Here is a 54,959-nt window from a genome sequence, read left to right on the forward strand (position 1 = left end):
CTTATCCGCCAGTAAAACCTCTTCTACCATTTTTTCAATAGGTATGTGGGTATGCGGTGGTGGTATTTCAAGCTGTTTTAAGCCACACATCGTCATTGTTTCTAAAAATGCGTTTTGCTGAGTACTTTCGGATATATTCGCATGCTGTAAAATGCGCGTTGTCTTTTCAATCCCAGACTGAATTTTCGCTGCCAGGTAGGTTACCTTTTCTTGCGTTTTCCACTCATCTAAATTTCCTTTTCTCCATTCAGAATATAAATACCCCTCTATGTTGTCTAATGAAACCGATAATGTCGGCGCGCCAGCAGGATTGAGACATAATGTCGAAGGGAGGGGGTAATCTACGATTTCGCTATATCTTCTATTAATCATGGCCGTCATTTGTGGATGCGGTTTTAAAATATCGGGGCGATCTTTTATTAAAAAATAAGCATTCCCCATGACTTCACAGGTAAAGGCATCGGTATTTTGAGTGATACGTAACAATTCGTTCTCTTCGTTTTGATCCATGATGCGAAGAATAATAGTGTCATCATTTTCATTAGGATTATAAACCTGAAATCTATCTCTTTGTGATGCGCAGGCTAACTCTTTTAACTCAAAAAAAATCTCTGTAAGCCGCTCTCGTGTGGGGGTGCGATCGGCAAACAACATCTCATGTAGACAACTGTCCGCTTTTGCTTTGCCAGTAGAAAAAAAGAAGTCTTTAATTTTTTCCCATAAAACTTTCCACCATGCTTCTTTCGTATTCCTTGGGGAGTTGGTAAGGATTTCACTTTTTAAAAAACCATTCCCTATAGTAATCGGCATATTAATCTCACTTATACTGAAGTAAAAATGACTACATAATTGATTAAATCGGCCCTTTCTATCTCCACTGCGGGCGCATCGGATGTAATATAATTTTTAAAAGAGACTGGCAATCAGTATAAAACCTGAGAGCTTCGCGTATAAACGCATTACTGTCTGTGATAGCGTCGCTACAGGTAAAAATAAAAGAAGGCCTGGCGCGGATGATGCTGTAGATTTGCAATACTGGCGGCAACTGCTTTCATGCGTTTTTTATGCCGGAGGCATGAAGTTTACCCTTGAATAAACTTCATGCCTGAATGCGTGTGGATTTGTTAGCGTTGCGCAATTAATCGCTTATATCACTCACCTTCTTATTCAATAAGCGGGAAGCCCGCCAGTAAATCAACAGCATGAGTCCCATCACAATGGTCAGCGTAATGCTGGTCGCCGCGCCAAACGGCCAGTCGCGAATATTCAGGAACTGTACCTTAATGACGTTACCAATCAGCAGGTTTTTCGCGCCACCCATTAAATCGGAGACGTAGAACAGGCCCATTGCCGGTAGCATCACGAGCAGACAACCGGCGACAATGCCCGGCATGGTTAATGGAATAATGATGCGGATGAACGTTTGCATTTTACTGGCGCCGAGATCGCGTGCGGCCTCCAGTAGTGGTTTGTCGAGCTTCTCAATGCTGGAGTAGAGCGGCATGACCATAAACGGCAGCAAAATGTAAACCAGGCCGATAATAACGGCGCTCGGGGTGAACATGATGCGAATCGGCGTATCAATCACGCCCAGCCACAGCAGGAATTCATTGAGATAGCCTTTAGTGCTCAGGAATATTTTCAGCCCATAGATGCGGATCAGTGAGTTGGTCCAGAAAGGAACGATCAGCAAAAACAGCAATAACGGACGTATCTTTTCCGGTAACTTCGCCAGGAACCAGGCAAAAGGATAGCCCAGCACCAGGCAGGAGAGGGTGGCGATCAGCGCCATATTCAGAGAGTGCAGGAGCACTTCAAAATAGAGCGGATCGAGCAGGCGTGCGTAGTTATCCAGCGTAAAGACCATCTTGACGAAACTGGCGTCGTCACGGGTCAGAAAGCTGGTGCCAATGATCATCAGGTTGGGCAGAAAAACAAACAACACAAGCCAACCGACGATAGTGACAATCACTACATTCTGGAATTTACTTGTGTTCTTCATCAGCCAGTACGACCTCCCAGCTTTCTACCCAACTAATGGCCATTTTTTGGTCAAGTGAATGGTCGAAGTCAGGATCGTCTTCGTTGAAGAATTCGCTGACCATCACCATTTTGCCATTTTCCAGTTCAACCACCGACTCCAGCGTCATACCTTTATAATTGCGCTCGCGCACGTAGCCGATAAGCCCTTCGATGTGGTTATCATCGTTGATCTCTTCGACGCGTAGATCTTCCGGTCGCAGCAGGACGTTCAGTTTTTGGCCTGGTTCGACAGCGAAATTGACGTATATATTGCACTCCCGACCTTCTACGCTGGCGCGGACGCGCTGTTCATCAAGCCGTTCAATGACGGTTGCGTCAAAGCGGTTAATTTCGCCGATAAAACCGGCGACAAACAGGTTTTTTGGCTCTTCATAGATTTCACGCGGCGTGCCGTCTTGCTCAATCACGCCATTACGCATTACCACGATACGATCGGACATGGTGAGCGCTTCTTCCTGATCGTGAGTGACAAAAACAAACGTGATACCGAGTTTACGCTGTAATGCTTTAAGCTCGTTCTGCATTTGTTTGCGCAATTTATAGTCCAGCGCGGAGAGCGATTCATCCAGTAATAACAGGCGAGGTTTATTCACCACCGCGCGGGCGATAGCCACACGCTGCTGCTGTCCGCCGGAAAGCTGGTGCGGTTTACGTTGTGCAAACTCTTCAAGCTGCACCATACGCAGCGCATCGGTCACGCGGGGCGCAATCTCGGCGGCTGGCGTTTTTTGCATCCGTAAGCCAAACGCGACATTTTCAAACACCGTCATATGCGGAAATAAAGCGTAGCTTTGAAATACGGTGTTCACATAACGATTTTCGGCGGGAACGTGGGTGATATCCTGGTTATCCAACATGATATGCCCGGCATCAACGGTTTCCAGGCCGGCAATCAGGCGAAGAACGGTTGTTTTACCGCAGCCGGAAGGGCCAAGCAGCGTGAGGAATTCGCCATTGTTAATGGTCAAATCCAGTTGTGAAATGACCTCTTTGCCATCGAAACTTTTGCTAATTCCCGACAAAAGCACCAGCGGTGAAAGCGAACGCGGTTGTTTATTCAATTTCTTACTCTGTCCCATGTAAACGCAACGGATGGCTGACCGCTGCGGGGTTTGTGGTTAACCACCTTAATCACTCTTAATGAGGGCGGTCATTCTACGGCAAACCACTGTGATCGCCAATCCTTGTTGCGAATTACTGACTTAGCTTTATAGTCAGAAAGCGTGTCAAAGTGAAATATTCTTGTTTGCAGGGATAAAAGTGACCTGACGCAATATTTGTCTTTTCTTGCTTATTAATAATGTTGTCACGAAAAGTGAGGGTGACTGCATGGATAAACTACTTGAGCGTTTTTTACACTACGTATCGCTGGATACCCAATCAAAGTCGGGTGTTCGGCAGGTTCCCAGCACTGAGGGGCAGTGGAAGTTACTACGTTTGCTCAAACAGCAGCTCGAAGAGATGGGGCTGGTTAACATTACATTAAGTGAAAAAGGGACGTTGATGGCGACGCTCCCGGCCAATGTTGAGGGGGATATTCCCGCCATTGGTTTTATCTCCCATGTGGATACCTCTCCGGATTTCAGCGGTAAAAACGTTAACCCGCAGATTGTCGAGAATTATCGCGGCGGCGATATAGCATTAGGGATTGGCGATGAGGTGTTGTCACCCGTGATGTTCCCGGTACTGCATCAATTACTGGGACAGACGCTGATTACTACCGATGGTAAGACATTGCTGGGCGCGGACGATAAAGCCGGCGTTGCGGAGATCATGACCGCGCTGGCGGTGCTGAAAGGTAATCCTATTCCCCACGGCGACATTAAAGTGGCGTTTACGCCTGACGAAGAGGTAGGGAAAGGCGCGAAGCACTTCGATGTTGAGGAGTTTGGCGCGCAGTGGGCCTATACGGTCGACGGCGGCGGCGTGGGCGAACTGGAGTTTGAAAACTTCAATGCCGCCTCGGTGAATATCAAAATCGTCGGCAATAACGTGCATCCCGGTACGGCGAAAGGCGTGATGGTCAATGCGCTGTCATTGGCGGCGAGGATTCACGCGGAAGTGCCGGCGGATGAAGCGCCTGAAACCACTGAAGGTTACGAAGGGTTTTATCATCTGGCCAGCATGAAAGGCACCGTTGATCGGGCCGAAATGCACTACATCATTCGCGATTTCGACCGTAAGCAGTTTGAAGCGCGTAAACGCAAAATGATGGAGATTGCCAAAAAAGTCGGTAAGGGACTGCATCCGGACTGCTATATCGAGCTGGTGATAGAAGACAGTTATTACAATATGCGCGAAAAAGTGGTTGAACATCCGCATATTCTCGATATCGCCCAGCAGGCCATGCGCGACTGTCATATTACGCCGGAGATGAAACCGATTCGCGGCGGTACAGACGGAGCGCAACTGTCGTTTATGGGCCTGCCGTGTCCTAATCTCTTTACCGGCGGATATAACTATCATGGTAAACATGAGTTTGTGACGCTGGAGGGGATGGAAAAAGCGGTACAGGTGATTGTACGTATCGCGGAGTTGACGGCGAAGCGCGGCCAGTAGCGAATGTTACGCATTGTGGTGAAGCGTTTTATTATTTATGGCGGGATATTTTCCGCCATAAATTTTTCTGCCTGGAGCGCCGAATATCCGCCTTCCTGGTCTCAGCGCCAGCAACAATCTGCAGCATGTTTTATGACCGGCGATGAAACCTGCATAACGTTTATTGATGATGCGGTGAGGCTGGCCTCGCGGCAATATGGCAAACGCTCAATACAGCTTGTTCGTAGCCTGCTATTACAAAGCGATATTTATCAATGGCTGGGTAAACCGGAGTTAACGCCGCAAATGCTGCTGCGAGCGCGGGCAATCATGAAAACATTTCCGGCGGGCACTTATCCGGGCGATCGGGCCGATATGTTTGAACACCTGGCGGCCTTTAATGTTTACAGTAACGATCGTTATATAGAGTATTCACCGACAGAGAAGTGGCGATACGAGATCAAGGTTGATTACCGTCAGCAGATAGCCTGGCAAGAGCAGGCATTAACGTGGCGTCTTAAAGACAAAAAGGCATCGACGGAGGCATTGGTTTATACCTTAAACAGGATGCGCGACGCTTATTCTGATGCGCTGGAAGAGCGGGATGTCGAATGTGATAGTGCGCGTAAAGCCTATTATTTGGCGAAGATAGACGCAACGGAGCAGCAGTGGCTGGGCGTTATTTTACGGGATAAAACCTGGGATAATCGTGAGCGCGTCGCCTCTTTTTTGCAGCAGAAAGCGGATATTGCTTATAATGCAGGGCATATTAGCGAGGCGATTAATGCGCTAAGTCAGGCGCTAAAAATTGAGCAAACGCTTTATGGCGCCGAATTCGGCGAAATGACGGTTGACAGCAATAATCTTGCTGGCTTTTATGCACAGGGCCATCATTATAAGGAAGCGAAAGATCTCTACCTTAAACTTATCGCGTATTACCAGAGCCGTTTAACGCCAATGGCGACGGTAATATCACGATTACGCTTTTATTTGCCCGAAAACATCGACCTGGACAGTACCTCCCTCTATCTCCCATTGCTGGCAGAATATAAACGTCGGCAGTCTGAGGTATCAATGGTGTTGTATGGTATTTCGCTGCTTTATAAGAATAATCAACAGCTTGAACAAGCAAAATACTTTGCGGAACGCGCCTTTACGCTTGATGCCGTAGCTTATCCAGCAAAGATGCAGTATGAACGATTACAGCAATTGGCTAATATTGCCGAAGGTCTTGGCGATAACGTACTGGCGCGACGTTACCGACAATTGTCATTTCGCCATCGAATGGCCCACTCGATTTACCCAAGCGATCCGCAATATAACGATTTCGCCAAACCTGGCGGCGATCGTTGTGGATAGTTTGCGTCAGCCCGGCGGTCGCCGGGCATTGCGATGTTCTTATCCTTCGAAGAACCAGTACCCGCTATTCACCAGCGCCGCCAGCATGGCGAGGAAGGACGGGTCTTCCAGCGCATCGCCGAAGTTTTCAGCGGTTAGTGCAATATGACTGGCGAGCGCCTCCAGAGCGGGGCGATGCGGGGAGTCTATTTTTTCGCCATTCGCATAGACCTCATCGCCGATACGCAATACGCGAAGCCCGCCGAGACGTACTAATACCTCGCCTTGCTTTAAGGCATCGTAAATCTCATCAGGCTGATACGGCGGCTCCGGCGGCGCAATATCCAGTTCGTGGCGTGACTGAGAGAGAAACTCGCCAAGCCACTGTTGGAAATGCGCGGGTTGATTGATCAAATCGAGCATCATATTACGCAGTTTATCCATCTCCTGCGGCAGGATATCCGCCGGATGCTTGCGGGACGGCATATCCGGATCGCTGTAGTATGTATTGCCCAACTCCCGTTGCAGGACGTAATCGGCAAAACCGCTGATCAGCTCACGGCTATTGGGCGCGCGAAAACCGACCGAATAGTTCATGGCGTTTTCCAGCGCATAGCCTTCATGCGGGAATCCTGGCGGAATATATAGAATGTCGCCCGGCTCCAGCTCTTCATCAATAATGGCCTCGAACGGATCGACTTGTAACAGGTCGGGATGCGGGCAGTGCTGACGCATTTGCAGCTTTTCGCCCACGCGCCAGCGACGGCGACCAGTTCCCTGGATAATAAACACATCATACTGATCCAGATGCGGGCCAACGCCGCCGCCGGGAACGGAAAAGGAGATCATCAAATCGTCGATACGCCAGTCCGGCAGAGCGCGGAACGGGCGCATCAAGGCGGCGGTTGGTTCATGCCAGTGGTTTACCGCCTGTACCAGCAGCGACCAGTTGCTCTCACCCAGATGATCGTAGCTTTCGAAAGGGCCATGGCTGACCTGCCATTTGCCATCCTGATGGCTAACGAGACGACTGTCGATTTCGCTTTCCATCGCCAGCCCCGCCAGCTCATCCGGCGAGAGCGGATCGATAAAGTTGCTAAACCCACGTTTTAACACCACCGGGCGTTTTTGCCAGTGGCGTTCAAGAAAGTCGGGCCAGTTAAGAGTTAATTGGTATTCCATGTTAAGTATCCGCAGGCTGGTATCTGACACCGATTATAACGGATGCTTAACGAGATGCGTGGAAGAACGCACAGAAATGTTTATTCCTCTTTCTGAGTGGGATGCTGTCGGCCAAAAACGACCTCCATACGGGCGCCGCCGAGCAGACTGTCGCTGGCAATGATCTGCCCGGCGTATTGTTCCGTAATCTCGCGTGCGACAGCCAGCCCTACGCCTTGTCCTGGTCGCAGGGTATCGGCGCGCTGACCGCGATCAAACACCAGGGAACGTTTGCTGTGGGGTATGCCTGGGCCGTCATCTTCGACGAAAATATGCAAATGATCGTCGGTCTGGCGAGCCGAAATCTCGACAAACTCCAGGCAATATTTACAAGCGTTGTCCAGTACGTTGCCCATTACTTCGACAAAGTCGTTTTGCTCGCCGACAAAACTGATCTCTGGTGAAATATCCATACTGATATTCACCCCTTTACGCTGATAAACTTTATTTAGCGCAGAAATCAGGTTATCTAACAACGGCGCGACGGGATGCAGTTCGCGGCTTAACAACACGCCGCTACCGCGCATACTGGCGCGATGCAGATAATAGCCGATCTGCTGGGAAATCCGGCTGATCTGTTCCAGCATCACCGGTTCAGCTTTGCTGACGCTCATCTTTTCGTTGCGTAAAGAGCGTAACGTACTCTGCAAAACCGCGAGCGGCGTTTTTAAACTGTGCGTCAGGTCGGTCAGGGTCGTGCGGTATTTGTTATAACGTTCACGCTCGCTTTTGAGCAGTTGATTAAGGTTGCGCACAAGGCTGGTCAGCTCACGCGTCGTCTCCGGATTGAGCATTTCGCGGTGATGATCTTCAAGCTCGCGGACTTCCCGTGCCAGCGCCTCGATAGGGCGTAAGCTCCACCAGGCGGCGATCCACAGTAAAGGAATGACTAACAGTAAATTGGCGGCCAGCACGTATACGAACCAGCTCCACACCATATACGAGCGTTTTAGCTCTATCGGAATGGTATCGACCACCACGATGGTTAACTGCGGCATCCGCGCTGTGGCAGGATAAATATTTACCGCTACCGAGTGGGTCATCTCCGCATCATCGTCATCTTCACGTACTTCTTTGAGTTTTTCCTGCGCGGAATGGTCTTCGCTCAACAGCGTGCTGGTGGCGTCTACGTTGGTTTCAATTTCATGGAAGCCGTTCGTTTTTAACCATTCCGGTTGAATGCTTTTAATCAACCAGGGGATGTTGCGCTGCGTCCATAATAATTTGCCCGTTTCATCGTAAATCAGGGTCATGGTCGGGCTTTGCATGTCCAGATTTTCAGGCAGCTCAACGCTGATTTTATTATTTTCCCATTTGGCGAGGGTATAAAACAGGTTGCTTTCGCCGCGCAGTAGACGAAAGGTGGTTTTATCAAAACTTACGCTATAGCCGACCAGCGCCACTATGCCATATGCCAGAGAAAGCACCAGCACGACGCCGGCTGTCGCCAGCAAAAAACGAACCCGCAGCGACAGCGGCAGAAAATGGCGAGCAAATTTATTCATTAGCGCAATTCAAAAAGATATCCTTGTCCGCGTACGGTGGTAATGACATCGTGCGGATACTGGGCCTGTATTTTTTTCCGCAGACGCCCCATGAGAACATCAATGGTATGACTTTCCCGCAGTTCCGCATCCGGATACAGCTGAAGCATCAGCGAATCTTTGCTGACCACTTTACCGTTGTTACGGATAAGCGTTTCCATAATGGTGTATTCGAACGCCGTGAGTTTGATGACCTCTTCATTGACGGATAATTCCCGGCGTGAGAGATCCACCTGGAAAGGCGGGATGTTGATCACCTGGGAGGCCAGACCGCTATTACGGCGCATTAACGCCTGCATACGCGCCATTACCTCTTCGATGTGGAATGGCTTCGTCACGTAGTCATCTGCCCCGGAGCTGAGAACCTCGACTTTATCCTGCCAGCCTTCGCGCGCGGTTAACACCAGAACCGGCAGTGAAACATCACTGCTGCGCCAGCGGCGTATTAAGGAAAGGCCGTCTTCATCCGGCAGACCTAAATCGACAATAGCGATATCCGGAAGGTGTTCATTAAGGTAGTAATCAGCTTCCCTGGCATCTTCTGCGGCATCGACCTGGTGACCTGAATCCTGGAGCTGAACCTTCAGGTGGTGGCGTAATAATGCATTATCCTCTACAACCAGTACGCGCATCATCTCTTCTCCCTTGTGTTAACAATAAGAACAGTCTAGCGTTGATTATGGTGCTTTGGGGATAAACAGTTAATAAACCAGACAAATAGTCACCCTCTTTCTGAAGAAAAGAGGGTGAGGCAGGCATTATTTAAGTTCGTCGACCAGAGTCACCGCGCGACCGATATAATTTGCCGGCGTCATGGCTTTAAGGCGCGTTTTTTCTGCTTCCGGCAGGGCCAGACTATCAATAAACTGTTTCATTCCTTCGGCATCGACACGCTTGCCACGGGTCAACTCTTTCAGTTTTTCATATGGTTTTTCAATACCATAGCGGCGCATGACGGTCTGGATCGGTTCGGCTAATACTTCCCAGTTGTGATCCAGTTCGTCAAGCAGATGATCGCGGTTTACTTCCAGCTTGCTGACGCCCTTCAGGGTGGACTGATAAGCGATAAGCGCATAGCCGATGCCGACACCCAGGTTACGCAGAACGGTTGAGTCGGTCAGATCGCGCTGCCAGCGGGAAACCGGCAGTTTGTTTGCCAGATGGTGCAACACTGCATTAGACAGACCGAGGTTGCCTTCTGAGTTTTCAAAGTCAATGGGGTTAACTTTGTGCGGCATGGTAGAAGAACCGATCTCCCCGGCGATGGTTTTCTGTTTGAAATGGTTCAACGCAATATAGCCCCAGACATCGCGATCGAAATCGATCAGGATGGTGTTAAAGCGCGCGATACAGTCAAACAGTTCCGCAATATAATCATGCGGTTCAATCTGGGTGGTGTAAGGGTTCCACTGGATGCCCAGTGAGGTGACGAACTCTTCGCTGAACTGATGCCAGTCAACTTCCGGATAGGCGGCGATATGCGCGTTATAGTTGCCTACGGCGCCGTTGATTTTACCGAGGATCTCCACCTGGTTGAGCTGGCGGAACTGACGCTCCATACGATACGCCACGTTCGCCATCTCTTTACCCAGAGTGGAAGGCGTTGCCGGCTGGCCGTGGGTGCGGGAGAGCAGCGGAATGTCGCGATACTGCGTGGCGAGATCTTTAACCGCGTTAATCACCTGACGCCAGTAAGGCAGGATCACTTCATCGCGCGCGGTTTTGAGCATTAACGCGTGCGACAGGTTGTTAATGTCCTCAGAAGTGCAGGCAAAGTGGATAAACTCGGAAACGTCATGTAGCGCCGGGATCGCGGCGACTTTTTCTTTCAGAAAATACTCAACCGCTTTCACATCGTGATTCGTGGTGCGCTCAATGGTTTTAATGCGCGCGGCATCTTCTTCATTGAAGTTTGCAACAAGCGTATCCAGGTAACCGTTTGCGTCGGCAGCAAAAGCAGGAACTTCCTTGATCGCTGCGTGCGCGGCTAATTTCTGCAGCCAACGTACTTCGACTTGTACACGAAATTTCAGCAAACCGTATTCGCTAAAAATTCCGCGCAGCGCGCTGACTTTATCGCCGTAGCGTCCATCGACAGGGGAAACGGCGGTCAGTGAGGATAATTCCATAGATCATAACTCCGGGGTTAAATGAGCAAGAATTTGTTTTGCCTGAGTCGTCAGGCGATGACGAGAAAACATAAGCTGTAGGCGACCACCGCCTACCTGATGCCAGAGCACGGCTGCACGGATGCCTGCCAGTAGCGAAGCGCGGACTTTGGCCTGAACCTGCGGACTTTGCAGAACGGCCGGGGAGCCCGTCACCTGAATGCGCGGGCCCAATGGGCTAATCACATCCACGTAGATGCCCGCCATGGCGCTCATTAACGTGTCTGACTGTAAATCAAAATGATCAAGCTGGCGCTGCAGGCCGTTAATGCGATCGCCTAACGTATTCAATGCGCCTTTGGCGGATGACAGCTTGCGCTCCAGCACCATCAGGCTAAGCGTATAACGCGTCAGTTCGGCGTTAAGTCCTTGTCGGCTGCTGGCATTCAGCACGCCGAGCAGTGTTTCCAGACCAAGACGCAGGTTAGCTTCGCTGCCGCCGAACACGCCCAGAGTAGAACTGGGATTCATATCAATGACACTGTTGAGTGAAACGTGCAACGCGTCGGCATCACAGTGCCCCTGGTGCGCCAGTTGTTGCACCAGGCGTGCCGACTGGCAAATGCCAGACAGCGCGAGGGTGATGTCATAATAATTCTTTGCCACAATCACTGCTTCCTTGTATCAAATAAAATACACTTCATCTTTTAAGCCGCTTTGAGGCGACTTGAATGATGTTGTGTATTGAATAATCAGACCGTCAGCGGCAGTCGCTGCTCGATAATGCCGCCGCCCAGGCAGACTTCGCCGCTGTAAAAGACAGCGGACTGGCCCGGCGTAACGGCGGCAACCGGCTCGTCAAAAATGACCTCGATACGATCGTCATCCAGCGCGTTAATCGTGCACGGAATATCGGTCTGGCGGTAGCGGGTTTTTACCGTACAGCGCAGGGTGCCGGTGAACGGTTCGCGATCGACCCAATGTAGCTGCTGGGCGATGAGGCCTACCGACATCAGGCGTGGGTGCTCATGCCCCTGGGCGACAATTAACACATTGTTTTCAACGTCTTTATCCACCACATACCAGGGGTCTTCGCTACCGTCTTTGGTGCCGCCGATTCCCAGCCCTTTACGCTGACCGAGCGTATGATACATCAGACCCTGATGCTCGCCGATTTCATCGCCGTCAACGGTAATAATTTTCCCCGGCTGCGCAGGCAGATAGCGCCCTAAAAAGTCGCGGAACTTGCGCTCGCCGATAAAGCAGATACCGGTAGAATCTTTTTTCTTGGCGGTTACCAGCCCCAGATCTTCGGCGATTTTACGCACCTGCGGTTTTTCCAGCTCGCCAACCGGGAACAGACTTTGCGCAATCTGCTCATGGCCAAGCGTATAGAGGAAGTAGCTCTGATCTTTGTTGCCGTCGAGCCCGCGCAACAACCGGCTTTTGCCGTTTACATCCGCGCGGCGAACGTAGTGACCGGTGGCGATATAGTCGGCGCCTAAATCTTCTGCGGCAAATTCAAGGAAGGCTTTAAATTTGATCTCTTTATTGCACAGAATATCCGGGTTCGGCGTACGGCCCGCTTTGTACTCTTCAAGGAACAGTTCAAAGACGTTATCCCAATATTCTGCGGCAAAATTGACGGTATGCAGTTCAATGCCAAGCTTGTCGCACACGGCCTGCGCGTCAGCCAGATCGGCTGCCGCGGTACAGTATTCCTCACCATCGTCCTCTTCCCAGTTCTTCATGAACAGGCCTTCTACCTGATAACCCTGTTGTTGCAACAGCCAGGCGGAAACGGAGGAATCGACACCGCCGGACATGCCGACGATCACTTTTTTTGGGCTTTCTGACATTGGAATACTCGCGACATTGAACTTCAAGGCGGCGTATTCTATCACGCAGCCCTTTACTTGACACCCTCTGTAAACGGCCAGTTAAATTCACCCACTATGGATAAGGGGTAACGTTGTCCCGTTTGATAACTGCGAATGCTTTCAGCCACCAGCGGAGAACGTAAATTCGGCGCGTTCAGAATCTCGTCGGCGCTCACCCAACGGCAGCAATCGATGTCATTGTCATGGGGGGCGGTCGCGCAAATATGATCAAGCTTGATGGCGAATAAAAAGCGCAGGAACGGGGTTTTATCCGGCGCAATCCACTGATGCATACGGATAAAATACTGTGGTTGTGCCGTGATGCCAGTCTCTTCCCACAGTTCTCGCGCGGCGGCCTGCGCCAGCGTTTCATCTGCCTCCAGGTGTCCGGCAGGTTGATTCCATAACGATTTACCGTTGATGGTCTCTTCCACCACCAGAAATTTATCTTCGGCATGTACGATGCAGGCAACGGTCACGTGCGGCTTGAACATAGGCATCCTTATTAAAGCGGTTTATCAATGTGGTCATAGATCGCGTCAAGCTGTTTCAGACGCTCGTTATAAGCTTTTGTCAGGCAGGTGACGTCGGCCTTGCACTGCTGACGCTGTTTAAGCCAGCTCTGCTGGGCGTCCTGCAGCGCGCCGCGACTGCCCATCGCGAACAACCCTTTCAGAAACTGATATTTGGTGTGCATTTCCACGTCTTTATCATTCAGCGTCAGGTGCGCGCAGATAGCCTTTTCATCCGCAGCCTGCGCTTTCTGGCAGTCGAAGCTGGCCGCATTAACGGATAACGGTGTTAATAAAGCAAAAGCAATGAGAAGCCGTTTCATCTGTCTTTCTCCTGTGCGATCTCGCGCCACTGTCCATTATCGAGGCCGTTGAGCGTGTAGTCGCCCATGCTGTAACGAATTAATCGTAGAGTGGGATGACCGACATGCGCTGTCATGCGTCTTACCTGGCGGTTGCGGCCTTCATATAAGGTGACTTTTAGCCAACTGGTGGGAATATTCTTCCGCTCGCGAATCGGCGGGGTGCGCGGCCACAGCCAGTCAGGTTCCGCGACAATCTCAATACCGGCGGGCAGGGTAGGGCCATCGTTGAGCGTGACGCCAGTACGAAGCGCCTGTAGCGCTTCATTATCCGGGATGCCTTCTACCTGAACATAGTAAATCTTGCCGGTGCGCTTGCCCGGTTGCGTGAGGCGCGCCTGCAGCGCGCCGTCATTAGTCAGCACCAAAAGCCCTTCGCTGTCGCGGTCCAGGCGGCCTGCGGCATAAACGCCTTGCACAGGAATAAAATCTTTTAACGTGCGGCGACCTGCTTCATCCGTGAACTGCGGCAACACATCGTAAGGTTTATTGAACAAAACCACGCGTTTTGGCTGGTTTTCTTTCCGTGATTTAGATGCTTGTCGTGAGCTGAATCGCTTAACGTAGTGATTTCTAAAAGAAGTTTTTTGCATGGTGTTTTCAGAACTTATTAATTGCCGCATTATAGCGCAATAATGAGTGTCTTTCATGGCGGCAAACAATAGGGTAGTATTGACATGCTCATTACAAAACATTAACAAAAAATTGCTCTAACGCAGTCGTGCAGCAGGACGCCATTGCACATGCAGCGCGATGACAGACGAGCAAACCAGAAGCGCTCGAAGGAGAGGTGAATGGAAAGCAAAGTAGTTGTTCCGGTGGAAGGTAAGAAGATCACCCTGCAAAACGGCAAACTCAACGTTCCTGAGAATCCGATTATCCCGTTTATTGAAGGCGATGGTATCGGTGTTGATGTCACTCCAGCCATGCTTAAAGTGGTCGATGCCGCCGTCGAGAAAGCCTATAAAGGCGAGCGTAAAATTTCCTGGATGGAAATTTACACCGGAGAAAAATCCACACAGGTTTACGGCCAGGATGTCTGGCTTCCCGCTGAAACCCTTGATTTAATTCGTGATTACCGCGTAGCGATTAAAGGTCCGTTGACCACGCCGGTTGGCGGCGGTATCCGCTCTCTGAACGTTGCCCTGCGTCAGGAGCTTGACCTGTACGTTTGTCTGCGTCCCGTTCGTTACTATCAGGGCACGCCAAGTCCGGTGAAACATCCGGAGCTGACCGATATGGTCATCTTCCGTGAAAACTCTGAAGATATCTACGCCGGAATTGAATGGAAAGCTGACTCTGCAGACGCTGAGAAAGTGATCAAGTTCCTGCGCGAAGAGATGGGCGTGAAGAAAATTCGCTTCCCGGAGCACTGCGGTATCGGTATCAAACCGTGTTCTGAAGAAGGCACTAAACGTCTGGTTCGCGCGGCGATTGAATACGCTATTACTAACGATCGCGATTCCGTTACGCTGGTACATAAAGGCAATATCATGAAGTTCACCGAAGGCGCGTTTAAAGACTGGGGCTACCAGTTGGCGCGCGACGAGTTCGGCGGTGAGCTTATTGACGGCGGTCCGTGGCTGAAAATTAAGAACCCGAACACGGGTAAAGAGATCGTGGTTAAAGACGTTATCGCCGATGCGTTCCTGCAACAGATCCTGTTGCGTCCGGCGGAATACGATGTTATCGCCTGTATGAACCTGAACGGTGACTATATTTCCGATGCCCTGGCGGCTCAGGTTGGCGGTATCGGTATTGCACCGGGTGCGAATATCGGCGACGAATGCGCGTTGTTTGAAGCCACTCACGGGACTGCGCCGAAATATGCGGGCCAGGATAAAGTCAACCCAGGCTCCATTATTCTGTCTGCGGAGATGATGCTGCGCCATATGGGTTGGACTGAAGCCGCAGACCTGATTGTTAAAGGTATGGAAGGCGCGATCAACGCGAAGACTGTAACCTATGACTTCGAACGTCTGATGGAAGGCGCTAAACTGCTGAAATGTTCAGAGTTTGGTGATGCGATCATCAAGAACATGTAATTACTACATGTGTTAAATATTGTAACGGGCGTATAACACGCCCGTTGTTTTATGTTAGTACGCTAACGGTTATCAAAATTTTATCAAAATTAGTTATCAAAACCCTTCTGGAAGATTCATGTTATGGACTGCATTTCAAAACAAAAATTCACAATTATTTTAATAGTGGTGTTAATTGCCTTGGGCTGTGCTGCTTATTTTGGAGATGGTGAAGGATATTTTATAGGTAGCTTTGTGCCTGAATTTACTGGAGTGTGCCTTGAGCTTCTTATTATTTTAAAGGTTTTTGAGGTCTGGCAGCAAAGAGATGAGAAAAGGAAACTTATTAAGGTTGAAAGACGATTAAGGGAGTTTCTTATTTTCTTTCTGAACCATACGTGCATGGATTTTCCTCCATCCTGCCGTCCAGGGCGTTTTTATGGAATTGACTATGAGCAAAATCAAAAAGCATTAGAAAAATTAATCAATCATATTGAAGAAAAAGGATTAGCTGAAAATCTTGTTATTCAAGTTCAAATGTATTGTAAGAGTGAATGTCAAATTATAAATAATTTAATCCCAGTTTCTTCTGAGCTTGAAAATGATCACTTTAAATCATGGGTTCGGATTGCCTATTATATGAATGCCGTTGCTAATGGGCAAGAAAAGGCTAGTGTTGCAATGATTAAAATACTTGAAAATATAAAAAGATTTGATAAGGAATCTCATGATAAAAAACTTTATGTTGGTGCAAATTAGATAACAATAGCTCAGTCTTTCCCTTGGTCATCATAGTGGTGAGCAGTTTGCTACTGGGTCTTATGGCCCAGTAGCTTTCTGGTATCAACCCCTTGTTCCTTGTAAAGACGCTCAGATAAAGAATTTTGTTCATGAAAAGTTGCTAGAGTTCATGTGCCCTGGTCATTTCCTGCCAAATCCCTCGCTTTAATGAAATTCACCGTCAACGAATTGGATTTAACCTGTGCACCACGCTCTGTCTGTGAAGTTAAACGGAAAAAATCATGTGTCTAAAACGGATCTATTTACAGATTGCACTAAAGCCGTAGACCTGATTGTTAAAGGTATGGAAGGCGCAATCAACTCCAAGAGCGTAATCTATGACTTCTAACGCTAGATTGAGGTTACTAATCTGCTGAAATGTTGAGAGTTTAGTGAATCAATCACAGAAAACATGTAATTCACATTCTGGAATATGTGAGAACGGTAGTCTAGAGGTTCCAGTTTTTATTATTAGATTTTGAACGGTTATCAAAACAGGTTCACTTTGATTCAATTTTGAAACTTTTTTTAACCACTAAAATCATGCAGCTAATCACTTCTGCAATGAGGTTAAGAGATAGCACGATAGCAAAAAGTTCTAAAGCAGTAAATAGCTTGCCTTTAGAAGGGATAAATTCGTGCTGAGGATAATTTACTAGTGGTATGTCATAATTACGTAAATAGGGAAGGAAGATTGTTACTGCCAGACACATGACCAGTAATTTCAAATCTAATTCTAAACTATCTAAATAGTCCGTAAAGTCTGTGCTTTTCTCGCCCTTATTAATGACAGCCAAAATTCCGAAGATAACGGAGATACCTGCGGTAATACCTCCAAGTATTGAACCTATTACTCCAGCAGAAGCCTGCTCAAGTAAGGTATAAATGGTTTTATCAGTCGATGCTAATGCTAAGCACAAAAAGAAGGTAGCTATAGCTCTAATCCAGACAGTTAGATTTTGCATTTTTGAACGTATACCTGTTTTGATGTAATGCTATGATCTCTTTAATATCATTTGCTGAGTAGCCATCAAGTTCAATTTCTGATATCTCACCTTCGATCAGCACGATTTTGGCTGTCTGATTACTGGATACCGTAGTAGATTTTGACTTGAGTGTCTTACGTCCTTTAATCAACCATGACCCGCCACCATCTTTGACCCAGTCAACAAGAGTCTCAGCCCAATGAGAACCTTTGAGTTTCAAATTGCCATCTTTGTTTTCAAAAATAGTGGTCACAGTATTTGCATTGGTATCTTTTTCAAGCTTCCGTAAATCATTGGTTAACGCTTGCTTACTGCTTCCGAAGATATTCGGAGTAATCAGCGTAAAGCTGACTTTGTCGATAAATTGAAGCCTATGGTATTCTGACCAAAAATCTTGGTTTGGGAGAAGCGGCAAAACGGAATGTAGGAACAGGGGAAAATCAGATACCGGACATGACCTCTTTTGCCAGTGGTGATGGATGGATGAAATTACCCAACGGGAAAATCCTGCAATATGGTCGTGGTGCGATTACGCCGACATTATCGACGCAAACAATGAGAATTACATTCAGCATCCCTTTTCCTAAAAAAGTGGACTGCGCCATGCTTACCCATTCTGGTGATGGTGGTGCGCCTTTAGGCGCTGGACGGGGATTCGTGATGACTGCAGAAGGTCCAACACTAACCGGTTTTAATTCCGCTTACAGAACTGCATCAACCAGCTCAACAGTATCGATGAATTACAGTTGGTGGGCTGTTGGTGAGTAATTTTATTCAGGGTGATTTATATGAACGAATATGTTTATAGCGCAAGGCATAATGCTTTTTTCCCTGTGGATATGATTGATAAATATAAATCAGAGGGATGGGATTTATCAGACGCTAAGGAAGTAAATCAAAATATTATCAGTGAGTTTATGGCTGAACCGCCACAAGGAAAAATCCGTATTGCCGGAGATGATCGGCTGCCTGCGTGGGCAGATATTCCTCCACCCACGCATGAAGAGCTTATTGAAATTACTGAATCAGAAAGACAGCTACTAATTAACCAGGCCAACGAATACATGAACAGTAAGCAATGGCCCGGTAAAGCCGCTATTGGTCGTCTGAAAGGTGAGGAACTGGCGCAATATAATTTGTGGCTGGATTATCTGGATGCACTGGAGCTGGTTGATACCTCCAGTGCGCCAGATATTGAATGGCCTACGCCTCCGGCAGTTCAGGCCAGATGACATCCGGCGCGGTGCTGGTATCTGTTGCCGTCACCGCGTCAATGTAATCCAGCACAGCGTTAAGCCGGGTTGTTTCTGCCTGCGTCAGTTTACGTCCGGCCTGCAATTTCAGTTGAATCAGACTGATGGAAGCCATTGCTGCATCAATCAGTGACTGGCGCTGTGCTTCTGCCGCTTCTACTGCGGCACCGTGTTGTGCCTCAGTATCTGTCACCTATTTTTCACCATCCCATTTATCGTATGGCGTTAACGGGGCGATAGTGGTTGTATTTTCGGGATAGTCGCCTAGTGCTGTGATTTCTTTGGCATCTCCCGTTTCGGTGTTATAGACGATTTCACCGCGATGGTCTGACACATATTCCCATGATTTTAAATCCACAGAACGGCAAATTGTATAACCAGCCTTAGATGTACCAGGAGCGTCTAAACAGGAATATGCTGGAATACCGACACCCACTGCAAGATATTCAGTTGATGCAGAAATATATTCCCGCGTCTCACCATCATAGTTATAGACGGTAATACTCCCCGCCTTCGTGGTAATAAGCTCGCTATTTAATACGGCGTTATCCATTATGCAGCCCTCACGATATAGTTAAATGCAATATTTCGTGGACGGGTTTCACTCCCGCCAGTGTTACCGATACTCCCTCGTGAATGAAGTGTCGGTGATGGGATCAGACTCCCTCCGGCAGCGGCAGCATCAAGCCCCCTGCCTTGCGTATATGCTCTTCTGAAGATTGTCGCCAGTTCCCATTCCTCTTTTGAGTCATACCCATCGTTGGCGACAACAGGATGACGGTGCTTTTCCAGCATTCCGGCCTGAATACTCAATAAAACACGTCCTGCATCAATACCGCGCCCGTCATCCCAGCCACGAATAAACTCACCGCGTAAATCAGGTAATTTATTTGTTGGATAAGCCTTTGCCAGTTCCGGGTATTCTTCAGCAGAAAATGCCGCACCGTTGCATTTCAGCCAGCCTGTTGGCGGTGTGGCTGAAGGCCATGGAACAGGCACACCAACAGGTAATGCAGAGCCTTCTCCCAAACCAACGTTTATGAAAATGCAGAAATAACGAGCAAATGGCATCATTCCTGCTTTTGTCAGGGGGATCTACCATGCTTATTGGCTATGTACGCGTATCAACAAATGACCAGAACACAGATCTACAACGTAATGCGCTGAACTGTGCAGGATGCGAGCTGATTTTTGAAGACAAGATAAGCGGTACAAAGTCCGAAAGGCCGGGACTGAAAAAACTGCTCAGGACATTATCGGCAGGTGACACGCTGGTGGTCTGGAAACTGGACCGGCTGGGGCGCAGTATGCGGCATCTTGTCGTGCTGGTGGAGGAGTTGCGCGAACGAGGCATCAACTTTCGTAGTCTGACGGATTCAATTGATACCAGTACCCCAATGGGGCGCTTTTTCTTTCATGTGATGGGTGCCCTGGCTGAAATGGAGCGTGAACTGATTGTTGAAAGAACAAAAGCTGGACTGGAAGCTGCTCGCGCACAGGGACGAATTGGTGGACGTCGTCCCAAACTTACACCAGAACAATGGGAACAGGCCGGACGATTAATTGCATCAGGAGTTCCTCGCCAGAAGGTGGCGATTATCTATGATGTTGGTGTGTCAACTTTGTATAAGAGGTTTCCTGCAGGGGATAAATAAAGTTAAAGACACTTTGTGTACAAAAGAAAGTAAAACAACAGCAACTTGTTGCAATTTTATCAATAAAAGTAGTATTGTCGTGAAAAATTGATTAAAGATTAATATTATGCATGTTTTTGATAATAATGGAATTGAACTGAAAGCTGAGTGTTCGATAGGTGAAGAGGATGGTGTTTATGGTCTAATCCTTGAGTCGTGGGGGCCGGGTGACAGAAACAAAGATTACAATATCGCTCTTGATTATATCATTGAACGGTTGGTTGATTCTGGTGTATCCCAAGTCGTAGTATATCTGGCGTCATCATCAGTCAGAAAACATATGCATTCTTTGGATGAAAGAAAAATCCATCCTGGTGAATATTTTACTTTGATTGGTAATAGCCCCCGCGATATACGCTTGAAGATGTGTGGTTATCAGGCTTATTTTAGTCGTACGGGGAGAAAGGAAATTCCTTCCGGCAATAGAACGAAACGAATATTGATAAATGTTCCAGGTATTTATAGTGACAGTTTTTGGGCGTCTATAATACGTGGAGAACTATCAGAGCTTTCACAGCCTACAGATGATGAATCGCTTCTGAATATGAGGGTTAGTAAATTAATTAAGAAAACGTTGAGTCAACCCGAGGGCTCCAGGAAACCAGTTGAGGTAGAAAGACTACAAAAAGTTTATGTCCGAGACCCGATGGTAAAAGCTTGGATTTTACAGCAAAGTAAAGGTATATGTGAAAACTGTGGTAAAAATGCTCCGTTTTATTTAAATGATGGGAACCCATATTTGGAAGTGCATCATGTAATTCCCCTGTCTTCAGGTGGTGCTGATACAACAGATAACTGTGTTGCCCTTTGTCCGAATTGCCATAGAGAATTGCACTATAGTAAAAATGCAAAAGAACTAATCGAGATGCTTTACGTTAATATAAACCGATTACAGAAATAAAATTATTTATTAAAGTCACATTTAAGACGTAATACCCTACAGGGTAAAAATTTTCTCTGATCTTAACTTCTGCAAATGTTAACTGCTATTTTTATGCTAAAAATGGTTATCAAAACTCAAAAACACATGTTTATAATCAATGAGTTATAGAAATGCTAAGGGCTAATGAGTTATATGCAAATTAGTAAAATTATGTTGCTATGTCAAATAGTTACGATTTAGTCATCTAACTAATGCTGCGTCACATGCAGTGGTTCGAAGCGGCGGATCTGATTGTTAAAGGTATGGAAGGCGCGATTGCCGCGAAGACCGTGACCTATGACTTTGAACGCCTGATGGAAGGCGCTAAACTGCTGAAATGTAGTGAGTTTAGCGACGCGATTATCGCAAATATGTAATATCGATAATTGTTAAAAACAAAAACGGGGACTTAACGTTCCCGTTTTTATTATTAGCATTCGAACGGTTATCAAAATAATTTATCAAAACTCCCTCAATTCAGACCGCAATAGTAATCTATCCTTTACCCCGATCGTCGTGGTAACCTGAGCCCTCCTGAAAGTTGATAGTTACCGGTTTTGATTGTAGTGGTTTTCTTTATGATGTGTGGTTTGGCTATTTTTTGAAAGTGCCTTATCAGATTTGTTGTTATTATCAGGATAATATTTCAATAAAAGGTGATAATTTATAGACTGCAATAGTGGGTAGATTAAGTATTTTATGAAATTATTAGTATGCTTTATTTGCACTTCTACAAGGCGGCTAAGAAGTGTTGAAATATCAGCCTGATAAAGAATACATCAGCGAAAGTGAATACTATTAGTCGTAAAAATTCAGGAGACATATGCTCAAACCTATCTGCTATAGTGGAAGTGTAAAGGTTCCGGAATATCTGGAAACAGATAAGGAAAAAAATGTCGGACATACTCCTCTGTCTTCAGACATTCAGCAAGTTAAAAATGTTGTTGAAGATGTTCCGCCATTTCCAGAAAGCAGAGCGGCGAGAGGTTCTGTAAGCGCAGCGTACAGGCTTTCTTTTGACGAAGTGTTTTGCGGTATCAGCAATGAAGAGCGTAAAAAGGCGTATGGTCGCCTTTTTGGAAAACAAGTACTTGCACATATTCATTCCAGGTGTCAGCGCGACGCTGACATAATAAGAGAAAAAGCGCTCAGGCGGATAAGCCGTGAGTGTGGTGCCGAAATAGATTGCGCTCTCTTGCTAAATAAGATGGTGGATGTTTTACAAAATGCCCGGTTGACAATAAATTTTAATGCAGCAAAAATTGACTTTGTCTCTCTCTTAAAAAATAAAGAATATCTGAACTCTTATGCATTAGGTTGCAGACCAGGCGATTTACCTGCTTATAATGTCGGACGTGATTCAGTTGAAACTAAAGCATTTGAACTGGAGAAGCTTGCAGATTCACCTTATGCCCCATATGGTCAGACAGGCGGTTTTTCCGTAGCATATACTCCCAATAGTAGAACCTTTAGCCCTACAAGCAGACCAATTTATGCTGCACTGGACTTTCTGAACGGTAAAAATGGAGGTGCCAGCGCCTATGGGAAATCATTTTTTGAATTAAATGATAATGTAAAAACAAATTGTACATTCTCACCTTTTGATACCTACGGCCACAGATTTGGTCTGGATACGAGTAAATTATCTACATTTTGGCATATGGAGAACCTGATTGCATCCTGTCAAAATGATTTTTTTGGTTATAATTGCTTTAAGAGTTTGGTTAAAATGGCTAAGGGCGAAAAGTTTTTAGCTCACTCTAATTATGGTACAGGCTATGAAGGGAATTATATAGAGGCTCATATCCATGGTGATGTATGCTTATTTAGAGATATAAAACACGTTTATTTGTCTTTGCAAGAAAATTCTTACTCGAAAAGTCAACTATATGATTATGCAAAACAAATAAACCAGGCGCTTGATAGAGACTGCATAATATTATATTGACAAGCTTAGTATCAGGCTCTTTAAAAGAGCTTTAAATGATCATGAGCGCATACTCCTTGAGGTAGGCAGTAGCTGCTATCTTTTCATATTTATTAGCTTAGGATCAATCTGGCAGATACCTGTGTGGCACTTCAGTATGGCCTGGCAAAATAGAGGAATATGGACCAGCAGAAGCGCCTGCTGGCTACTTTTCACTTAAATCGCTGGACTTCACCGGCGCTTCAGATGAAGCGACCTTCACAGTCATCAGGTGTCCTGCATTACCACAGGAGTGATTTACTGGCTATCGATGTTCCTGCTCATCAGGTTTTTACGCCATCTACGAACATTTATTCTGCTATAAGTTGAAATACTGTAAAAATATTAAGGCTTATTATTTTTTCTTTAGGTAAATTTTCGCGCAACAAACTTGGATGCGGGAATGTTTGAAATATCATTGCCTTATACTAGATCTCAGCGACCTACAACTCACAACTTTATTAGATCATCTTTCTGAACATATTACTTTTCTGGCGGTTATCAACAATAGGCTGACTAAATTGCCGGACACTTTACCTGGAGGGTACAGACAGATTACTCGGGTAGGATCACTACACCGGAAAAAGATTGCCAGTTAATAAGATGTCGTCCATGATTCAGTTGGATGATAATGATTTATTCCCCACTCTTTGATCCTATAATAGTGATCTGATAGTTGTCCAGAACGTTCTTGCAAAGAGCGGACTTGTTAAATTATCGTCAATTTCTTAATGAGTTATGTCCTGCTTTGCTGAAAATGAAAACCAGTAGACAGACGACGGCGATCAATATGAGTCGGAAGTACCTGTGTTATTACCGTGGCAGGAATTCTGTAACTGATAAAACAGGTGTGCTTATTATCAGTGATGAAATTTTTTATATATGTATTAATTGCTATTCACAAGTAATTTGAGTGTTTGTTGTGGTTGGTAACATTGTGTTGAAGTAAATCATGATAGACTGGATTTAGATGTGATGAGATAAATAAATTTGTGCTTTGTTAATTATTTTAAATGTACAGGAGAGTAGTATGTATATAAATAAGTTTGTGCCTGTTTATACATTATTAATTCTCATTTATTCTTTTAATGCCAGCGCTGAGTGGACAGGAGATAAAACGAACGCCTATTACTCAGACGAAGTTATCAGTGAATTACATGTTGGTCAGATAGATACTAGTCCTTATTTTTGTATAAAAACGGTTAAAGCTAACGGTAGTGGTACACCAGTTGTTGCATGTGCGGTATCAAAGCAGAGCATATGGGCACCCTCCTTTAAAGAACTTCTTGACCAGGCAAGATATTTTTATAGTACAGGGCAATCCGTAAGGATTCATGTTCAAAAAAATATCTGGACCTATCCGCTTTTTGTAAATACCTTTTCAGCAAATGCTCTTGTGGGACTATCATCGTGCAGTGCGACACAATGCTTTGGACCCAAGTAAGAGGGGAGAAGAAATAATGAAAAAGTTAATATTCTTAACCTTATCTATAGTTAGCTTTAATAACTATGCAGTAGATTTTGTGTATCGTGTGGACTCAACCCCGCCGGACGTTATTTTTCGCGATGGGTTTTCACTACTTGGGTATAACCGTAACTTTCAGCAATTTATCAGTGGAAGGTCATGTAGTGGTGGAAGTAGTGACAGTCGCTATATTGCAACAACCTCAAGTGTTAATCAAACATATGCTATAGCCAGAGCGTACTATTCTCGCTCAACATTCAAAGGTAATTTATACAGATATCAGATTCGTGCAGATAATAATTTCTACAGCTTGCTCCCATCCATCACCTATCTGGAAACGCAAGGTGGTCACTTTAATGCTTATGAAAAAACGATGATGCGATTGCAAAGAGAGTATGTTTCCACATTATCTATTTTACCCGAGAATATTCAAAAGGCCGTGGCGCTTGTTTATGATAGCGCAACAGGTCTGGTAAAGGATGGTGTAAGCACAATGAATTCCAGTTATTTAGGTTTAAGCACTACGTCTAATCCTGGCGTGATACCTTTTCTTCCGGAACCGCAGACGTATACCCAACAACGAATTGATGCATTCGGCCCATTAATAAGTTCATGCTTTTCAATAGGTAGCGTATGTCAATCACATCGAGGGCAAAGAGCTGATGTATACAACATGTCTTTTTATGATGCAAGACCTGTAATAGAACTTATACTTTCTAAATAAATGAAACTTACCTATGTTGCCTATTAAATTAAACAGACCGTTTATTAGTGGTCTGGTTAATATTGTTTATTAAGTTGGCTATCCACTTAAATATAAATTGTTTATATACTTCAATAAGTTTTTTATCAGATTCATTGCATTATCAATCATAGCATTCAGGTACGTATTTTATTAATATTAGAAGGAGTCATTATGACTAAAGATGAAATCTTTGCATCTATCCTTAGTAGAGAAGGCGGTTACGTTGATCACCCTGACGACAGGGGGGGACCAACGCATTGGGGTATAACCCTGACGACGGCCCGGGCTAATGGCTATATGGGGGATATGCGGAATCTTACCCGTAATCAAGCATTAAAAATCCTTGAGGCAGATTATTGGTATGGTCCACGACTTGATCAGGTTGCCATTATCTCTCACTCTATCGCAGCTGAGCTTTGTGATACTGGTGTGAACATGGGACCCTCAATCCCGATTAAGTACTTCCAGCGTTGGCTTAATGTTTTTAATGATCAGCAAAAAATTTATCCGGATTTGATAGCAGATGGTCAGATTGGGCCACGGACGCTTTCGGCACTAACATTTTTTCTCTCTCACCGGAGAGATGAGGGCGAAATGATACTTATCCGGGCATTGAATTGTAGTCAGGGACAACGCTATCTGGAGTTAGCTGAAAAGCGCCAGGCGAATGAGTCATTTATTTATGGATGGATAAAGGAACGGGTAAGGTTGTAATCCCCTTACTTACCACTATGGCGGTTTGTGATGATATCATATAATGATATATTCACACAGAGAACTGGTGAAAGCCACTAAGTCTCATTATTACTATATTAAGGCGTCAGGTTTTTCTATAGTTCTTTGTGTGTTAAAAACGAGAAATTAATTATGTTGTATGGTATGAGAATGATAGTATTTCCAGCCAAATATTCTTACGGCTAAATACATTATTATCCTTTTCCATTTTGGCACGCCCAGAACTTTCATTCCATCCAGGAATATGAGATCGGACTCTTTTCTGTTACGTAATGGATAATGATACAGGTAGTCATGAATGATTGCCGCTTTGGCATATTCACCATCCGGTGGCAATAATGACCAGAAAATACGCGGAACAGTGGCAAGGTCGGTAACGAATCCTACCGGTACTTCAATGACATCATTTTTATCTTCACTGAGATAAAACCTGAATGGCTCATAAACACGCCATTTATAATGACCTAACATTTCCATAATTGCTGGACTGGTAAAACAACTCATAATTTTACCTTACAATAAATATATATTCTGCACCTTACGCTCAAAGTACATGTCGTCAACGCTATTTACTCATTAACAGCTTCGTGCCAAAAAGGCTACGGGATAATGATCAGAAGCGAGTTGTGGATTACGTAATGCTTCAACCCTTTGTGAATAAGGTGCTCGATCGACAATGACCCCATAATCTAAAATACCACCGCCAATTTGCGTGGGTTCTGTAGGTGCGAGTACGGCTACAACTCGTTCCAGATGCTCAGTCATCAGGTCATTTTCAAGTCTGTCTGGGCTGCGATTAAAATCCCCGGCAAGAAACCAGGATAAATGCCGCATCTGAGGTTGTCTAAAAAAATTAATGGTAACCCTGACAATAGCTGCAGCATCCGGACCTCCACTAGCCAGTGCGTGCGCTGTCAGAAAAACATCATTACCCAGTCCGATGCCAATGACGGGGCGAGATGCGACAGTTGTCGGACGCAAGACATAAACATTATCCGCTCTTTGTCTGGAAACTATTGCCAGATTAACACGGCGCGCTCCAACATCAATAGCCGAGTGGTAGATATATCTTATATCCTGACGGCTGGTGGTTCCGAGATTCCAGGTGTATTCATCAATGGGAATACCCACTCCAAAAGGCTGAATATGTCGTCCGGTAGGAACCGCTGAGGTGGGAACAGCACCGGCCTCCTGTACCATAAGAATATCCACACCGGCAGTACCACTTAAAAGCTGTCTGACATTGACATTCCATTTACTTTCTGTAGATGCTGAAGAGCCCTGAAGATTCCAGGTCATAACTTTGTAGTCACTGATATTAGCGCAGGCAAAAGAAATATAGCTGCAGATGATCATGGTCAGAAGGAAAAAAAACAGGTTTTTTCATGATATCTACTCTCCCGATTATTACTTCTTTATCTGAATGATATATGTGTTCATAACCCATTGTTTCATGACGTTGATTTTATTCTGGCAATGCCTGACTTGTTTCTGGTTCTATGTCTTGTGCAGATAGTAAGATACATAGCCTAACGTCAATAAAACTAAAATAGATGTCTATTACAGAGGTAAAATGATAGTTTATTCAGTACAATCAATTAATTATTGTTAATACCAAAGAAACAACTATAGATAAACAACTAACTGAATTTAAAACTACATTCACTTATCTCATTGTAACTGTATTGGGTTGATTTATATGCGGAAATAGAGATTCGATATCATTAGTACTTTATAAGTAAACATAAATTTTTAATTACCAGGATTATTATATCCCTGTGTGGAAGGTAACATTTCATCTATTCTCATTCTTGTAGTGACACAGTAAATTTGGTCACCTGATTAAAGGTGATATTCTCACCTCAACACAAAACAGGTGACTTAATGAACAAGAAAACCGGACAAATTAATGGATACATCTTGAACGACTACAATAGCGTCAGACCTCACCATTATAACGGTGCACTGATGCCGGAAGAACCTGAGAACAGGTACCGTTTTTACTGTAAAACCGTGACCAATATTATCGATGCGCAGCAAAACGTATAATTCGTTGATAGGGCTTACAGGCGTGGCACTGGGCAAAACGTTCAGTGGCAAGGACTGGCGCTGGAGCAGTCGGCATTTGGCAAATAGCATATTGACCACGCGATAAACGCCAACTTCCGCTACATGTTCTGAGTGGTGGCGTTTGCGTTATATCGTCACAGACAGCGCCTCAGGGCGCTGTTTTCGATCGGATATGTCGCTTTCGCAGGAGGGGACGTTATTCGGTGACCAGCCACATATCAGCCTCTTCAAACATCTCTTCCAGCATACGGTGCAGCCGTTCTTTCTCGGTTTTTGTACAGTCACTGTTTAATGCGTTCGCCTGCATTGGCTTAACTTTCACTTGCGCATCGGGAAAAAGTTGATGTACACGTTTTGTGAGTTCATTGAGGATGATTTCGCGTGCGCCTGGCAAACCTTCAACATTTCGCTTGTCATAAACGAGTTCGACGAACATCGCTATTTCCTTTTTACTGGTTGGATGACCAGTATTTAAGCTGGGTATATAACTGGTGTCAAGGTTTAGCCGCCGTTTTGTCATCCTGACGTTGCGGGCGTAAAGTAAATTGACCGCACGTGGAAGTAAAGGTCGCTAACCTGTTGTCGTGTCATGAGGTTAGCGGCTCTCTCTTCACAGCGGTGTCCTGCTACCTGATGGTAAATTCCAGGGCACGACTAAAATCGCAATCGGCCAATACAACAGGGTCGCCTTTTCTGACAATAATGCTATTTGTGCCCAGGCATTTTCGGCTCTGCTTCCCCTTGATTTTGTTATCATCAGTGAGCCAGCGCTGGTTATCATTACCCGTGCATGAATAAAGAATGATTGGCGTGCCTTCTTTCGTACCCTGTCCTGCAGCATCCAGACATTTCTCACCCTGCGTGATTCTGTCTCGGTGAAATAAGAAAAGCTGAGATTGCACATGCTTACACTCCCGCAGCGTCAAACGATTCTGTTGATCTGAGCCTGTATCAAGGCACAGACCATCAGTTGTCCGAATTTGTTCCGCGTCATTTATGTAATAACCACCGGAATTAATCTGGTTTTGTGTAATGACCGGGAACGACAAATTAATACTATAAGGTGCGGGTAAGCCGTTCGTCGTACATCCACATAAAATAGAGGAGAGGCAGAGAACTAGTGTGGTTTTTCCTGAAAGCAAAGTCATTCAATTATTACCCTAAAAATAAATAGCGTTACAACTATATTGGCGATTTATACCCACTGAATATGACGTAGCATTGAGCGGCAATAGAGATAATTCCGATAGAATCACATAAATACTTCGGTTAAATGCGCGCAGCCAGCCACTCCTGTGACGATGGGTATATAGCGTTAAATACTTTTGCAATATTAGATGCTATCACAGTGAAAAACAGCTGTACATTTCTTCACGTTAAACAAAGTGAGAAGGGGGCTGACACCCGATATATGATAAGAGAGGTCACGGGAGTCATCAGCAAAATAAATCCTTTAGATTTTCGTCACTGAAAACATTCTGCAGCCTTTCAGACAAAGCCTCATAGCAGACTGCGGAGGTATACGGGCTCGCTAAATTTTTCTGAAAAAATGCCGAGGGACGAATTATGAAAGATAAACGTTGGCGGCGGTAGGTCCGCGGAGGCCATTAATACGACAAAACTCAACGCGTATACCGGGGATAAGCGCTTCTGTTTCGTGTTGGCGACATGCTGAAATGTGGACCTGAACATCTTTGCGTCCATCGGAGGGGGTGATGAGACCTTTACCGCTCTTACAATCAAAGGTTTTGACAATTCCTGTCATTTTACGAGACAAATAAATTCCTTAATGGGGATAACGAGGCGCACTATACACGTCAGGATAAATAATGCCAGCTATATTTGATGGCAATCAAGATTTCCGGACGGCTAAAAGTAGTCGTTCGGCACCATTGTAGATAAAGAACATTATGTTCTGGAGAAAGTATTCCCTTTCCTGGCGTCATTGACTGGTGCGGACATCATGGGTTTTGCCGTCGGGCAGGATGGTGAACTAATCTGCCTGGCTTGCTTTTTATCGGTACTTGCAGGCGGCTGCGGGGTTTTACTACCAAAATCGTAGATAAAAATTTCCCATGATGCCTGTTGTAAACCAGGATAATGGCCTGAACTGGCCAAAACATGGAATGAAAAAATAAGTAATGACCAAAGTATAAAAGCATGATGTTTCATAACGCCTCCTGTTATACGCAATGACTTGTGAAGTTCATCTCCAGAATTATGGAACGTCATTGGCATTTTTTATTCAACGAAGAGTTAACCATTCTTAATAATAATGGGTTTTATAGAGAAATAGACTTTTTTATCGGGTTTTCAATATTTGCGTCCGTTATTATTTTTCTGGAATGTAAATTCTCTCTCAACACAGGTGATATTTATATTGTAATTGTGGTATTGATTCTATTCTTATAACAAGAAATGTTGTAACTGATAGATATATTAAAAAGGTTAAATCGGAGCGGGAATAAAGCGTGCTGAGCATCATAGTGAATATGGTTACGGCACCAGCGATGGCATATAACGGTATTTCGGCTGGAGCGTCAAGTGAGGGCTGTGAAGCACAATGAGATATGTTCTGGTTATATGGCGAGTTTGCTTACTGATATGTTTCTAGTCGCGCGGCGTCAGTTCTCTTAGCATGGTTGTTGTATTTTTCTTTAAATATCAAAGGGTTACGTGGTGAATTTATTGTTCCATAGTGGCTAAACACTTTATGGTTTCTGTTAAATATATATGCGTGAGAAAAATTAGCATTCAAATCTATAAAAGTGAGATGACATTGTAGAACCGGTTACCTTAAGGAGCGATAGAGAACTTCGGTAGTAAAAATCTCTTTCAGGAAGTAAACGTATCAGGAGCGATAGTGGTGAATTATTCGTGGTTTTGTCGATTCGGCATAGTGGCGATAACTGAATGCCGGATCGGTACCGCAGGTGTTTAAACACACCGTAAATAATAAGTAGTATTAAGGAGTTGTTATGAAAAATATTATTTTATCCACTTTAGTTATTACTACAGGCGTTTTGGTTGTAAATGTTGCACAGGCCGATACTAACGCCTTTTCCGTGGGGTATGCACAAAGTAAAGTTCAGGATTTCAAAAATATCCGAGGGGTAAATGTGAAATATCGTTATGAGGATGACTCTCCGGTAAGTTTTATTTCCTCGCTAAGTTACTTATATGGAGACAGCCAGGCTTCCGGGTCTGTTGAGTCTGAAGGTATTCATTACCATGACAAGTTTGAGGTGAAGTACGGCTCTTTTATGGTTGGGCCAGCCTATCGATTGTCTGACAATTTTTCGTTATACGCGCTGGCAGGTGTCGGCACGGTAAAGGCGACGTTTAAAGAACATTCCACTCAGGATGGCGATTCTTTTTCTAACAAAATTTCCTCAAGGAAAACGGGATTTGCCTGGGGCGCAGGTGTACAGATGAATCCGCTGGAGAATATCGTCGTCGATGTTGGGTATGAAGGAAGCAACATCTCCTCTACAAAAATAAACGGCTTCAACGTCGGGGTTGGATACCGTTTCTGAAAAGCATAAGCTATGCGGAAGGTTCGCCTTCCGCACCGCCAGTCAATAAAACAGGGCTTCTTTACCAGTGCACGTACCTGCCTGACTTTTCTCTCTTCGTTATAGTGATGCTGTACATAACATCTTACCAGCATAAGCACAGATAAGGGATTGTGGTAAGCAATCAAGGTTGCTCAGGTAGGTGATAAGCAGGAAGGACAATCTGGTATAAATAACGCCAGATCTCACAATATTCACTCTGAAAAATTTTCCTGGAATTAATCACAATGTCATCAAGATTTTGTGACCGCCTTCGCATATTGTACCTGCCGTTGAACGACTACTGAAAAGTAGCAAGGTATGTATCTTATCCAGGAGAGCACCTTTTTTGCGCCTGGCAGAAGTCCCCAGCCGCCACTAGCTCAGCTGGATAGAGCATCAACCTCCTAAGTTGATGGTGCGAGGTTCGAGGCCTCGGTGGCGGTCCAATGTGGTTATCGTATAATGTTATTACCTCAGTGCCAGGCTGATGATGTGGGTTCGACTCCCACTGACCACTTCAGTTTTGAATAAGTATTGTCTTGCAACCCTGTTACAGAATAATTTCATTTATTACGTGACAAGATAGTCATTTATAAAAAATGCACAAAAATGTTATTGTCTTTTATTACTTGCGAGTTGTAGATTTTTCTTATGCGGTGAATCCCCCTTTGCGGCGGGGCGTCCAGTCAAATAGTTAATGTTCCTCGCGAGCCATATTGACTGTGGTATGGTTCACCGGGAGGCACCCGGCACCGCAATTTTTTATAAAATGAAATTCACACCCTATGGTTCAGAGCGGTGTTTTTCTACATCAGGTGGGCAAGCATAATGCAGGTTAACGTGAAAGATATGAGCAATAGCAGAAACCTGTGATTTCGTTTATGGCCTGGGGATTTAACCGCGCCAGAGCGTATGCAAGACCCTGGCGCGGTTGGCTGGTAATCGTTCAATAGTGCGAATATGAATGGTTACCAGCCGCTGTGAATTCTACCTGGGCCACTTAATAAAGCAAAACATTTAAACACTAAACAACGACAATTAAGACAGTTCGAACTTTTCTTTAAAAATAGGATTAGCCATGTTTAAAAGTGGTTACTAATTAGCCATTATTTTATTGTAGTGATTCACATATTTTTTAACGTTACGTTACAGGAAGGTTGAAGTGGAAATGCCTGATGAGCCTTCAGGCATTTCTGAAGGTTAGTTAGCTAAGGAACAGTTACTGAGAACAGGTTTATCATCACCTTCCACCAGTTCAGCCGTTTTGCCTTTGGTATAAAGTTTATAAGTATAATTTTTGTCTATGGCTTCGTAATTTGCTCCGGAGGCCATTTTCATTAACCGCATCGGGATCATCTCGTTTACCTGGCTGATAATCGCATAGGCGTTTCCAGCCTCAGTGTTGACGTAAATCACCTCCATAACCTGGTTATCATTACAGGTGTATATAGATTTAGAAATCTCCTGCGAAGCTGCTAGAGAGGTGGTACTGGCGCTAAGCGCAGCGAGAAAGAGGGCAAATGGGATCAATTTACGTTTCATCATTAGTATCCTTTGTGCATAAAATTGTCGTTAATTCCCTGAAGAACGGGAGATAAAGCGGCATCAATACGATGAATGCTGTAGTATTCCTGTTTACTGACGAAAAGTGCGCCAGAAAAGCGTATTATAATTTATCCATCACTGACATATGTGATGAGTAGACAAATCTTAAAATCATAAACTATAGGCTGCAAATCATTATGGCGCGATAGAAAATGATTGTCACCACTGCTCAATACTATGGCATAAAAACCGAAGAAAACGGTACTGTTCACTGTCTCGTTTCATACGGTATCTGTCAGTGAAACTATTTCTTCAAATGATGGTCTTTTTATTATCGATCAGATAATGGCATCAACAGGGGTTATTCAGGAGTATATGTGAAAAAGTGGCTTATAGGAGGAATATTGATCGCAAGTTTTCTGACCGGTTGTCTGATGTGGCACAACATTGATAAATGGTTTAATAAAGATATCGAATTTTTCTACGCCGGAGACGATGACTAAAATTCCTGTCAGTTGGCAACGGGTGTCATATCTTCAGGTATGGCGCCCGGAGTAGCCGGGCGCAAATTGTAGATGTATAAATGTCATTTCAAATGTCATTTCATTAAAATTTTAGCGACAACATGGACAGCCACTATCGCGTGCTAACGACCCTCTGAAGTCACAAGATGAATAAGCCAGTTTTTTGTTTCAGCGGTGACTGAAACATATTTTGTTCCTGGTGGGCTTACCGCCAGTTGCTGAAAAAGACAACGCTGATGTAACTGTTGCAGAGACTGATGAATACGACGACCGTGAATTTTATTTTTGGCGACCATATTTCCTCCCAAAAGGCCGCCCGAAGGCGGCGCTGGGTTTGATAATGGAGAAGGGCGTTGGTCACTGCCATAACCAACCTGTATACACTAATGCAATTGATAATCATTATCAATTATGCTGATGAAGAAAAATTGTAAAGATGAAGGGACAGCGGAAATGGCAATGAACGGGATGAGACTTTTCGTTAACCACTTAAATTCGTGACTAAAAAAAGGCTTTTATAGGCTTGAAAATGTTTTTTCCGTCCCTATGTAGTCAGTGGACAAGCAATGCTTGCCTTGATGTTGAACTTTTGAATAGTGATTCAGGAGGTTAATGATGGCACTCAGAACCTTGTCAGCACTTCCCGTGTTTGCTGATTCTCTTTTCTCTGACCGTTTCAACCGTATTGATAGACTTTTCAGTCAATTAACAGGAGATACGCCAGTCGCTGCGACGCCAGCTTACGATCTGCAAAAGCGCGATGCGAATAACTATCTGCTTACCGTGAGCGTTCCTGGCTGGAAAGAGGAAGAGCTTGAAATTGAAACGGTTGGCGGCAACCTGAATATTACGGGTAAACACACTGAAGAGACGGTAGAGGATCAGACGCACTGGATTTATCGTGGTATTCGTAAGGCGGATTTCCAGTTGAGTTTTTCTTTGCCTGAACATGCTAAGGTGAATAATGCGAAACTGGAACAGGGCCTCTTGTTGGTCGAGATTTACCAGGAGATCCCTGAAAGCGAGAAACCGAAAAAAATTGCCATAGAAAGCAAACCAAAGGCGATTGAACACAAATCATAATCGCGTTAATGAAGGCCCGTTTAGACGGGCCTTCATTGCCTGTAGCGAAAAGTATCCCGTCATGCTTGTAGGCACAGATCGCTAAATATTATAGCCCTGACCTCTATATTATCCCGTGCCACTGACCTCGTCGCCATTGGACGGCGGTAAGTTGGAATTATCCGCGAGGTCAGTCCAATTTTTGACCACTCTCGACATTCTGCCTGTTATGGGCGCGATATCTGAACATAAATTCGTATAGCAGTTCATCGTTTTCACCGCGTTGATGCTATTTCTGCTAACACTACTTTCATACATAAAAAAGCTGATGCTTTTTACCTTATTTAATAGAGGCAGGTATGAAATTAGCGCTCGTCAATCGGCAGGTCATTTTACCGGAAAGCAGAACCGAGTCCTTCCAGTGCCATGCCTCTACGCTTGTTCGCTTACCGTGCGGTACGCTCGTGGCCGCATGGTTCGCGGGGTTGCGCGAAGGAAGCGAAGATACAGCCATCTGGCTATCTCGCTATGAACATAATATCTGGACAACACCGCAGCGAGTGGCGGCACGCGAGGGGGAAGCGCACTGGAATCCGGTGTTATTTTACCCGTCGGATAAATTGTGGTTATTTTATAAAGTAGGCAGCGACGTACACGTGTGGAAAACCTGGTTTATCATCTCCAGCGATCGAGGATTTACCTGGAGTACGCCAGCTCCGTTGGTTAACGATGATATTTTGCCGCGCGGTCCCGTAAAAAATAAACTCCTGCTGGCATCAAATGGCGCCTGGATTGCGCCAGGGTCGATTGAAAGTCCTGAACGGTGGAGGGCATTTGTGGATCGATCCTCTGACGAAGGAAAACACTGGAATATCTCTTTTGTTCCGCTGGAGCCTGATAACGCTATTTCCGGGACAAACGTAGCGTTGTGGGATGGTGTAAAAAAGGGGATGTTGTGGGAATGTTGTCTGGAAAACCTCCTGCGCTGGGATGGCGTTATTCAGCCTACGCTGTGGGAGTCTTCTCCGGGGCATATCCATATGTTGTTACGAAGCACACGCGGGGCAATTTTTCGCAGTGATTCAATCGACTATGGCGCTACCTGGTCTGTTGCCCGCGCGACATCTTTACCGAATAATAATAGTGGTATCGATCTGGTTAGTATGCAGGACGGTACGCTGATTCTTGCGTTAAATCCGGTCAACGGCAACTGGGGAAAGCGCTATCCGCTTTCACTGATTGCTTCCCAGGATAATGGCGAATCATGGCTACCGCTACTGGACCTGGAAAGTGACCACGGTGAGTATTCTTATCCCGCTATTATTAGCGAGGGCGGCGTCGTACATATCACCTACACGTGGAACCGAAAAAATATCGTATATTGTCGATTACAAACGGTATAAGGCGCTATCAGTCGAAACCGATAGCGCTGGAATAATAATGCCTTGCCCGGCGTGCTCTCTCACGCCGGGATGGCCGAAATAGTCATGATTTACCGGGTAACATCCTTGAAAATGTATCGTCTTTTTGTATGTAATGGTGAAACAACGCCGCTGCTGCATGCATGGCAATCAGGAAATAGCCGATATTGGCCAGCATTTCATGAATACGCTTTATATCCGATTTTAGGGTGCTATCTGGCGTCAAAAATACCGGTACAGTAAAACCAAAAAAGCTCCAGCTTTTCCCGCCTGACGCCATCATCGCGACGCCCAGCAGCGGTAAGGCGAGAAAAGTGAGATAAAGCGCGATATGCATTAATTTAGCGGCTACGTGCTGCCAGTGAGGAGGGGGAGGCGTAATGACCGGATCCGGGTATTTGTGTTTAAGATATAACCGTAAAAACATCAGCGCCCAGACCAGAACGCCCATATCATAGTGTATGTCTTTCATAAACAGATAAACGCTGGAGCCTTTTGGCGCCCACCCTCGTAACTCAATAGCCGCATATGCGATGCCTGTCAGGAGCAGTGTTAACCAGTGAAGCGTTATTTGCAGTCTTGAGAAATGTGCCATTATTATTATCCTTTATTAACAACTGCTTGTAGAGTATGCGTAAGATCTTAACAGAACCTTAAAGCGGGGGCTGAGTCGCAAGGAACAGACAAAGATAGCGGCACGTAAAATGGGATAAAAAGCCGGCGGCATCGCCGGCTTACTGTTGTTATTGTCCTCTTACGACAACACAGGTTTTACCATAAAACGGATATGAGCCCGTAGTTTCATAATCAACACTCGACACTAAAGAAATATCGCCCGCTTTTTTCGCTGAATCAATAGATGCGTCGCCGGTATTTACAATACCCAATACCGTTTGCGCACACGCTTTACCGGTTTTGGTTGCCGGGAGACTCGTGGCAGTAATTGGCCCTTTAACATCCGTATATAAGCCAATCCCTGTCGGTGATGGTCCTGTAGCGCACCCCGTTAAAAGAGAACCAATAAAGATAATTGAAAAAATGTGTTTTTTATTTGTCATGGGATTAGTCCATTATAAATTAATAGAAAATTTACCGTCCGAAAATGTCCGGACAGTCATTTAAAAAGTGGTGTATATTAAATATGCGATATTACTCTTTGCACCCTCCTGTTGATGTCGTACCTGATGGACAAATATCCGTTGAAGCCGGATATATTCCCCACGCCGTGTTTTTATAACTTGCGCATCCTGTCAGTAATGAGAACAGTACGGCTAAAAAAATCATCACGAGCCCTGGCGGCGTTAACATTTTTCGGTTGGACTCCATAGCATGTCATTTCATCGGGTTGCCATATGACTGGCGTTCTGCTGGTAAGTTTCATTAACGCCCGGTTCGTTTAATATTGGTTTAGGTTTAAAGCCAGGAGGCGCTAATTACGATACCTTCTTACGTTTCAGCACTGACTAATAACGTTGAGAAAATGAACAGCGTCGGATGGGAAGACGTAATACAGAATAGAAAGGCAATAAGAGAATAAGATGGCGTTAATTAACCCGCTATTCCTGGCATCATTTCTCTTGCGTTTTATCCCCATCAAAAGCGGCCTTTAGCCCACGTTGGCGCTCCCGGCGTTTGTGCGTATGATGTTTTTAAAAGATCGTCATACTTTCTGTTCTGCATCAATTTTTTCATTACAAATGCTCGCCATAATGCCGTCCTCAGGAGGCCTCCCGACGTTTATGCTGCGCCGGGAGGAACAAAAACAACGTATAATCTGGGGTAAACTGATGATTAAAGGCAAACTGGCGCTCATAACGTGCGCGATGGCTCTGGCATTCACCTCGCCGCTTTTCGCTGCGTCGGACACGGCAGATGGCCATACCTTAAAGCTGGCCATTGGCCCTGAGCCAACGGAAGGCTTTGATCCTATGCTGGGCTGGAGCCACGGCAGTTACTTATTGCTTCATGCGCCGTTGCTCAAGCAAAACGCCGATATGAGTTGGGGTAATTTACTGACGGAAAAAGTGGACACCAGCCCCGATGGTAAAACCTGGATACTGACCTTAAAACCCGATCTGAAATTCTCCGATGGCTCGCCATTGACTGCCGAAGATGTCGTTTTTACATATAACAAAGCGGCGAAGAGTGGCGGTAAAATTGACATGGGCAACTTTAGTCATGCGCGAGCGCTGGATGCGCGCCGACTTGAGATGACGCTGAGCCATCCGCAGAGCACCTTTGTGAATGTACTCGGGTCGTTAGGGATTGTTCCGGCCAGCCGTTATGATGAAAAAACGTTTGCCCGCGAACCGATAGGCGCCGGTCCGTACCGACTGGTCAGTTTCCAGCCTGGTCAGCAACTGATTGTTGAAGCCAACCCCTGGTATGCAGGTAAAAAGAATGACTTTAACCGGCTGGTTTTTGTCTTCCTGGATGAAGATAATGCTTATGCCGCCGCGCGCAGCGGACAGTTGGGACTGGTGCGCATTGCCCCTTCTATGGCGGTGGCTCCGCAGCAGGATAATCTTAAACTCTGGGTACGCGATAGCGTTGAAAACCGGGGCATAGTCTTCCCGATGGTGCCAGCCGGTAAAAAGGATGCTAACGGTTATCCTGTCGGCAACGATGTGACCGCTGATGTCGCTATCAGACGCGCAATTAACTATGCCATTAATCGTAAGCAACTAGCGGAACAGGTGATGGAAGGCCATGCGATACCCGCCTATAGCGCGGTGCAGGGATTGCCGTGGCAAAATCCTTCAGTGGTATTCAGCGATGGCGATATTGCAAAAGCGCGCGCCATCCTGGAAGAGGCTGGCTGGAAGATAAACAGTGCGGGCGTGCGTGAAAAAGCAGGTAAAGAAGCGCGTCTGACCTTATGGTATGCCAGTGGCGACAGCACCCGGCGGGATCTGGCCGAGGCGGTGCGCGCCATGTTGCAGCCTTTAGGCATTGTCGTCTCGTTGCAATCGGGAAGCTGGGAAACCGTAGAGCGCCATATGCACGCTAACCCTACGCTGTTTGGCTGGGGAAGTCTGGACCCGATGGAACTCTTCCATCACTACAGCGGGAAAGCCGCTGGTGTGGAATATTATAACCCGGGCTATTACAGCAACCCTGCGGTAGAAGCACATCTGAAACAGGCTATAGATGCGCCTGACTGGCAAAAGGCGATTCCTTTCTGGCAGCAGGTTGAGTGGGATGGAAAGCAGGGCGCGGGCGTTCAGGGCGATGCGGCATGGGCATGGCTGCTTAATATTCAGCATACCTATTTGGCCAACCCTTGTATTGATCTGGGGAAAGGCGCGCCAGAAATCCACGGTAGCTGGTCGGTGTTAAACAATCTTGATGACTGGACCTGGACCTGTCGGTGATGAAATTGTTCTTCAGCCATTTTTTGCGGCTGATTATTCTGTTGGTGCTGGTGGCTGCCGGCACCTTCATTTTGCTCAGCTTTTCGCCCGTTGATCCTATCCGTGCTTATATCGGCAACGATCTGCTCCATGTTCCGCCAGAACAATATGCGCGGATTGCGGCGCGCTGGGGGCTTGACCAGCCGCTGTGGGAGCGTTTCGGTCACTGGTTTTGGCGTCTGCTCCAGGGAGACATGGGGTATTCCATGCTGTTCAACATGCCTGTCGCCAGCGTGATCCGGGAACGTTTTGCGACGTCATTCGCGCTGCTGGCAGGCGCCTGGCTATTGTCTGGTGTGCTGGGCGTGACATTGGGTTTTCTGGCCGGACGTTTTCTCCACCGCTGGCCGGATAAGATGATTTGCCGTATCAGCTACTTATTGTCATCGTTGCCCACTTTCTGGATAGCAATGCTGTTGCTGGCGCTGTTTGCCGTCCGCTGGCCGATATTACCTGTTTGTTGCGCCTGGGACCCCGGAAATAATGCAGGAACAGCTCTTTTATCGGAACGTTTACGCCATCTTGTGTTGCCGGTATGTGCGTTAAGTCTGTTGGGCATGGGGCAAATTGCGCTGCATACGCGAGAAAAAATAGCCAGCGTAATGAAGAGCGAATTTATTCGTTTTGCGCGCGCTCAGGGGGATAAAGGATGGTCGCTGTTACGTCACCAGGTGTTACGTCATGCGATTACCCCAGCGCTCTGCTTACAGTTTGCTTCTCTGGGCGAACTGATGGGGGGGGCGTTACTGGCAGAAAAAGTCTTTGCGTATCCGGGGCTGGGACAGGCCACTATCGATGCCGGCCTGCGTGGCGATGTCCCGCTACTCATGGGGATCGTTTTATTCTGTACGCTATTAGTGTTTGCCGGAAATACGATTTCAGCCTGGCTTGTGGTGGTGCTTAATCGATCGCTGGAGCGTCCCGATGCTCTATAATCCTGCCCCAACGTTGCTTCGTCTGATCCTCTCCGTTACCTGTCTGCTGTTTATTGCTGGATACGGTTATGCCACGTTGAGCCAGCCGCCAGAGGTTAATCTGCTTGCCCGGCATCTGTCGCCTGATATCCAGCACTGGTTTGGCACCGATAATCTGGGGCGTGATGTATGGCTGCGTTGCTTTCAGGGGGCCTTCACCAGTTTACAAATTGGCGTTGGCGCCGCGCTGTGCAGCGGCGTTATCGCGCTAGTGATGGCGGCAGCGGCGCGCATTCATCCCCGGCTGGACCTCCTGATGCGGCTGATAACCGATGCCATGCTCGCCATGCCGCATTTACTTTTGCTGATCCTTATCTGTTTTACGCTCGGCGGCGGTAAAAGCGGCGTCATTGCGGCCGTGGCGTTAACGCACTGGCCCCGTCTGGCGCTGATTCTGCGCGCCGACGCGGAGCGGGTAGCGCAGAGTGACTACCTGACATTGACCTATCGTCTGGGGCATGGACACCTTTATTGCTGGCGATATCACTATTTTCCGGCGCTATTGCCGCAATGGTTGACGGGAACGTTATTGATGTTTCCTCATGCGGTATTGCACAGCGCGGCGTTAAGTTTTCTGGGGTTTGGGCTGGCGCCGCATGAGCCTTCGCTGGGGCTGTTGCTGGCGGATGCGTTACGGTTTATTAGCCATGGAAACTGGTGGCTGGTGCTGTTTCCCGGCCTAATGTTATTCACGCTGGTGATGCTCTTCGATCAGTTTGCGCGCGCCATTCAGCGGCTGTGGCTAAGGAGTGACGTATGCTGAGTTTTCAACAGGTTACGCTGGAAAGCGCGCGTTATCGCTGGTATGGCGCGAGACGCTGGTCGCCGTTATTACAGAATGTCTCTTTTGATATCGCGCCCGGAGAAATGGTGGCATTGGTTGGCGGCAGCGGGGAGGGCAAAAGTCTGCTGCTGCAATGCCTGCTCGATCTGCTGCCGGAAAATTTACGCTTTCGGGGGGAAATTACGCTTGATGGCAACCGGCTGGACAGACATACCATCAGGCAGCTTAGGGGCAATACGTTTAGCTACGTGCCGCAGGGGGTACAGGCGCTTAATCCCATGCTGAATATCAGAAAACATTTGAACAGAGCATGTCATCTGACCGGACGCGTCTGGGATGAGACGCAGATGGTACAGCTATTGCAGCAAAGCGATCTCGAACCGACAGTCCTGGAACGCTTTCCTCGCCAGCTCTCCGGCGGGATGGCTAAACGAATTCTGGCGTGCCACGCCTCGCTCAGCCAGGCACGTTATATCCTCGCGGATGAGATCACCGCCTGGCTTGATACCGCACTGGCAAACCAGTTGCTTGAGCACTTGCGAGGTCTCTGCGAGCGGGGATGCGGCGTGCTGTGGGTGACTCATGACCTGCTGCTGGCGGCGCGGTATGCCGATCGCATTGTGGCGCTGCATCAGGGTTATATCACGGACAATATTCGCTGTGAACGATTACAGCCGGAAGAGATGAGTGAGCCGTTAAAACGACAATGGCAAGCATTGCCTGAACTAAACCCGTTATTTATGCCGACCGGAGAGGGAATAGAATGCTAAGCTGCCGCGACCTCGTTATTCGTCAGGGTGGGAAAGTCTTATGGCAGAACCTGACGTTTACGATTTCTGCCGGTGAACGGGTAGGAATTCATGCGCCAAGCGGAACGGGGAAAACAACGTTGGGGCGCGTCCTGGCCGGATGGCAAAAACCGACGGCGGGCGACGTTCTGCTGGACGGTAGCCCGTTACCCCTGCATCAGTATTGTCCGGTACAGCTGGTCCCCCAGCATCCTGAACTGACGTTTAATCCCTGGCGAAGCGCCGGAGACGCTGTGCGTGATGCCTGGCAGCCTGACCCGGAAACGATGAGGCATTTGCATGTGCAGCCCGAGTGGCTGACGCGTCGGCCAATGCAGCTCTCTGGCGGTGAGTTGGCGCGTATTGCGATACTGCGCGCGCTTGACCCGCGAACGCGTTTTCTGATTGCCGACGAAATGACGGCGCAACTCGATCCGTCTATTCAAAAAGCGATATGGGTATACGTGCTTGAGGTGTGTCGCAGCCGTTCATTAGGGATGTTGGTGATTAGTCATCAGTCTGCGCTACTTGATCAAGTCTGTACCCGCCATTTACAGGTGGAATAGCCGCAAGTCGTTTCCCCGCATTGCCGTGTCGCCGTTAACGCACCGGGAACCCATGGGTTCCCGGTATTGTCGGCAGAGATTTTACTGCATGACGCGTTTATCTGCGTTTTTTGCATCAGTGGTATTACTGTAGTCCCTGGTCTCTTCAACCTGTACAGGGGCTCTGACGACCAGACTTGGCAGCGCCAGTTCGATATCATTCTCAATGAGTTTTTCAATAATACGGATATTTATCTCTTGCTGAATATCCATGTATTTATTGTAATCCGCGGTATTGACGATATGCACCACCTCATAGGTCAGCCGATCCTGACCAAAGGCCAGTAGATGGGCGCGGTCGAATTGTGTTTCGCCGACATCGGTAATAATCTTTTTCACCATATCGCCGATGAGGCGTAACTTTTCCGGCGGTGTCGCAGTGGCGACGCCAAAAGTAAACACGATACGACGCGTTTGCATCCGCTTATAGTTGTGTATGGTTTGCTGCAACAACTGCGCGTTTGCACAAACGATCTGTTCGCCGCTGAGGCTACGGATGCGGGTGGTTTTCAAACCGATATGTTCAATCGTACCGGCTACATCATTAAAGACGACGAAATCGCCGATCTCGAAGGGCTTATCGAAACCAATCGACAGCGAAGCGAAGACATCGCTCAGAACGGTTTGTACCGCCAGGGCAATAGCAATACCGCCCACGCCGAGGCTGGCTACCAGTGCAGTAATATCCACGCCGACGTTCGCCAGGATGGAGAGCAGCATCATAGACCAGACGAGCACGCGCAAAATCATACCAAGAATGACTAACGTCACCGGGTTTTTATTGGAGCCTGGGGCATACAGTAAATGACGCATCCATGACTGTACGCCCTGATCAAGCCAAATCGCCATTTGAATCGCAACCACTAAAAACCAGGCGTGAGAGAGGGTAGAGAATAACCGGTCGGGCAGGGCGACAAAGCGCAGACTAAAGAGAAATGCGGCAAAAAAGATTAGCATTTTACTGGTCTTTTTCAGCATCTCGAAAACAATAGGCCGCAGCCGCCCATGAGCGTCATCCTTTTTATCCGGGCGTTGTAGCGCTTTATAGACCACATTAAGTAGCCAGTTGATGAGCCAGTAAGTAATGAGGGTGACGAAAAAAACGACCGCCAGATTGATCCAGAACGTCGTTGACATCAGCATCGCAACGATATTTAGTCGTGCTAAATACTCCATTTTACCTCCGATGAAAAGCAGATGAACATTACAGTATAGACGTCACATCACGGAGGCCGATTTCCGGCTTTACTATTGCTGTTTTATTCAGCACTTTTGTTCAAAAAGTATGAAAAAGAGGGGTAGCCGTTTGGCTATCCCGGCGTTTCTGTGCAGACTTATCTACTCCTCTTAATAAAATAAGGAGTCATTTATGCAACAAGAATATCGTGAGTGTATTGAGCAGTGTTATGAATGCGCGGCGGCGTGTGATATCTGCGCCTCTTCTTGTCTGCGTGAAGATAACGTCGAAATGATGAAGCACTGCATCCAGTTAGATATGCAATGTGCGGCCATTTGTCGCCTGGCGGCGCAATTTATGGCGTTGGAAAGCGAGTACTCACAAAAATTATGCCGCCTGTGCGCGGATATCTGCAAAGCCTGCGCCGAAGAGTGTGCAAGGCACGATCACGACCATTGCCAGAATTGTGCGCGGGCATGCAGCCAATGCGCAGACGTCTGCCTTAAAATGGCCGCGTAATTTTTCTTCCGCCATTAGCTCAACCGGATAGAGCATAGAGCTTCTACCTCTAAGGTTCGGGGTTCAATTCCTCGATGGCGGACCAGTTGATATCAAAAAAGGCCACCTGCGCGGTGGCCGCTGAGTTTTTGTTGAAATAAATGTAATGTTATAATATAACAATCATCTTTCTAAAAAAGATGAGGGTAACGTTTTGGTGATTCATTTAAAAAAACTGACAATGCTTCTGGGAATGCTGTTGGTAAATAGTCCTGCCTTCGCGCATGGTCATCATGCTCATGGCGCGCCGATGACGGAGGTTGAGCAAAAAGCGGCAGCGGGCGTGTTTGATGACGCTAATGTACGCGATCGCGCGCTCACCGACTGGGATGGTATGTGGCAATCCGTCTATCCTTATCTGGTCAGCGGCGAGCTGGACCCTGTCTTCAGACAAAAGGCGAAGAAAGACCCGGAGAAAACGTTTGAGGATATTAAAGCGTATTATCGCAAAGGATACGCGACGAATGTTGAGACTATTGGCATTGAAAATGGCGTTATAGAATTCCATCGCGACAATAACGTTGCATCCTGTAAATACAATTATGCCGGCTATAAAATTCTGACTTACGCATCGGGTAAAAAAGGGGTGCGCTACCTGTTCGAATGTAAAGATGCGAATAGCAAAGCGCCTAAATATGTTCAGTTTAGCGATCATATTATTGCCCCGCGAAAATCGGCGCACTTCCATATCTTTATGGGAAATACCTCGCAGCAGGCATTGCTGCAAGAGATGGAAAACTGGCCTACCTATTATCCTTATCAGTTAAAGGCGAATGAGGTCGTTGACGAAATGCTACATCATTAAGTCTGATTGCAATGTTAAAAGCTCGCTATGAATAGCGAGCTTTTTTTCTGCCGTTATGCCATATTTCTGGCAATCAATATAAAAAATACCTGCGCCCCCGGAGCGATGATGACGCTGTCCATACCGCCCTCGATTCAATGCCAAACGGAAGCGGCATGTCGCCTGATTACTCGTGTCACAGGCGATACGTTGCGTGCTATTCATTTATATGGTTCCGCTGTCGCGGGCGGTCTGAAGCCAAACAGCGACATTGATCTGCTGGTGACAATATGCCAGCCGCTGACGGAGACCCAACGCGCAACGCTGATGCAGGAATTGCTGGCGCTTTCATCGCCGCCGGGGGCGTCGGCAGAAAAACGCGCTCTGGAGGTCACTGTCGTGCTTTATTCGCAGCTGGTTCCCTGGTGTTTTCCACCTTCCCGGGAAATGCAATTTGGCGAGTGGCTAAGAGAGGACATTTGTCAGGGGATTTATGAACCAGCGCAACAGGACTGGGACATGGTGTTACTGATAACCCAAATTCTGGAAACCAGTATACCGCTAAAGGGCGAACGCGCGGAACGGCTGTTCACGCCAGCCCCTGCGGCGCAGTTGCTGAAGGCCTTGCGTTATCCCCTCGACCTTTGGCAATCCACGGCAGATGTGCAGGGAGATGAGTATCATATCGTTTTAACCCTGGCGCGTATCTGGTACACCCTTTCTACCGGGAGATTTACCTCTAAGGATGCGGCGGCTGACTGGCTGTTACCTCAGTTGCCGGAAGATTATGCTGCCACGTTGCGTGCGGCGCAGCGTGAATATTTAGGTCTGGAGCAGCAGGACTGGCATATTTTGCTGCCTGCGGTCGTACGCTTTGTGGATTTTGCGAAAACGCACATCCCCACGCAGTTCACATAAGATGCCCCAGGACGTCTGTCAGGTTGCGCAAACGGCGTTCCTCAACTACTACTTAATAGGTTCTCATCGCTGAAGTAAGCAGATGATCTTATGCGGGCCATCGAATGGATATTCCCACATGGCTCTCGTTTTGTTGAGGTGGATATGACTGGTTCCGCATCATCTGTTTTAAAGACAGATACAAGACTATTGAGCGAAAACCTGTTTCTTAATTATGGTCTGGAGTCCTTATTTAAGGACGTCGCAATAATAGCTGGTAACGTAAATTATATTATTTTTGATATCGACGATTACTACACCGTACAGCAGTATATTACTTCCACATTTAAAACGGTACTCATTGGAATTGTTACCCATAATGAATATAACTTTATTGATGAACATCATGCTATATATCGAATAAAGGTCGATGCCTCTATTGCTGAGTGGCGTGAGTTACTGATTTTGGCCGCTGCTGGTCAATTTTTCCCCAGGTCAGAGAAAGTCAGATTAACGGCGAATGAAAGAAATGTTTTGGCGATGCTTGTTAAAGGAATGGATATCCGACAAATAAGCTGTGAGCTGAATGTACATTTAAAAACTATTTACTCAGTACGCTACCATGTTCTGACTAAATTAGGTTGTAGAACAGTTCTGGATTATCAAATACTGTCCGTCTCTAAAGCCTTTACGCACTGGCTGACAATAAATAATGTCGATAATGTAATTTCACGTGTAAATAGTAAGGTCATTGCTTAATAATGATTTGCTTCTGATGGCGTTTAGGTTCACTATGCTTTCTTACATCATCATGAGGCCAGACAGGCATGGCTACTTTTAGTATTAGCGCAATGGCGGCGCAGTGTGGTGTCACAACAGCAAATATCAGGTCCTGGGAACGCTATGGCCTGCTTCAACCTACCAAAGATGAAGTTGGCAATCGTTTTTATTGCATAGAAGATGCTATCAGAATACAGCATATTATCGACGCGTTAAGCAAAGGCTTCTCATTAAAAGAGATTAAACCTGCCCTCTATGGTGAAGAAACGCATTGCCGCTCGGGATGGTTATTCTACCAGGAAGAGATTTTAGCGCAGTGTAGAAAATTCGAACCCGCCAAATTGCGAAAATTACTCTGGCGTTATGGTCGGGAAATTCCGCCGTGTATCGTAATTGAGTCAATACTGCGTCCTTTACGGCTGTGGTTGTCCGCAGGCGATGATGATGCACGCCGATTTGAAAAGGCATTACTGGATACTGCGATTATTGAATACGCCACGTTCCAGCTAAGTAGCGTACGAAAGGCGCCAGCAGGCACAATGCTTATTGCTGCGTTTTCGCTGAACGACCCCATTGAGCTATGGCTGGAAACGATTAAATATTGTAGTGAAGGTATGCGAGTTGAAGTCATCCCCTGGCAGGCGCCGATGCCCGATCTTTTATCAACGTCTTTCGAGCATATTGTTCTGTGGCATGATGAGACATTAACTCCCGCCCAGGAAAATCTTATTCAGGCGTTAAAAGAATCGGGTAAATTTAGTCTTCATGTGAAAAATGGCTCAGGCTTAACATTACTGCCAGCCGTATACCGGCAGCATGAGATGCCAGAAAGCATGCAGCATGTTGCACCGCAAATCCATGCAAACGGCTACGAAAAATCAGGTACCGCACGTTGAGGCATCTGCATTATTAACGAACAGGGGAGGAGTAACCCCCTCCCTTGTTTATACCCTTCATACTTCAAGTTGCTTATGTGTTGGCTACGGATTACTCGGCCCATCCATGGGCCTCGCCCTGACGGGCCGTCGCACGCGACGTTCAAATCTGCTCCCGGCAGATTTGTCGTTCACCCCAGTCACATAGTTATCTATGCTCCTGGGGACTCACTCCCTTGCCGCCTTTAAGCAACTCGAATTATTTTGGGTATATATTAGATGTCGTCAGGTGTCTGAAACAAAACGGCTTCTAAGGCATTACGGTAAATATCAAGCTGCACTACGTCTTTTTCTGTTTCCAGTTTTTCAATAAGTTTGGCGATGATATCCTTATTTGAGACATGCTGCTGCGATTGCAATAGTTCGTAAGTAATTTCCTGAATAGCTCGCTGTTCACATAACATATGTGCAGAAAAAGGATTGCCAGTACTATTTTGTTCGTTGACTAGTGTAATGGTAGTCATATTTCACCATATTCGATGTAAATTGAAGCCGATCTCCCTGAGCGGGGGAGAGAAATTAGTGACCTATTAAAATTAGACCTATATCATAAAACCGTAATAAAAAATCATAAAAACGTGATGTGCATCACATTTGTGTGATTTGTTGTATATTTTATACACTTTAAGTGAAGGTGAAGATTCCGTAGAATCAACGGCCTGTTCTTTTTATCACTCCAGTTTAAACGAATAAGCATTAATACCAATCTGTAATAATTACTTAATGTTATCTTAATAAAGGTAAATTACTGTCAGGCCTCCGTAAAAGGAGGTTGATTAATGATTCGTCATATCGCCATTTTTCTTTGTTCTTTATTGATGTGCAGCACCACTTTTGCCGATTCGGTAACGTCGGTATCGCTTGGCGCACTCTTAACCGCGCTCAATGAACGCATGTTATTAATGAAAGATGTGGCTGCTTATAAAATGAAGCACCATCTGCCGATAGAGGATTTCACGCGTGAACAAAATGTTTTCGCCGAGGCTGAAGAAGAAGCGAAAAATAACGGTCTGGACCCGCATTCGATAACCCCTTTTATTCGTTCGCTAATGGATGCCAGTAAAGCGATACAGTACCGCTACCTGGCGCAGTGGCGAACCGGCCCAGAACCCTCCTTTCCGATACAAACCTTGTCGGTCACCCGGCAACGTATTCGACAACTTGATAATCAAATGTTGATCATCATCAGCCAGCGCTTGATGGTCGGCGCTTTCAGCCACGAGGATATGGTGTGGCTGAGAGCGAAGTTTAATGCGCCGAATCTGAATGAGAGCGATATCAGTGATGTGTTGGCAGCCCTGTCTTTGGTGCGACGCGCGCGTTAATACACCATGAGGAAACGTGGGCCAATACCTGGTGATTGCCTGCGGGGGTTGCGATACAAGAACGTTTTTGGGTGATGTGGATATAAGCGTGGCGGAATAGCGGCTGGAGAGACGTGGTTTCGCTTCCCATCTTCCGGTGCATTCGTTAGCATACTGTTTCGCAGCTAAGCGTAAATGTTTTCAGGAAGAGGTTAATGTGTTCGCGGAGTATGGTGTTCTGAATTATTGGACGTACCTGGTTGGGGCGATTTTTATCGTTCTGGTGCCGGGGCCGAATACGCTTTTTGTGCTTAAAAACAGCGTGGGACGCGGGGTTAAAGGAGGATATCTTGCCGCATGCGGCGTGTTTATCGGCGATGCGATATTAATGTTTCTGGCGTATGCGGGCGTGGCGACGCTGATCAAAACAACGCCGGTTCTGTTTAACATTGTTCGCTATCTCGGCGCGTTTTATCTGCTCTACCTTGGCGCAAAAATCCTTTACGCCACGCTGACCTCAAAGGGGCGTGCGGCGACGGAAACGGTAGTTCCTTTTGGCGCTATTTTTAAGCGTGCTTTAATTCTTAGCCTGACGAATCCTAAAGCCATACTTTTTTATGTTTCCTTTTTTGTGCAATTTATCGACGTTACTGCGCCGCATACTGGGGTGTCATTTTTTATTTTGGCCACCACCCTTGAAATCGTCAGTTTTTGCTATCTGAGCTTTTTAATTCTTTCTGGCGCTTTTGTAACCCACTATATTGGTACCAAAAAGAAACTGGCAAAAGTGGGCAATTCTTTGATTGGCCTTCTTTTCGTCGGATTTGCCGCCCGGCTGGCAACGCTCCAGTCTTAACCCCTGGACCCGTCGTCAACGGCGGGTCATTGCTCTCCTTTCGGTTTTATTGCGTGGAAAACAGCAAAATAGTAACCAATAAATGGTATTTAAAATGCTGTTTTTGGAGCGTAACCTTTTTACGACAGCGATGAGATTATCGCTGAGTAACCTGCGGGAAGAGGGAAGCAAATGCGGCAAATTCCACAAAATCATATCCATACACGTTCCACGCCCTTCTGGAACAAAGAGACGGCGCCTGCCGGAATTTTCGAACGCCACCTTGATAAGGGAACGCGACCCGGCGTTTATCCTCGCCTCTCGGTGATGCAGGGGGCGGTCAAATATCTCGGATACGCTGATGAACATTGCTCTGAGCCGGAAGAGATCATGGTGATCAATGCCGGCGAGTTTGGCGTGTTTCCTCCGGAAAAGTGGCACAATATTGAGGTCATGACGGATGATACCTATTTTAACATCGACTTTTTTGTCGCGCCGGAAGTACTGATGGAAGGGGCGACCTCACGAAAAGTCATTCATGCCGGGAGAAAATAATAATGGGAAAAGCTACTTATACCGTCACGGTCACGAATAATAGCAACGGCGTCTCTGTGGACTATGAAACGGAAGCACCGATGACGTTGCTGGTACCTGAAGTTGCGGCAGAAGTTGTGAAGGATTTGGTCAATACCGTGCGTTCCTACGATACCGAAAACGAACACGACGTTTGCGGTTGGTAAAGATGCTGTAGTATCTATTTGATATAAAATGATTTTTTAAATGAGAAGCCGCATCGCGCGTCGCCAGCGTGATGCGGTTTTTGCGTATTGAAAAGCGCTGTTTATTTACATCAGACATGGGTTGAAAAGAAACATTAAGAAAACATTAAGAATATCGCATTGTTTGCTAATGAGAGCGTATTCATAAAACTTATGATTGGGTATTAAAAACCAGAAGAGTCTTATAATCATGAAACTCGATACCCGATTAACTTCGTCAGCACTTACTCTTGCGCTTGCCGCTGTGGTCATCCCGTTTACGGCGGACTGGCAATTGCCTTTGCTTAACGGCGTGGTGGTCCGATGGATTGAAAACGGACAAGCGTTATGGTTACTGTTTGGGGCGCTATTTACCGCCTGGTATATACGGCCACTTTCCCGTCCCGAAGGGGCAAAGCAGTTTTGGCTATGGGCTGTTGTCTGGTGGCTGGTACTGCTGGGTAGAAGCACCAGTTGGGGGCGTGACTATTTCCCTGACGAGCCGCGTATACTGTTCAGAATGATTTCAGTGCTATTAATTGCTGCGTTAGTCTTGCCAGTCCTGTTTTCTGCCGGGCTACGTAAGGAGATTGTTCGTCGTCTGCGGGACGTTTCTCTGCCATTGTGGCTGTTTGCCGTGACGGCATGTTCATATCTGATTTCCGACACTGTCGAGCATCATCGGTGGTTGTCGCCGATATTCCTGCATAACGCGCGTTACACAGATTTGATTGAAGAGCTTTATGAAGTGCCATTTATGATCGGTTTGTTTATGGTGACCATGGGGTTTATGCAGCAGGACAAGCAGGATGAATGTACGGCGCTGGAGATGACCCCGTATCACGCAAAATAGCGCGGCTGAAAAAGACCATGAATTCGACATGGGATAGATAGCGGTTAGCAAAAAAAGCCCGCACTCGGTGAGGCGGGCAAATAATACTGGAAGCAATGTGAGCAATGTCGTACCGAACAGGTGGGTTATAAACTCAACCACTCGGTATTGATAAAGATAATCGTTATCATTAATGATTGCAACCCTGATATTTATGCGCTTTTATCCACGACGCTAAAAGGTGATGGATATCACAAACTTCACTTTCCTGACGATGTGCTATTCTTTTTAACGGCAAATAAACCGCTAACGTTAAGACATAAGTGAGGAAAAAATGGGCATTCTTTCATGGATTATTTTTGGACTTATTGCGGGTATTTTGGCTAAGTGGATCATGCCAGGTAAAGATGGCGGCGGATTCTTTATGACGATCATTCTGGGGATCGTTGGTGCGGTAGTCGGAGGATGGATCAGTACGTTCTTTGGCTTTGGCAAAGTGGATGGTTTCAACTTCGGCAGCTTTGCAGTCGCGGTGATCGGCGCGATTGTCGTGCTGTTAATCTACAGAAAAATCAAAAGCTAAACGCAGAACTTTCAGAGATAATAAAGGCTACGACAGGTAGCCTTTATTATTCAAAATGAATTTACCACCAGCCCAGTTCGGTACCTGCCACCGCAATTAGCGCGATGCCCATCAACACCATCGTTGTTTTCCTCATGGTTATGCTCCCGGCGCGGCGTAACCGCCAATAAAAAATCATGCCAAAAATAATATTGCCGTAATAAAAATGACGACAGGGAAGAGGATACCCACTCTCATGCTATTACCTTCACTGTTCAGGGGGCGCCAGAATAGCAGGGTTTTCTCAGCGACAAAAGGTCGGTTACTTTGTGACAGGGCGTGGCTATTACTGACTTAACCCGGGATAAACACCCGCTAAAGCGCTGACAGAAAGTATGGAAATAGCGTACCCGCCAGGTTATCCTGGACAAAATATCGCTTTAAGGAGTCGTTATGAAATTTACGTGGATTGCGTTGCCAGGCGTATTGCTGCTGAGCGCTTGTTCATCGTCGCAACCCAACGCCCCCAGGCCGCCGCGCATTGGGATGCCTAATCCGGCAGCCGTCTACTGTGAGCAACAAGGCGGTACGCTGATGCCGGTGCAGACCCCACAAGGCGTGCGTTCCGATTGCAAATTGCCCAATGGCGAAATCATTGATGAGTGGACATTATGGCGCAGAGAGCACCCTGATACGAAAAAGTGACAACCTGCGGTCCGACGGGATATGATTAAGAACAATCTGATAATGAGTTTCATGCGGCGCAAGAAAATATGTTTCAGTTAAAGCCGGGCGCGTTGGCAATAGTTATTGGTGCTAAAACACCCGCCGGACGGCGGAATATTGGTAAGTCGGTTGAGCTATTTTGCCTGTGCCAACCTGGGGATGAATTCATTAACCCGGTAAATGGACACGTCACCTTACTGCCGAAAGAAGCGCCTCGGGCGCTGTGGCTGGTTACGGGCGATGTAGCCTCCGCCGATGGTCAGCACGGTTTTGCCTGGGTGCGGGCAGAACATTTGATGCCGTTGTCCCCGGACAGACAACCAGGCCAGGCGGCGGCACGACAATCACAGCTCTCGTAGCCACTCCGCCAGTACAATGGCATGGTTCTGGCGAGTATCTTTAGCGGCGTATAGCAACGTTAGCGGTTGGTGTCGGGCAATATCCGCCAGCCGTTTGCCTTCTTGATGCTGTTGCGCAAGTTCTGCCCGGTATTGCTGCGCGAAGTGGTTAAAATCAATCACTTCGCTATGAAAGGCTTTGCGCAATTCGGTTGAGGGCGTAATGGCCTTATTCCATTCATCATAGACCAGCGCGGATTTTTTAATGCCTCGCGGCCATAGCCTGTCAACCAATACCCGATAACCATCGTCTTTTTCCGCCGGGAAATAGACGCGCTTACACTGGATTCGCATTTTTCCCTCCTGTGATGGTGTCGCTTACGGTACTTTTGTCGGATAGCAGTAATGATTTTAATGGATCAGGCCTGATAAACGAAGCGTCATCAGGCATTCAGATGTGGGTATCAGGTTTATTTATGACGCTATCTCTCGATCGCGTCCGGCGTAGAGGCCGAAAATCGCCATGATGATAGCCAGAACCGTCACGCCTGACAGCGGCAGATACCAGCTACCGCTGGCATCATGAAGTTTTCCCATGACGGGCGGCCCACATGCCGCCAGTAAATACCCGACCGACTGCGCCATGCCGGAAAGCGCCGCCGCCTGATGCGCCGAACTGGCACGCAGGCCGATAAACGTCAGGCCGAGGATCATTGTCGCGCCTGAACCGAAGCCGAACAGTAGCGTCCAGATGACCGCCTGGCCCGGCACAAACCAAAGTCCCGCCGCGCCCAACGCGCACAATAGTGAGACCAGCGCGGCAATCCAGCGTTGATCGTTAAAGCGAGGCAAAATAAGCGGAATGGCTAACCCAGGCGCCGCGGTCGCCAGTTGCAGCAGGCCATGTAGCGATCCTGCCTGTGCTTCGCTGTAACCGTGGCTGATGAGTATTGTTGGTAACCAGCCGATAATCACATAATAAATCAGTGAGTTAAGTCCCAGAAACAACGTAACTTGCCAGGCTAAAGGCGAACGCCAGATACCGCGTTCATGTAATGCCCGGGAGCTACTCAGGTTAGCTGTGCGAGTAGTGCGCCACTGCGGCAACCAGATAAGAAACGCCAACAGCGGAAACAGCATTAGCATTAACAGCGCGCCGCGCCAGCCAAAACCGTGCAACGCCAGCGGAACCACCAGCGCAGACCCCAACGCGGCGGCGGCGCCCATCGTCAATGAATACGCGCCCGTCAGCCTGGCGACATGTTGTGAAAAATCGCGTTTAATCAATCCTGGTAGCAGCACATTACCCAGCGCTATCCCGCACCCAATAATGGCAGTTCCGGCAAACAACAATGCAGCGGAGGGCAGGGAGCGGAGAGCAATACCCGCGCAAATCAGCAGCATTGCGGCAAACAGACTGCGTTCCATCCCAAACCGGCGGGCAATACCGGCCGCCAGCGGCGAAACCAGTGCAAACGCCAGAAGCGGCAAGGTTGTTAGCAGGCCCGTCTGGGCGGTGGAAAGACCGTAATCCGAACGGATTGTCTCCAGCAACGGCGCAGCGCCGGTAAATGTTACACGTAGCGTAGTGGCTATCATCAAAATACCGGCAAT

General features: G+C 46.7%; 62 protein-coding genes, 2 tRNA genes and 9 pseudogenes (2 of these 73 only partly in view). 40 read left to right on the plus strand and 33 right to left on the minus strand.

The features are described from left to right. The 3 genes from sifA to potA form a co-directional block, all read right to left on the minus strand. A protein-coding gene (sifA, locus tag NA624_RS00865; protein WP_001552097.1) for an SPI-2 type III secretion system effector SifA crosses the window boundary here: on the minus strand, positions 1–810 show its 5' portion. Its footprint begins 201 nt before the window's first position; 810 of the gene's 1,011 nt are visible here — the first part of the coding sequence; it begins with the start codon at positions 808–810; the stop codon falls past the left edge of the window. A 328-nt stretch (positions 811–1,138) separates the two neighbouring features. Then, complete coding sequence (gene potB / locus NA624_RS00870; protein WP_000799391.1) at positions 1,139–2,002, minus strand: spermidine/putrescine ABC transporter permease PotB; 864 nt, start codon at positions 2,000–2,002, stop codon at positions 1,139–1,141. Further along, positions 1,986–3,122 (minus strand): spermidine/putrescine ABC transporter ATP-binding protein PotA, encoded by a 1,137-nt coding sequence (potA, locus tag NA624_RS00875; protein WP_000531582.1) that lies wholly within the window; start codon positions 3,120–3,122, stop codon positions 1,986–1,988. Before potA ends, potB begins: the two co-directional genes overlap by 17 nt. Before the next feature lie 250 nt (positions 3,123–3,372). Here potA and pepT point away from each other — a divergent pair, with 250 nt between their 5' ends. Continuing rightward, positions 3,373–4,602 carry a peptidase T gene (pepT, locus tag NA624_RS00880; RefSeq protein WP_000359412.1) on the plus strand — a complete coding sequence of 410 codons (1,230 nt, stop codon included), beginning with the start codon at positions 3,373–3,375 and terminating at the stop codon, positions 4,600–4,602. Between the two features lie 3 nt (positions 4,603–4,605). Then, positions 4,606–5,940, plus strand: a complete 1,335-nt coding sequence (locus NA624_RS00885; protein ID WP_000944530.1) for a hypothetical protein — start codon at positions 4,606–4,608, stop codon at positions 5,938–5,940. A 39-nt stretch (positions 5,941–5,979) separates the two neighbouring features. Here the strand turns inward: NA624_RS00885 and roxA are convergent, their stop codons facing one another. From roxA to rluE, 9 genes are all read right to left on the minus strand, one after another. After that, positions 5,980–7,101, minus strand: coding sequence for a [50S ribosomal protein L16]-arginine 3-hydroxylase (gene roxA, locus NA624_RS00890; protein ID WP_000456514.1), 1,122 nt, complete (start codon positions 7,099–7,101; stop codon positions 5,980–5,982). A gap of 80 nt (positions 7,102–7,181) precedes the next feature. Then, complete coding sequence (phoQ, locus tag NA624_RS00895; RefSeq protein ID WP_001031687.1) at positions 7,182–8,645, minus strand: two-component system sensor histidine kinase PhoQ; 1,464 nt, start codon at positions 8,643–8,645, stop codon at positions 7,182–7,184. Further along, the gene (gene phoP / locus NA624_RS00900) at positions 8,645–9,316 is read right to left on the minus strand and encodes a two-component system response regulator PhoP (protein ID WP_001537766.1); all 672 of its coding nucleotides are present in this window, start codon (positions 9,314–9,316) and stop codon (positions 8,645–8,647) included. Before phoP ends, phoQ begins: the two co-directional genes overlap by 1 nt. A 126-nt stretch (positions 9,317–9,442) precedes the next feature. Beyond that, on the minus strand, positions 9,443–10,813 hold the full coding sequence (purB, locus tag NA624_RS00905; RefSeq protein ID WP_000423763.1) for an adenylosuccinate lyase: 1,371 nt from the start codon (positions 10,811–10,813) through the stop codon (positions 9,443–9,445). Between the two features lie 3 nt (positions 10,814–10,816). Further along, positions 10,817–11,458 (minus strand): high frequency lysogenization protein HflD, encoded by a 642-nt coding sequence (hflD, locus tag NA624_RS00910; RefSeq protein ID WP_001519653.1) that lies wholly within the window; start codon positions 11,456–11,458, stop codon positions 10,817–10,819. Between the two features lie 86 nt (positions 11,459–11,544). Beyond that, positions 11,545–12,651, minus strand: coding sequence for a tRNA 2-thiouridine(34) synthase MnmA (gene mnmA, locus NA624_RS00915; protein ID WP_000004540.1), 1,107 nt, complete (start codon positions 12,649–12,651; stop codon positions 11,545–11,547). Between the two features lie 53 nt (positions 12,652–12,704). Then, positions 12,705–13,166, minus strand: coding sequence for an NUDIX hydrolase (locus tag NA624_RS00920; protein ID WP_000476064.1), 462 nt, complete (start codon positions 13,164–13,166; stop codon positions 12,705–12,707). Between the two features lie 11 nt (positions 13,167–13,177). Beyond that, a complete protein-coding gene (locus tag NA624_RS00925; RefSeq protein WP_000825956.1) occupies positions 13,178–13,507 on the minus strand; it encodes a lysozyme inhibitor LprI family protein in 330 nt (109 codons plus the stop codon). Continuing rightward, positions 13,504–14,169, minus strand: a complete 666-nt coding sequence (rluE, locus tag NA624_RS00930; RefSeq protein WP_001249415.1) for a 23S rRNA pseudouridine(2457) synthase RluE — start codon at positions 14,167–14,169, stop codon at positions 13,504–13,506. Before rluE ends, NA624_RS00925 begins: the two co-directional genes overlap by 4 nt. A gap of 171 nt (positions 14,170–14,340) precedes the next feature. Here rluE and icd point away from each other — a divergent pair, with 171 nt between their 5' ends. After that, positions 14,341–15,591: an NADP-dependent isocitrate dehydrogenase gene (gene icd, locus NA624_RS00935; RefSeq protein WP_000444505.1), complete on the plus strand. Its 1,251-nt coding sequence runs from the start codon at positions 14,341–14,343 to the stop codon at positions 15,589–15,591. 123 nt (positions 15,592–15,714) lie between these two features. Further along, positions 15,715–16,329, plus strand: coding sequence for a hypothetical protein (locus NA624_RS00940; RefSeq protein WP_000340437.1), 615 nt, complete (start codon positions 15,715–15,717; stop codon positions 16,327–16,329). A 50-nt stretch (positions 16,330–16,379) separates the two neighbouring features. On the opposite strand, the pseudogene NA624_RS00945 reads toward NA624_RS00940, so the two are convergent. From NA624_RS00945 to NA624_RS00955, 3 genes and pseudogenes are all read right to left on the minus strand, one after another. Further along, a pseudogene (locus NA624_RS00945) lies at positions 16,380–16,589 on the minus strand (integrase); the annotation flags it as partial. 261 nt (positions 16,590–16,850) lie between these two features. Then, a complete protein-coding gene (locus NA624_RS00950) occupies positions 16,851–17,315 on the minus strand; it encodes a hypothetical protein (RefSeq protein ID WP_001180571.1) in 465 nt (154 codons plus the stop codon). After that, positions 17,290–17,751, minus strand: coding sequence for a hypothetical protein (locus NA624_RS00955; RefSeq protein WP_001130332.1), 462 nt, complete (start codon positions 17,749–17,751; stop codon positions 17,290–17,292). The genes NA624_RS00950 and NA624_RS00955 overlap by 26 nt, the downstream gene beginning before the upstream one ends. Here NA624_RS00955 and NA624_RS00960 point away from each other — a divergent pair. Continuing rightward, positions 17,700–18,104: a gp53-like domain-containing protein gene (locus NA624_RS00960; RefSeq protein ID WP_071585783.1), complete on the plus strand. Its 405-nt coding sequence runs from the start codon at positions 17,700–17,702 to the stop codon at positions 18,102–18,104. The two genes, NA624_RS00955 and NA624_RS00960, sit on opposite strands and share 52 nt — an antisense overlap. Positions 18,105–18,124: 20 nt before the next feature. After that, the gene (locus NA624_RS00965; protein ID WP_001008237.1) at positions 18,125–18,568 is read left to right on the plus strand and encodes a tail fiber assembly protein; all 444 of its coding nucleotides are present in this window, start codon (positions 18,125–18,127) and stop codon (positions 18,566–18,568) included. Here the strand turns inward: NA624_RS00965 and NA624_RS00970 are convergent. Both NA624_RS00970 and NA624_RS00975 read right to left on the minus strand, forming a co-directional pair. Then, positions 18,540–19,142 (minus strand): annotated as a pseudogene (locus NA624_RS00970) (tail fiber assembly protein). The gene NA624_RS00965 and the pseudogene NA624_RS00970 sit on opposite strands and share 29 nt — an antisense overlap. Continuing rightward, entirely contained in the window at positions 19,142–19,660 is a 519-nt protein-coding gene (locus NA624_RS00975; RefSeq protein ID WP_001115580.1) for a phage tail protein, read from the minus strand. The pseudogene NA624_RS00970 and the gene NA624_RS00975 overlap by 1 nt, the downstream one beginning before the upstream one ends. A gap of 29 nt (positions 19,661–19,689) precedes the next feature. On the opposite strand from NA624_RS00975, the gene pinE reads away from it, so the two are divergent. The 4 genes and pseudogenes from pinE to sopF all read left to right on the plus strand — a co-directional run bounded on the left by pinE (position 19,690) and on the right by sopF (position 23,153). Further along, positions 19,690–20,244 (plus strand): site-specific DNA recombinase, encoded by a 555-nt coding sequence (pinE, locus tag NA624_RS00980; RefSeq protein ID WP_000905000.1) that lies wholly within the window; start codon positions 19,690–19,692, stop codon positions 20,242–20,244. 106 nt (positions 20,245–20,350) lie between these two features. Further along, positions 20,351–21,184, plus strand: coding sequence for a 5-methylcytosine-specific endonuclease McrA (mcrA, locus tag NA624_RS00985; protein ID WP_000557907.1), 834 nt, complete (start codon positions 20,351–20,353; stop codon positions 21,182–21,184). A gap of 230 nt (positions 21,185–21,414) precedes the next feature. After that, positions 21,415–21,582 (plus strand): annotated as a pseudogene (locus NA624_RS00990) (NADP-dependent isocitrate dehydrogenase); the annotation flags it as partial. Positions 21,583–22,028: 446 nt separating this feature from the next. Then, a complete protein-coding gene (gene sopF, locus NA624_RS00995; RefSeq protein ID WP_000917275.1) occupies positions 22,029–23,153 on the plus strand; it encodes a type III secretion system effector SopF in 1,125 nt (374 codons plus the stop codon). Positions 23,154–23,444: 291 nt separating this feature from the next. Here sopF and NA624_RS01000 read toward each other — a convergent pair. Beyond that, positions 23,445–23,590: pseudogene (locus tag NA624_RS01000) on the minus strand (hypothetical protein); the annotation flags it as partial. A 611-nt stretch (positions 23,591–24,201) separates the two neighbouring features. On the opposite strand from NA624_RS01000, the gene pltB reads away from it, so the two are divergent. From pltB to NA624_RS01015, 3 genes are all read left to right on the plus strand, one after another. Then, a complete protein-coding gene (pltB, locus tag NA624_RS01005) occupies positions 24,202–24,615 on the plus strand; it encodes a typhoid-like toxin S-CDT binding subunit PltB (RefSeq protein ID WP_000275698.1) in 414 nt (137 codons plus the stop codon). 16 nt (positions 24,616–24,631) lie between these two features. Then, a complete protein-coding gene (pltA, locus tag NA624_RS01010) occupies positions 24,632–25,360 on the plus strand; it encodes a typhoid-like toxin S-CDT ADP-ribosylating subunit PltA (protein ID WP_000733298.1) in 729 nt (242 codons plus the stop codon). A gap of 192 nt (positions 25,361–25,552) precedes the next feature. Continuing rightward, positions 25,553–26,095: a glycoside hydrolase family 108 protein gene (locus NA624_RS01015; RefSeq protein WP_000158844.1), complete on the plus strand. Its 543-nt coding sequence runs from the start codon at positions 25,553–25,555 to the stop codon at positions 26,093–26,095. A gap of 147 nt (positions 26,096–26,242) precedes the next feature. Here the strand turns inward: NA624_RS01015 and NA624_RS01020 are convergent, their stop codons facing one another. Together NA624_RS01020 and cdtB are read right to left on the minus strand one after the other, a co-directional pair. After that, entirely contained in the window at positions 26,243–26,620 is a 378-nt protein-coding gene (locus NA624_RS01020) for a DUF1353 domain-containing protein (RefSeq protein ID WP_001277616.1), read from the minus strand. Positions 26,621–26,692: 72 nt separating this feature from the next. After that, positions 26,693–27,503, minus strand: a pseudogene (gene cdtB, locus NA624_RS01025) (cytolethal distending toxin S-CDT). A 497-nt stretch (positions 27,504–28,000) separates the two neighbouring features. Here cdtB and NA624_RS01030 point away from each other — a divergent pair. Beyond that, on the plus strand, positions 28,001–28,165 hold the full coding sequence (locus NA624_RS01030) for a hypothetical protein (RefSeq protein WP_001036547.1): 165 nt from the start codon (positions 28,001–28,003) through the stop codon (positions 28,163–28,165). Next, positions 28,140–28,238, plus strand: a pseudogene (locus NA624_RS01035) (hypothetical protein); the annotation flags it as partial. The gene NA624_RS01030 and the pseudogene NA624_RS01035, both read left to right, overlap by 26 nt. 144 nt (positions 28,239–28,382) lie before the next feature. Here the strand turns inward: NA624_RS01035 and msgA are convergent. The 4 genes from msgA to pagD form a co-directional block, all read right to left on the minus strand. Next, positions 28,383–28,622, minus strand: a complete 240-nt coding sequence (gene msgA / locus NA624_RS01040) for a virulence protein MsgA (protein ID WP_000497452.1) — start codon at positions 28,620–28,622, stop codon at positions 28,383–28,385. Between the two features lie 190 nt (positions 28,623–28,812). Next, on the minus strand, positions 28,813–29,334 hold the full coding sequence (locus tag NA624_RS01045; protein WP_001542631.1) for an RICIN domain-containing protein: 522 nt from the start codon (positions 29,332–29,334) through the stop codon (positions 28,813–28,815). Between the two features lie 416 nt (positions 29,335–29,750). Beyond that, entirely contained in the window at positions 29,751–29,963 is a 213-nt protein-coding gene (gene cspF / locus NA624_RS01050; protein ID WP_001537306.1) for a cold shock-like protein CspF, read from the minus strand. Between the two features lie 131 nt (positions 29,964–30,094). Then, positions 30,095–30,358, minus strand: coding sequence for a virulence protein PagD (gene pagD / locus NA624_RS01055; protein WP_001605721.1), 264 nt, complete (start codon positions 30,356–30,358; stop codon positions 30,095–30,097). 806 nt (positions 30,359–31,164) lie between these two features. On the opposite strand from pagD, the gene pagC reads away from it, so the two are divergent. Both pagC and NA624_RS01065 read left to right on the plus strand, forming a co-directional pair. After that, positions 31,165–31,722 carry a virulence membrane protein PagC gene (pagC, locus tag NA624_RS01060; RefSeq protein WP_000789469.1) on the plus strand — a complete coding sequence of 186 codons (558 nt, stop codon included), beginning with the start codon at positions 31,165–31,167 and terminating at the stop codon, positions 31,720–31,722. Positions 31,723–32,112: 390 nt separating this feature from the next. Further along, positions 32,113–32,189, plus strand: a tRNA-Arg gene (locus tag NA624_RS01065). A gap of 754 nt (positions 32,190–32,943) precedes the next feature. On the opposite strand, the gene NA624_RS01070 is transcribed toward NA624_RS01065, so the two are convergent. Continuing rightward, positions 32,944–33,288: a c-type lysozyme inhibitor gene (locus NA624_RS01070; protein WP_000977721.1), complete on the minus strand. Its 345-nt coding sequence runs from the start codon at positions 33,286–33,288 to the stop codon at positions 32,944–32,946. Positions 33,289–33,665: 377 nt separating this feature from the next. Here NA624_RS01070 and NA624_RS01075 point away from each other — a divergent pair, with 377 nt between their 5' ends. The 4 genes and pseudogenes from NA624_RS01075 to NA624_RS01090 all read left to right on the plus strand — a co-directional run bounded on the left by NA624_RS01075 (position 33,666) and on the right by NA624_RS01090 (position 36,277). After that, positions 33,666–33,791 carry a hypothetical protein gene (locus tag NA624_RS01075; protein WP_000758944.1) on the plus strand — a complete coding sequence of 42 codons (126 nt, stop codon included), beginning with the start codon at positions 33,666–33,668 and terminating at the stop codon, positions 33,789–33,791. A gap of 211 nt (positions 33,792–34,002) precedes the next feature. Next, positions 34,003–34,275 (plus strand): annotated as a pseudogene (locus NA624_RS01080) (hypothetical protein). Between the two features lie 152 nt (positions 34,276–34,427). Then, positions 34,428–34,895 (plus strand): Hsp20 family protein, encoded by a 468-nt coding sequence (locus tag NA624_RS01085; protein ID WP_001218118.1) that lies wholly within the window; start codon positions 34,428–34,430, stop codon positions 34,893–34,895. 338 nt (positions 34,896–35,233) lie between these two features. Further along, positions 35,234–36,277 (plus strand): sialidase family protein, encoded by a 1,044-nt coding sequence (locus tag NA624_RS01090; RefSeq protein WP_000761750.1) that lies wholly within the window; start codon positions 35,234–35,236, stop codon positions 36,275–36,277. A gap of 82 nt (positions 36,278–36,359) precedes the next feature. Here NA624_RS01090 and NA624_RS01095 read toward each other — a convergent pair whose 3' ends face one another. Beyond that, positions 36,360–36,890 (minus strand): cytochrome b, encoded by a 531-nt coding sequence (locus NA624_RS01095; protein WP_000929970.1) that lies wholly within the window; start codon positions 36,888–36,890, stop codon positions 36,360–36,362. Positions 36,891–37,038: 148 nt separating this feature from the next. Further along, positions 37,039–37,353, minus strand: coding sequence for a TRL-like family protein (locus tag NA624_RS01100; RefSeq protein WP_000182479.1), 315 nt, complete (start codon positions 37,351–37,353; stop codon positions 37,039–37,041). Between the two features lie 681 nt (positions 37,354–38,034). Between NA624_RS01100 and NA624_RS01105 the strand changes: the two genes are divergently transcribed. The 5 genes from NA624_RS01105 to NA624_RS01125 are packed head-to-tail and all read left to right on the plus strand — an operon-like array spanning position 38,035 to position 42,820. After that, positions 38,035–39,669: an ABC transporter substrate-binding protein gene (locus NA624_RS01105; protein WP_000946072.1), complete on the plus strand. Its 1,635-nt coding sequence runs from the start codon at positions 38,035–38,037 to the stop codon at positions 39,667–39,669. After that, positions 39,669–40,643, plus strand: coding sequence for an ABC transporter permease (locus tag NA624_RS01110; RefSeq protein ID WP_001529169.1), 975 nt, complete (start codon positions 39,669–39,671; stop codon positions 40,641–40,643). Before NA624_RS01105 ends, NA624_RS01110 begins: the two co-directional genes overlap by 1 nt. Beyond that, positions 40,633–41,445: an ABC transporter permease gene (locus NA624_RS01115; RefSeq protein ID WP_000966647.1), complete on the plus strand. Its 813-nt coding sequence runs from the start codon at positions 40,633–40,635 to the stop codon at positions 41,443–41,445. The genes NA624_RS01110 and NA624_RS01115 overlap by 11 nt, the downstream gene beginning before the upstream one ends. Next, the gene (locus NA624_RS01120) at positions 41,439–42,236 is read left to right on the plus strand and encodes an ATP-binding cassette domain-containing protein (protein ID WP_000948309.1); all 798 of its coding nucleotides are present in this window, start codon (positions 41,439–41,441) and stop codon (positions 42,234–42,236) included. The genes NA624_RS01115 and NA624_RS01120 overlap by 7 nt, the downstream gene beginning before the upstream one ends. After that, positions 42,230–42,820 carry an ATP-binding cassette domain-containing protein gene (locus NA624_RS01125; protein WP_000947457.1) on the plus strand — a complete coding sequence of 197 codons (591 nt, stop codon included), beginning with the start codon at positions 42,230–42,232 and terminating at the stop codon, positions 42,818–42,820. Before NA624_RS01120 ends, NA624_RS01125 begins: the two co-directional genes overlap by 7 nt. A gap of 81 nt (positions 42,821–42,901) precedes the next feature. Here NA624_RS01125 and NA624_RS01130 read toward each other — a convergent pair whose 3' ends face one another. After that, the gene (locus tag NA624_RS01130) at positions 42,902–44,035 is read right to left on the minus strand and encodes a mechanosensitive ion channel family protein (protein ID WP_000456066.1); all 1,134 of its coding nucleotides are present in this window, start codon (positions 44,033–44,035) and stop codon (positions 42,902–42,904) included. Positions 44,036–44,228: 193 nt separating this feature from the next. Here NA624_RS01130 and NA624_RS01135 point away from each other — a divergent pair, with 193 nt between their 5' ends. The 6 genes from NA624_RS01135 to NA624_RS01160 all read left to right on the plus strand — a co-directional run bounded on the left by NA624_RS01135 (position 44,229) and on the right by NA624_RS01160 (position 47,951). After that, a complete protein-coding gene (locus NA624_RS01135) occupies positions 44,229–44,555 on the plus strand; it encodes a four-helix bundle copper-binding protein (RefSeq protein WP_001183767.1) in 327 nt (108 codons plus the stop codon). An 8-nt stretch (positions 44,556–44,563) separates the two neighbouring features. Further along, a tRNA-Arg gene (locus NA624_RS01140) sits at positions 44,564–44,640 on the plus strand. 111 nt (positions 44,641–44,751) lie between these two features. Next, the gene (gene zinT, locus NA624_RS01145) at positions 44,752–45,399 is read left to right on the plus strand and encodes a metal-binding protein ZinT (protein WP_001537483.1); all 648 of its coding nucleotides are present in this window, start codon (positions 44,752–44,754) and stop codon (positions 45,397–45,399) included. 108 nt (positions 45,400–45,507) lie between these two features. Then, the gene (aadA, locus tag NA624_RS01150) at positions 45,508–46,296 is read left to right on the plus strand and encodes a cryptic aminoglycoside nucleotidyltransferase ANT(3'')/ANT(9) (RefSeq protein WP_000175806.1); all 789 of its coding nucleotides are present in this window, start codon (positions 45,508–45,510) and stop codon (positions 46,294–46,296) included. Between the two features lie 144 nt (positions 46,297–46,440). Then, a complete protein-coding gene (locus NA624_RS01155) occupies positions 46,441–47,034 on the plus strand; it encodes a helix-turn-helix domain-containing protein (RefSeq protein ID WP_001562706.1) in 594 nt (197 codons plus the stop codon). Between the two features lie 68 nt (positions 47,035–47,102). Next, complete coding sequence (locus NA624_RS01160; protein ID WP_000190269.1) at positions 47,103–47,951, plus strand: MerR family transcriptional regulator; 849 nt, start codon at positions 47,103–47,105, stop codon at positions 47,949–47,951. Positions 47,952–48,205: 254 nt separating this feature from the next. On the opposite strand, the gene NA624_RS01165 is transcribed toward NA624_RS01160, so the two are convergent. Both NA624_RS01165 and NA624_RS01170 read right to left on the minus strand, forming a co-directional pair. Next, positions 48,206–48,454: a biofilm/acid-resistance regulator YmgB/AriR gene (locus tag NA624_RS01165; protein WP_000208086.1), complete on the minus strand. Its 249-nt coding sequence runs from the start codon at positions 48,452–48,454 to the stop codon at positions 48,206–48,208. A gap of 78 nt (positions 48,455–48,532) precedes the next feature. Next, positions 48,533–48,687: pseudogene (locus NA624_RS01170) on the minus strand (hypothetical protein). Between the two features lie 82 nt (positions 48,688–48,769). On the opposite strand from NA624_RS01170, the gene NA624_RS01175 reads away from it, so the two are divergent. From NA624_RS01175 to NA624_RS01200, 6 genes are all read left to right on the plus strand, one after another. Next, on the plus strand, positions 48,770–49,315 hold the full coding sequence (locus NA624_RS01175) for a chorismate mutase (RefSeq protein WP_000617982.1): 546 nt from the start codon (positions 48,770–48,772) through the stop codon (positions 49,313–49,315). A gap of 196 nt (positions 49,316–49,511) precedes the next feature. Then, a complete protein-coding gene (gene leuE, locus NA624_RS01180) occupies positions 49,512–50,150 on the plus strand; it encodes a leucine efflux protein LeuE (protein ID WP_000457190.1) in 639 nt (212 codons plus the stop codon). Positions 50,151–50,321: 171 nt separating this feature from the next. Next, the gene (gene yeaR / locus NA624_RS01185) at positions 50,322–50,684 is read left to right on the plus strand and encodes a DUF1971 domain-containing protein YeaR (protein ID WP_001248994.1); all 363 of its coding nucleotides are present in this window, start codon (positions 50,322–50,324) and stop codon (positions 50,682–50,684) included. A gap of 2 nt (positions 50,685–50,686) precedes the next feature. Next, a complete protein-coding gene (locus NA624_RS01190) occupies positions 50,687–50,869 on the plus strand; it encodes a DUF1869 domain-containing protein (protein ID WP_000513733.1) in 183 nt (60 codons plus the stop codon). 229 nt (positions 50,870–51,098) lie between these two features. Next, the gene (locus NA624_RS01195) at positions 51,099–51,740 is read left to right on the plus strand and encodes a hypothetical protein (RefSeq protein WP_000762775.1); all 642 of its coding nucleotides are present in this window, start codon (positions 51,099–51,101) and stop codon (positions 51,738–51,740) included. Positions 51,741–52,053: 313 nt separating this feature from the next. Beyond that, the gene (locus tag NA624_RS01200) at positions 52,054–52,302 is read left to right on the plus strand and encodes a GlsB/YeaQ/YmgE family stress response membrane protein (protein WP_000512149.1); all 249 of its coding nucleotides are present in this window, start codon (positions 52,054–52,056) and stop codon (positions 52,300–52,302) included. A 177-nt stretch (positions 52,303–52,479) separates the two neighbouring features. Here NA624_RS01200 and NA624_RS01205 read toward each other — a convergent pair. Further along, positions 52,480–52,539: pseudogene (locus NA624_RS01205) on the minus strand (YoaK family small membrane protein); the annotation flags it as partial. A gap of 195 nt (positions 52,540–52,734) precedes the next feature. Here NA624_RS01205 and NA624_RS01210 point away from each other — a divergent pair. Together NA624_RS01210 and NA624_RS01215 are read left to right on the plus strand one after the other, a co-directional pair. After that, entirely contained in the window at positions 52,735–52,986 is a 252-nt protein-coding gene (locus tag NA624_RS01210; protein ID WP_000673492.1) for a putative hemolysin, read from the plus strand. A 68-nt stretch (positions 52,987–53,054) separates the two neighbouring features. Then, positions 53,055–53,366, plus strand: a complete 312-nt coding sequence (locus NA624_RS01215) for a hypothetical protein (RefSeq protein ID WP_000487129.1) — start codon at positions 53,055–53,057, stop codon at positions 53,364–53,366. Here the strand turns inward: NA624_RS01215 and NA624_RS01220 are convergent. Then, entirely contained in the window at positions 53,352–53,699 is a 348-nt protein-coding gene (locus NA624_RS01220; RefSeq protein WP_001222533.1) for a DUF488 domain-containing protein, read from the minus strand. The two genes, NA624_RS01215 and NA624_RS01220, sit on opposite strands and share 15 nt — an antisense overlap. Positions 53,700–53,819: 120 nt before the next feature. Next, a protein-coding gene (locus NA624_RS01225; RefSeq protein ID WP_000205348.1) for a CynX/NimT family MFS transporter crosses the window boundary here: on the minus strand, positions 53,820–54,959 show its 3' portion. Its footprint extends 45 nt past the window's final position; the window shows 1,140 of its 1,185 coding nt (coding positions 46–1,185); the start codon falls outside the window, past its right edge — the gene reads right to left on this strand; the stop codon is at positions 53,820–53,822.

Origin of the sequence: Salmonella sp. NW38, from assembly GCF_051807745.1 — a bacterium.
GTDB classification, from domain to species: Bacteria; Pseudomonadota; Gammaproteobacteria; order Enterobacterales; family Enterobacteriaceae; genus Salmonella; species Salmonella enterica.

What these genes read in the sequence shown, in the direction of transcription:
- NA624_RS01105 (WP_000946072.1), top strand. Translation starts at nt 38,035, where the DNA reads ATGCTGCGCCGGGAGGAACAAAAACAACGTATAATCTGGGGTAAACTG.
- NA624_RS01135 (WP_001183767.1), top strand. Translation starts at nt 44,229, where the DNA reads ATGCAACAAGAATATCGTGAGTGTATTGAGCAGTGTTATGAATGCGCG.
- NA624_RS01200 (WP_000512149.1), top strand. Translation starts at nt 52,054, where the DNA reads ATGGGCATTCTTTCATGGATTATTTTTGGACTTATTGCGGGTATTTTG.
- roxA (WP_000456514.1), bottom strand. Translation starts at nt 7,101, where the DNA reads ATGGAATACCAATTAACTCTTAACTGGCCCGACTTTCTTGAACGCCAC.
- NA624_RS01125 (WP_000947457.1), top strand. Translation starts at nt 42,230, where the DNA reads ATGCTAAGCTGCCGCGACCTCGTTATTCGTCAGGGTGGGAAAGTCTTA.
- mnmA (WP_000004540.1), bottom strand. Translation starts at nt 12,651, where the DNA reads ATGTCAGAAAGCCCAAAAAAAGTGATCGTCGGCATGTCCGGCGGTGTC.
- NA624_RS01195 (WP_000762775.1), top strand. Translation starts at nt 51,099, where the DNA reads ATGAAACTCGATACCCGATTAACTTCGTCAGCACTTACTCTTGCGCTT.
- NA624_RS01165 (WP_000208086.1), bottom strand. Translation starts at nt 48,454, where the DNA reads ATGACTACCATTACACTAGTCAACGAACAAAATAGTACTGGCAATCCT.
- pagD (WP_001605721.1), bottom strand. Translation starts at nt 30,358, where the DNA reads ATGAAACATCATGCTTTTATACTTTGGTCATTACTTATTTTTTCATTC.
- pinE (WP_000905000.1), top strand. Translation starts at nt 19,690, where the DNA reads ATGCTTATTGGCTATGTACGCGTATCAACAAATGACCAGAACACAGAT.
- phoQ (WP_001031687.1), bottom strand. Translation starts at nt 8,645, where the DNA reads ATGAATAAATTTGCTCGCCATTTTCTGCCGCTGTCGCTGCGGGTTCGT.
- NA624_RS01210 (WP_000673492.1), top strand. Translation starts at nt 52,735, where the DNA reads ATGAAATTTACGTGGATTGCGTTGCCAGGCGTATTGCTGCTGAGCGCT.
- NA624_RS01215 (WP_000487129.1), top strand. Translation starts at nt 53,055, where the DNA reads ATGTTTCAGTTAAAGCCGGGCGCGTTGGCAATAGTTATTGGTGCTAAA.
- yeaR (WP_001248994.1), top strand. Translation starts at nt 50,322, where the DNA reads ATGCGGCAAATTCCACAAAATCATATCCATACACGTTCCACGCCCTTC.
- NA624_RS01175 (WP_000617982.1), top strand. Translation starts at nt 48,770, where the DNA reads ATGATTCGTCATATCGCCATTTTTCTTTGTTCTTTATTGATGTGCAGC.
- NA624_RS00950 (WP_001180571.1), bottom strand. Translation starts at nt 17,315, where the DNA reads ATGCAAAATCTAACTGTCTGGATTAGAGCTATAGCTACCTTCTTTTTG.
- NA624_RS01160 (WP_000190269.1), top strand. Translation starts at nt 47,103, where the DNA reads ATGGCTACTTTTAGTATTAGCGCAATGGCGGCGCAGTGTGGTGTCACA.
- rluE (WP_001249415.1), bottom strand. Translation starts at nt 14,169, where the DNA reads ATGCGGCAATTAATAAGTTCTGAAAACACCATGCAAAAAACTTCTTTT.
- NA624_RS01095 (WP_000929970.1), bottom strand. Translation starts at nt 36,890, where the DNA reads ATGGCACATTTCTCAAGACTGCAAATAACGCTTCACTGGTTAACACTG.
- pltA (WP_000733298.1), top strand. Translation starts at nt 24,632, where the DNA reads ATGAAAAAGTTAATATTCTTAACCTTATCTATAGTTAGCTTTAATAAC.
- NA624_RS01045 (WP_001542631.1), bottom strand. Translation starts at nt 29,334, where the DNA reads ATGACTTTGCTTTCAGGAAAAACCACACTAGTTCTCTGCCTCTCCTCT.
- potB (WP_000799391.1), bottom strand. Translation starts at nt 2,002, where the DNA reads ATGAAGAACACAAGTAAATTCCAGAATGTAGTGATTGTCACTATCGTC.
- sopF (WP_000917275.1), top strand. Translation starts at nt 22,029, where the DNA reads ATGCTCAAACCTATCTGCTATAGTGGAAGTGTAAAGGTTCCGGAATAT.
- NA624_RS01190 (WP_000513733.1), top strand. Translation starts at nt 50,687, where the DNA reads ATGGGAAAAGCTACTTATACCGTCACGGTCACGAATAATAGCAACGGC.
- pagC (WP_000789469.1), top strand. Translation starts at nt 31,165, where the DNA reads ATGAAAAATATTATTTTATCCACTTTAGTTATTACTACAGGCGTTTTG.
- NA624_RS01020 (WP_001277616.1), bottom strand. Translation starts at nt 26,620, where the DNA reads ATGAGTTGTTTTACCAGTCCAGCAATTATGGAAATGTTAGGTCATTAT.
- purB (WP_000423763.1), bottom strand. Translation starts at nt 10,813, where the DNA reads ATGGAATTATCCTCACTGACCGCCGTTTCCCCTGTCGATGGACGCTAC.
- NA624_RS01115 (WP_000966647.1), top strand. Translation starts at nt 40,633, where the DNA reads ATGCTCTATAATCCTGCCCCAACGTTGCTTCGTCTGATCCTCTCCGTT.
- NA624_RS01070 (WP_000977721.1), bottom strand. Translation starts at nt 33,288, where the DNA reads ATGATGAAACGTAAATTGATCCCATTTGCCCTCTTTCTCGCTGCGCTT.
- NA624_RS01110 (WP_001529169.1), top strand. Translation starts at nt 39,669, where the DNA reads ATGAAATTGTTCTTCAGCCATTTTTTGCGGCTGATTATTCTGTTGGTG.
- NA624_RS01030 (WP_001036547.1), top strand. Translation starts at nt 28,001, where the DNA reads ATGAACAAGAAAACCGGACAAATTAATGGATACATCTTGAACGACTAC.
- NA624_RS01155 (WP_001562706.1), top strand. Translation starts at nt 46,441, where the DNA reads ATGACTGGTTCCGCATCATCTGTTTTAAAGACAGATACAAGACTATTG.
- NA624_RS01015 (WP_000158844.1), top strand. Translation starts at nt 25,553, where the DNA reads ATGACTAAAGATGAAATCTTTGCATCTATCCTTAGTAGAGAAGGCGGT.
- pltB (WP_000275698.1), top strand. Translation starts at nt 24,202, where the DNA reads ATGTATATAAATAAGTTTGTGCCTGTTTATACATTATTAATTCTCATT.
- NA624_RS00940 (WP_000340437.1), top strand. Translation starts at nt 15,715, where the DNA reads ATGGACTGCATTTCAAAACAAAAATTCACAATTATTTTAATAGTGGTG.
- NA624_RS01220 (WP_001222533.1), bottom strand. Translation starts at nt 53,699, where the DNA reads ATGCGAATCCAGTGTAAGCGCGTCTATTTCCCGGCGGAAAAAGACGAT.
- pepT (WP_000359412.1), top strand. Translation starts at nt 3,373, where the DNA reads ATGGATAAACTACTTGAGCGTTTTTTACACTACGTATCGCTGGATACC.
- NA624_RS00885 (WP_000944530.1), top strand. Translation starts at nt 4,606, where the DNA reads ATGTTACGCATTGTGGTGAAGCGTTTTATTATTTATGGCGGGATATTT.
- mcrA (WP_000557907.1), top strand. Translation starts at nt 20,351, where the DNA reads ATGCATGTTTTTGATAATAATGGAATTGAACTGAAAGCTGAGTGTTCG.
- NA624_RS00920 (WP_000476064.1), bottom strand. Translation starts at nt 13,166, where the DNA reads ATGTTCAAGCCGCACGTGACCGTTGCCTGCATCGTACATGCCGAAGAT.
- NA624_RS01120 (WP_000948309.1), top strand. Translation starts at nt 41,439, where the DNA reads ATGCTGAGTTTTCAACAGGTTACGCTGGAAAGCGCGCGTTATCGCTGG.
- msgA (WP_000497452.1), bottom strand. Translation starts at nt 28,622, where the DNA reads ATGTTCGTCGAACTCGTTTATGACAAGCGAAATGTTGAAGGTTTGCCA.
- aadA (WP_000175806.1), top strand. Translation starts at nt 45,508, where the DNA reads ATGACGCTGTCCATACCGCCCTCGATTCAATGCCAAACGGAAGCGGCA.
- NA624_RS01130 (WP_000456066.1), bottom strand. Translation starts at nt 44,035, where the DNA reads ATGGAGTATTTAGCACGACTAAATATCGTTGCGATGCTGATGTCAACG.
- phoP (WP_001537766.1), bottom strand. Translation starts at nt 9,316, where the DNA reads ATGCGCGTACTGGTTGTAGAGGATAATGCATTATTACGCCACCACCTG.
- NA624_RS00925 (WP_000825956.1), bottom strand. Translation starts at nt 13,507, where the DNA reads ATGAAACGGCTTCTCATTGCTTTTGCTTTATTAACACCGTTATCCGTT.
- potA (WP_000531582.1), bottom strand. Translation starts at nt 3,122, where the DNA reads ATGGGACAGAGTAAGAAATTGAATAAACAACCGCGTTCGCTTTCACCG.
- NA624_RS00965 (WP_001008237.1), top strand. Translation starts at nt 18,125, where the DNA reads ATGAACGAATATGTTTATAGCGCAAGGCATAATGCTTTTTTCCCTGTG.
- NA624_RS01090 (WP_000761750.1), top strand. Translation starts at nt 35,234, where the DNA reads ATGAAATTAGCGCTCGTCAATCGGCAGGTCATTTTACCGGAAAGCAGA.
- NA624_RS01100 (WP_000182479.1), bottom strand. Translation starts at nt 37,353, where the DNA reads ATGACAAATAAAAAACACATTTTTTCAATTATCTTTATTGGTTCTCTT.
- NA624_RS00975 (WP_001115580.1), bottom strand. Translation starts at nt 19,660, where the DNA reads ATGCCATTTGCTCGTTATTTCTGCATTTTCATAAACGTTGGTTTGGGA.
- icd (WP_000444505.1), top strand. Translation starts at nt 14,341, where the DNA reads ATGGAAAGCAAAGTAGTTGTTCCGGTGGAAGGTAAGAAGATCACCCTG.
- NA624_RS01085 (WP_001218118.1), top strand. Translation starts at nt 34,428, where the DNA reads ATGGCACTCAGAACCTTGTCAGCACTTCCCGTGTTTGCTGATTCTCTT.